We start from the raw sequence: 57,671 nt of genomic DNA, 5'->3' as shown, positions 1-57,671 counted from the left end.
TATACGGGACCGAAATGCAGGACGGTTAAACAGGACGGTCGGACGGCCGGCTTCCGCAGGACACGATCGAGTCCCGGGCCGTTGCGGGGTGTGCTGTTTGAGGATCGTCAATAGGACGACTCTTCTGCGGTGGGAACATCGGGGCAGGCTAGCTAGCCCGATTTCCCGTGAAAGAGGGGAGGAGCCGGTCACCGGGCCTCGATCTGTTCGCGCAGGATGTCTCCGTGGCCAGCATGTCGGGCGAACTCGGCAGTCATGTACACATAGATCCAGCGAAGGCTGACGACACCTCCCACGTGCGGATGCTCACGGGTCTCATCCAGGGGGATCCGCGCCGCGATAGATCTGGCTCGGGCGCTGGCACGTTCGAACTCCCCGATCACCTCGGTCACCGTCTCGTCATCGCCCACCTCGAACCCTCCGTGTGCCCACAGTGGGCCGTCGCATTCGTCATCAGAGAGTCGTCCGAGCGTGCGCTGGAACCACATTCGCTCGGCAAACGCGGCGTGTTTGACCAGGGATATCGGGGTTGTCAGCGAGGGCACGAGGCGGATTCTGGCGTCGGCTTCAGACAGGCCGCGCACCGTGTCGAGGAGATCGGCGCGTGCCTGGTCGAGCACGGTCTCGAGCAGTTCTCGTTCGGTGCCGGGAAGACGGATTGAAGTGGTCATCGTAGGTTGGCCCTTTCCTGGCCGGTCCGGCGCACGCCAGACAGACCGATCGGCTGGTGGTGGTTCGGAAACGGTTCGCCGGAAAGGAACCGGCGCCGGATGGTCGCGTGCTTCGCGACTAGGAATCCTGATTCTGCCGCCGATGGGATCGCAGCCACATCAGAAGTGGCGCAGCGGACCTTACGAAGGTACCACGTGAGAGCACCGCTACGCGCAAAACACCATCGGGCGCACGATCGTTCGGGGCGGTTTGCCGACGATGCGCAGTCGACGACTCCCCGCGACGGTGCACACGCCCTGCTGACGCACCGCGGTGCCGGCGAGCTGTGGTCCGGGGTGGGTCGGTGGACCTGATGGTGCCGCTGGCCGGAGTTGTCTCTGGCGCGAGACTGGCGACGAGAAAGTCAGGCCGTCCCTGGCGCCGTCCTACCGGCACGGGCATGCCGTGCGACCCTGGCGCGGTTCCCGCACACCGGTGAGCACCACTCTCGCCGAGGATGGGACTTGACGAAGAAGAGGATGCATCCCGGCGCGGGGCATGCCCGCACCTGGCCGATCAGATCCGGCATCAGCAGTCGGCACGCGTCGGACGCGACTTCGCCGAGCGCGATCAACCACGGATCGTCGACCTGCCACCGCCGCGTCACCACTACAGGGTTCCCGGGTGAGATTTCCAGGCGAGATCCGCTGTAGCGGCTGAATCCGTTGATGACCGCGAGGGAGTCGCCGTTGGGTACTGCGTGCTCGACAACGGACTGTAGGCAGCTGCGTAGCGCCTCGCGCAGCGAGAGGAACTGTTCGTGCGTGCGCGGGGTGCAGGCTCGTTCCACGAGAACCGCGGGTAGTTCATCACTGAACTGACCGGCATGTTCGCCCGCCCAGGCGGTGAGCTGGTCCGTGGTGGTCAGTGCGTCGACACGATGCCCCCGGAGTCCTCCGTCGATGTAGGTGGTGTTCACCAATTCCAGGGCGAGGGGTTCTCCGCTCACGGGCGCAGTCGGGGAGGGATGGGGCTGTCGCGTCATAGAACTAATGGTATCCCCGTTTGATTTGCGTTAGCTCTCGTGCTGCGATACCTAATTAACGGCCAAGCAATACACATCCATTAGCTTAGGGGGGATTCATGGACGGGTCCGTACTGCACAGCAGCTGGGGCACACGCATCACCGCAGTGGCGTTCATATCGCTGACCGGCGCCTTCGGGCTGAATCTGGCAATCGGCCAATTCATCCCGCCCTTGATGGGGCACTTCGGGTGGTCACTCGCAGCCACGAGCGGCACCGTCGCAGCGAGCACCCTCATGTGGGGGCTGGCCCAGCCGGTCATGGGTTGGCTCATCGACCGGTCGGGTCCACGAACGGTGATGACCGCCAGCGCCGCGCTGATGGGCCTGGCTTACCTTCTTCTCGCGGCCGTCACAGAGTTCTGGCAGTTCGTCCTGCTCTTCGGAATCATCGTCGCGATCGGATTCGCCGGCTGCAGCTCGATGCCCGCATCGGTCCTGGTGACGCGATGGCACGTACGCCGGCGCCCCCAGGCACTGGCGATCAGCTCGATGGGCATCAACGCCGGCCAACTACTGCTACTTCCGCTCGCAGGAGTCCTGATCTCCACGTTCGGATGGCAAACCGCCTTCGCGATCCTCGGCTGTGTGATGCTCGCCATCGTCGTTCCGGTCATCTGGTTCGGCGCCCGGAATGGCCCCGGCGATGTGGGACTGGAAACGGAGAAGACTCCCGTTCCGACGCTCGCTGCAACCAGCCTTCATCAAGCACTGAAAGATCCTCAGTTCTGGCTGATCGGCCTCAGCTTCGCGGGATGCGGTTATTCGCTCTACATGTTCACCACCCACATGCCGAAACTCGCGGTGGAGCTGGGGCTCGGGACCTCTGCCGCCGGATGGCTGATGGCGCTCGTCGCAGTGTGCAGTGCGGTCGAACGCGGCACTGATGCGCATTGCCAGGTCCAGACTCGGCCGCTGATCTCCCCGCTCGAGGGCGCCGATCGTCTGTACGTGCGCCCCGCTCAGTTCCGCCAAGTGTCGGCGGGACAGTCCCAGGGTGCGACGTAGATCCCGAATTACATTGCCGATGCGACGTGCCGACCCGTTCCGAGACATACAGCTATTTTAGAAAAACCCAACGAAAAAGTATTGTTTCAAAACGAAGTGATGGGTCAACTCAGCTGGAGCGGGTTGCGTCGGATCCCCCTGAATGACCGACCCCGAGCTCACCACCGGGCAGGACCCGGCATTCCCGCCCACCGGACGATGCAGTAGCCGTCGAGAAAGAAGGTCCTGCTGGGGATGCCGATAATTCACCGGGATACGGACAGTTCAGCGCACGGACCTGCCATGTCGCCACGTTCACAGGACGGGCCTGTCACGACCCTGGACGAAGCTCGACGAGAACACCGACTTCCTGGATCCACGGTCCTTCCGGCGGCCGGACCAGACCCACCCCACCCTATGAGCCCTGCTCGGAAATCGGTATGGCAGGTATTCGACCGTCCGCGAACCCTTGCTGGCCATCGCGGACGGAGCCGACTGACATGAAATCGAGAAACTGGCGAGTTCGATACCCGGGGAAGTGTTCGACGGAGGCACTGTCGGCGAGCCAGCCGACGCGAAATGCAGCAATCGCCGTCTGCGGTCCGCCGTGGCGCCCAAACCGCCGGCCGACACGAACATCCGTTCATATGCGGGTGCGGCTGACGTCGGACTCTCACAGCCGGGCTCGCGCCGTTCGGTGCTGTTCGCTGATCTCAGCTGAGTCTAGCTATGTGTACCGAGTGCCTTGATGGCCTTTGTGGGGACTTGGCCGAAGAACGTGTACAACCGCGGCTGCGACAGCTTCGGGCGTCAGAGTCGATGTGTCAATGCTTGTGAATGCCGTGCGTATCCACTCGGCAGTGTTGAAGTGATCAAAATGACCAAGCCGCCAGCGCAATGCATCCTGCTCTTCTGTGTCCTCGGTGACGCGACGTCGATGCTCGCCGGAGTCTACGTACAGGGCGACGCCAGTCACATCGACTCGTGGATCGAGTGCGGCTCTGATCTGTGTCCAGTAGGACTCGTCGGTGATGGTCTGGGGAACGATGACCAACTGCGGGCCGTCATCCGGTAGTTCGTGCACGACTGCATTGAGCGTTGCGGCAACGAGTGTGCGCCACGCGCTCCACATCTGGAAGTCGCGCACGGCTGCAACTGGTTGGAGCACAGGACGTAGTAGTGCGCCGACCGCTTCAGGGTCGACAATGACTGACCCTGGAATAGCGTGGGCGAGTAGGCGTGCAGCTGTTGTCTTGCCGGCTCCGAAAGCGCCGTTGATCCAGACGATGCGCCTGCACTCGGCCTGCCGATCGGACACCCCGCTTGCCGTACTTGTCATGCCTTGTTCGTCCCCCATCGATCCGGCCCTCGAGCTGCGTGCGGAAGGCAAGTGCCCGACGGCACTGCGAGCGAGCGTTTTCCCAGTAGAACAGTAGTATTGGAGAGACCCTAGGCACGATTGGGCAGAAGGGTTGGCAATTGGACCACTCGCGTGTCACTTCACACCGAGAACCTACAACCAGTGTAGGTTCTCGCCGGACGTGTCAGTAGGACGGTCCTTGGAACTGTGGGTTTCCAAATTCGTGTCAGTCCGGGTTCTCACGAACTTGTCGGAACCCTCAGAAATTCCGGTCTCGTCTTACTGACCGTTTCAGAATGACCTCATGTGTTCGCAGGGTCGTCCGCTCGACAACGTAATCAACTCGATCCTGCCTGCCGACAGAGTTTCTAGTAGCCCATCACTGCGTGGGCGCTGTGATGCTGGACGATACGAGGCGGCGCGTACGGTGCCGGCCAGATCTGCAGCTTGTATCGCTCGACCACCTCGTCGACGACGAGATCCCACGCCAGGTCGCGTCCTGCGGCATAGGCACGGACCCGATAGGTTCCGGTGCCGGCCGAGAGCACCGTGTCCGGGAATCCATCGACGGGTTCCTCCGCGCCGGTGAGGACCGTGGCGATATCCGAGTAGGTCTGCAGCGAGGCTTCCTCGATGTCTTCCCACCCGCTGTCGACGAGATCGGGAGCATCACCGAGGACCTCGACCTGCAGGTCGAGTGGTCCCATGGACATCCCCGTGTACACGTAGACCATCCCGGTGTCGGCAGCGAGCAGACCGAAGCCTGGCTCGGGCAACGGAGGAAGTTCTTCCCAAGCCCGATCGTCCGCGTCTTTCACGCAGAACATTCGGTCGACGCTGGCTCTGCCGGTGTACAACATCGTGTCTCTCCTTCTGCGACCGAAGCAGTCGATCGGCAGAGGACCGACCGTACGTCCCAGTGGTCCGTGCCCCTCGCACATCATAGGAAAGGCCGGCTGATGGCCGAGGTGATGCGGCGTGAAGCAACTGGGATTGCATCGTCCGATCGGCGCTGATCGGCGGTGCTCGAAGTTCGCGTCAGGCCCGGCGTGACCACGGCTGGTGGCCCGACCAGAACATCCCGGAATAGTGCCGATGATGGGTGACTGCGGACTTTCCGTACTGGCAGTCCCAGGATCATCCGATGGGGATCTGCCGCAGCGAGGGTCGTCGCGACAGGAGCGCCTGAGTCCTGCACGTACCTGACCTCAAATCTCGCTGCTCCGGGGCACTTTTCCGGCTCCCGAAACTGACACGAATTTGAGAAATTGACACGCCGCTGACGGCCAACTGACATGAAATCGAGAAACTGACACTGAAACCGAGAACCTACAACCAGGGTAAAACTCGTGGGTTCGGCGTCCCGGCGATATGTCACTCATGGTTTGTGCGGTGTCGGTGCTGCTAATTGCCATTAGCGCACCATCTCCATCGAAACCCCTGCTGAGCGCGTTTTCCGGTGGAAACCTGTCCGAAGCGGCCGGTAAGCTCCCGTTTCGTGCCCGACGACCTGCTGATGCGCCATCCGAGCCCCTCCGACGCCTGTGCGTCGACCGCCTCGGAGCCCACTGCACCGTCCGTGCCAGTTCTGCCGGCCGAGACCCTCACACAGGTGGCCGGGACGGCGGCGCGCTCACGGTCCGAGTCGACCCGACGCAACTACGCCGCCGACTGGCAACGCTTCACCGCCTGGTGCGCGCGCGAAGGCCATGCGGCGTTGCCGGCGCATCCGCTCACCGTCGCCGCCTATCTCCTCGACGCGGCATCGACGGTGACGGAGGCGGGGGAGCGGGCCTACTCCCCGGCGACGTTGGCCCGGTGGGTGGCGGGGATCGGCTACCACCATCGCCGCGCCGGGCATCCCGCTCCCGGCAGCGACGAGCTCGTGGCCGCCACCTTGTCCGGGATCCGGCGGGACTACGCGGCGGCGGGGCAGCGGCCCCGGAATCCGCGGGCGCCGCTGCTCACCGCCGACATCGTCACCATCGTCGAGCGTGCGCGGGAGGACTGCGCCGGCTGGGCGGCGGAGGTGTTGGAACGCCGCGACTCCGCCATCTTCTTGTTGGGGTTCGCCGGGGCGTTCCGCCGCAGCGAACTCGTCGCGCTCACCTGCAGCGACGTCTCCCTACACCGGCTCGACGGCCTGCACATCCGCCTTCGCAAGTCCAAGACGGATCAGGAAGGGCGGGGGAGTATCCGGGCGCTGCCGTTCACCCACAGTCATGCGAGTTGTCCGCCGTGTGCGTGGCTGCGGTGGGCGCAGGTCATCGCCGCCTCCGACGCCGGGGGCCGGCCCGCCGTCATCCGCCTGCTGCGCACCGCCGAGCCGTTCGCGGCGCACGTGTGCCGGGGAACCCGGCCCCGCATGGTGCCGTCCTCGCCCCTGTTGCGGTCGATCCGCAAGAACGGCAACCTCTCCCACACACCCCTGTCCGGGGCCGCGGTGCACAAGGCCATCCGTCGCCGGGCCGAGCAGGCCGGCTACGACCCCGACCTCGTCCAACAGTTGGGCGGTCATTCGTTGCGGGCCGGGTTCGTCACCCAGGCCTTCCGCAACGGCGCCAGCGCGCACGCGATCATGCGCCAGACCGGACACAGCACCCCCGCCATGCTGGAAACCTACGCTCGTGAACATGCCCCGCTCATCGGCAACGCCGTGACGAATCTCGGATTGTGACCGCGATGACCAGCAGCGGACGAGAAGACATCCGCCGCAACGATGTTCACGATGCCGACCTCGGCCTGTTGATCCCCGTCCGCTACCGGCACGACTGGGCGCTGTTCGCCGACTGGTGCGCCGCCGCCGACCGGTCGCCGATCCCGGCCAGTCCTGACACCCTGGCGCTGTTCCTGGGTGAGCATCCGGCCGCGGCCGCGACGCAGCGACGCCGACTGTCGGCGATCAACACCGTCCACACCGATCACGGCTACCCGCCGCCCGGGCGCACGGAGACTGTGCGCCGACACCTCGACACCACCCGCGCTTCGCGCCTCGACCGGCTCGGCCAGCTACTGCTGCAGCGAGCAACCGAGCTGCCCACTTTAGGGTGGCCGAGTGGGCTGTTCGGCCGCCGCGACGCCCTGCTGCTGGTCCTCGCCGCCACCGGCATGAGCTTCACCGACATCACCCGACTGCGCCGCCGCGACCTCCGCCACGACGGCAACACCCTGGTGGCCACGACCCAGTCCGGCGAACGATTCCGGCTCGAACCGGATCTCGAGATTAGATGCGATCCAGCTGCGATCTATCAACGGTGGGCAGAGATTCAGGCATTTCTCGATCAGTACCCCGGCACCCATCTGCTGCGCCATCACCTCACCGACCCGGTCGATGTCGTCGCCGATCCGCTCGATGCAGAGCAGGCCCGGCAACCGTTGCTGTGTCCGATTGACCGTTGGGGACACCTTCCGCACGCGCAACCGATGACCCCGCAATCGGTCTCGACCTTGGTACGAGCACACCTGACCGGCCGTGCCCCGGTACGGAAGGTGTTGCCTGTTCCCCGGCAGAACGATGTCGAGGCCCGGATCGAGTCCGACATCGTCCTCGACCCCGACTACTACGATCGCGGCGTCAACGCCCGCCGCCGCGATCATGAGGCTCTCGCGGATCTCACCGACGTCTTCGACAAGATCGAACACCGAGCCGATGCATTGCTCGATGAGCTCATGGCAGTGCTGGAAGGGATGTAGGGGTTCTCCCCTTACCCGTCGTTCCTTCCGTGTTGACGGCGCTTCTGCAGGTCACAGTCCTACATCAGGTTCAAGCAGAACAGTAGACGGCGAACTTGCCCTTGGTTACCGCGCGGACATACGACTCGGCGCCGGCAATCAAACGTAATTGCTCGTCGGAGCTGACCTTTGCGCTCAAGCCTGGCTGGACGATAATGGTCTCGAGGCGAGGGAACAGGAGAGGTGCCCGTTCGCGGATTCGGTTCAACTCTTTCCGGTCGCCGACTTCGAATGCGCTTTTGCCGGTACGTTTCGCGTAGGCCTGGACTCGACGGTCTAGGTGTTCCAGTAGCGGCGCAGCCGCTCGGTCGCGCCACCGCGCCCCGCGAATTGCTTGGCCGCAGACCTCGTATAAATCTTGAAGGCGTTTGCCAGGGAGGTCGGACGACGAATACTTGCAGTGCACGAGTGTGACACGAAGATCGTCTCCCTCGATGCGGAGTCCCACCAGGTCCGCGGCTTCCCCAGCACCATCGTCATCGATGAGGACATCGAACGTCTGCTGGCCCGTCAGGTACCGCACCATGTATGCCTGAATCGAGTCCGAACGCCTGTCCACACCCTGCGACTCCACTCGGATATCGACGCCGGACCAATCGAGGACCATCAGTTTTCCCCGATCGAAGGGCGGCACGTCCGTTCGGGGGACTAGTAGGCGATCGTCGCCGGTGATGAGCCGGTCACCGCTGAGGAACAGGGTGGGTTTGTGAGCGTTCAACCACGTGGACAACGGCGTCTTGTCGCCTCGAGAATTTTCGACGGTGACTTCGCTGCCAAGAGCCCGGTAGCGGACACCGGCGCTACCTATTGTCGCTGCATAGGGCACTTTCCAGTCGGGCGTGAATACTGAAAAAAGGAAGTCGCCGACCTCGGAGTGGTCGTCGACTTCGAAGTCGACGTCGGTCAGTAGGGATGTTGTGCCGACGTACCGTGCATGCTGTGAGGTGCCGGTGCCCAGGTAGAGGTCCCACGGCCATTCCATCGATAGCAGCGGAAACGGTGGGCGCTCGGTGACCGGAGTCGGAATGATCATGTCGCGGAAGACGGTTCGTATATCTACCGAGGTGTCGATAAGTTTCGTTCCCTGTCGGTCGCACCATTCCCGCCACTGCATCAGACCGGACGCAGTTTGCATCGACCAGAACCGGCCGGAGAGCGCAGCCGAAATGGTGACGCGAACGCCGTTGTCGAAGGCAGAGGCGGAAATGTGAGTATTGGTCTTGTGGTTCCGCTCAGCTTCGGTCAGGGCAGCCTCGACGTCGCTGCCGACGTGCATGGAGAACCGCTTATCGCGGTCTCGGACGTCTAGAAGGCCGACGTTTGTCGGAATCAGGCGATCCAACTTGGAGAACACCCGGAAAGTTTCGATGCCCCTGACCTGGATCGGCTCGGTACCCAGCACTGCCTCAGCAAGTTTGTCGTATTTCTTGCGAGTGTCGGATCCGTGCACGAAGAGCAGTCCTCGGGTCCGATCGAAGTAGAGAACTGTCAGGTCGTATCCGACATCACGGAGTCCGGGAACGGAGCCCCATCTGAGATCGTCGACGGACTCCGTCACGAACCAGGCGACATCGTGGTGCGCGCTGATGCTGATAGCGCCGTCGAGAATCGATGCTCCGTTGACTCGTTGTGCTGCGTCGGGCTCCCAGTCTGATGCGCCGGTACGAAAGACGATTGCACTCATCTTCGGTTCGAGCAGTCCGATAGGAACCGAGGAGGGTGTGCCGGCGAAGGACGCATCGAATTCGCTGATTTCCTCAGCCCTGGCTGTGGCACGGTCGGTTACATCGCTGAGCACTTGGTTCCAGTCGGGATCTTCCCGTAGCAGGTCTCGTAAGGGCGACCGTGCCGTAGAGGGATCCTGACTGACAAAGATGCTCGCCGTACCGATCTCGGTCGGGGATGATGTTCGGGCCAAGCGACCGACAAGTTGAATCATAGGGCTCAGTGATTTTCGGGTGTCGTGAAAGGCGGCCACTTTGAGCGTTGGCATATCGAAGCCTTCGCCGAGCATGTCCACACACACCACGATGCGGCATTGGCCTGTTCGGAGTGCATCGAGTGTCTCCGATTTTTCACCAGCACCGAGACCGTCGTGCAGGAGGCGCGGCTGGTACTCCGATGCCTCGCGGATGTAGATGGCGTGAATCTCTCCAGCACGCTGCCTTGACCCTGCCCGCACGAGCAGCACATGGTCATACCCTTCGGCCAGATCCTGTCGTAAGCGGCCGATAGCTGCGGCAGCAAGTTCTTCATCCGCATCATCAACTGCGAAGATCGCTGTGAACTCGATCGGGCTGAAATACCCCTCCTTCTGCGCCTCCCTGAGAGGAAACCGAAAGATGGTCTTACCGGGAAGCGCTCGTCCGTCCGAACGGAACGGTGTGGCAGTAAACAACAACACTGGGCGCTCTGCGAATGCCCGAATCACTTCGGTCCAGGTGTCGGCCGGTGCGTGGTGAGCTTCGTCGACCACGAGATGGGTGCACGCCGCGAGCAGAACATGGCGAGCCTCCTGATCACACGCTTGCAGGGCATGTGGCGTCGCGACGATCACATTGCAGGCCTGCACGAAAGAAGCGGCATCCTCGGGTTTCTGAAATCCGTGTTCGAGGCGGCCGACACACGGCCGCATGGCCGAACGCGCGACGACACCTGCACGCTGCAAAATGCCCAGGGTCTCAAACTTGTCGGCGATCTGCGCGCGGAGGGCCGCGGACGGCACCACCACCAGCAGCCGTTGGGGTCGCCCTGCCACCATCCACGCCAGCATCGTTTCGGTCTTGCCGGTGCCAGTGGGCATGACGATTACCGCTGGCTCAGTCAGACCTGATGACAGATAGCCGAGGATCGAATGCAGTGCACCGATCTGGGGACGACGCAAACTGCCAGGATCTTCAGGCGGGCGGAAGCCGATCGCCCCCCGATACGAGGTCAGCACATCTTCCGGAGACGACATTTGTCGACTCCCCTGCCATCGCAGAGATGACGAGTCTTCTGACGACAGTACGGCCGTCAACGGCCCGGAGACGGCCAACCGCTTTTCGTAAACTGCCGGCCAGCAGCCGTAGGGGCCGTGCACTTCCGTCCCGTGCTCGTCCCCACGCGTACCGAGTTCGTCGCATGCAGGCACCAACAACTGGCGAACGCGATTACGGCCGAATGGTCGAGGGTCAGCCCATATGTTCACAGTGCTGATCGCCATTAACTCTCATCCTGTTCGGACTAAACAACATCACCGTGTCACCCGGTTACAGAAGGCTACGTTCAACAAGGCCCGGACGTCGATGGAAGTGTTGTGCTGGAGGGAATTCCCGCCAGGAACTCGTTGGCCGAACTGTGACGCTGCCCCCGGCACGCGTAGGTTCCGGGGGCAGCCCACCAGCGTCCTACTTCGAGGGCTTGATGATGACCTTTCGAATAGGACCGGGCACGGAAATTGTCTTCTTCTGCCCCGGCTTGACCGTGATGCGCTTAGTTGCCACCGTGCTCAGCCTCTCGGGGGGAAGGAATCGTTGCCGGGAGCGATGGTGTTCTTCTCCCGGACCTGCCCGCTACGGCCATGGATGTGGACCTCGCCCCCACCCGATCTTCCGACGATCTCGCTCGCACGGCTGATTGCCTGGGCCTGGGTCGCTGTCACCGCGCTAGCCCGCGAGCTGTTCGGTCGGACAACTCTCCACCCTGCGGAACCATTCGGAACTACGTGGGCATCTTTTTTCTGGGTCATGAGTGACCCTTCCTCGTACGGAGAAAGAACCGGACGTCAGGCACGTCGATTGGCGACAAGTCCCTGCGGTCTGTAGCCTCTATCCCACATTCCCCAATGTCAGATGGAGGCTTGTCCGGAGACCCGGATGAGCCTCTTTCTCGTAGGCGCATTTCTGCTCCTACTGGAATGGACGCTACACCTGGGGTCCGACAGCATCGTCGACCACAAGGGCTTGTGGCCGATATGAATGCCACCGCCGTAATTCCCACTCACCCCTTACTGCTGGTCAGCGGACCATGGGAATAATTATGTGATTTACGTCGCCAAGTCGAGTAATGGCCGACGCCCATAAAGGGACCTCGTCGCCCGCTAAGTGGATTAAGGGGTCCATATGGACGAGAAGGGCCAAGAGGAGACTGCGTCGGCCCACAGTTCACCCTGAGAGCCCTTTTGGCGATTTCCCACTGAGTGGGCAAACGATGTCTTCACATCAACCCTGAATGGGGGGTTGACGAGTTCGGTACAACGCGGTATTACCGCGTACTGAGAAGTCACGGCAGAAGGCGCGGAGCGGAACGCGACCATCTATGTCTTACATGCGTCTCCGCTTCGAGATAATCGGCCAATTGCATACAGCAGTGGATCCATCAGCGCACGACTTCACCCAAGAGAATCGATGATCTTCATCGTCTCCACGGCCACCGTGGTCACCCGTTTGATCAGATCCACGATGTAGGTCGGGTCGTCGTGCTCGTCGCACCAGTCGTTCGGGTCGTTGACGATCCCGGATGCCTTGTCGGTCTTGATCTGGTAGCGGTCGAGGATCCACGCCAACGCCGACCGGGAACCGAGCAGGTAGCGGTCAGCGTTCTCAGGGATGCCGGCGATGGTGACCTTCGAGTTGTAGACGATCGTCGTACGGTCCTCGACGTTCTTGCCGGTCTCGGGGTCTTTCTTCGTGCCCCACTTGAGCTTCGACACCCGCCACGTCTCACGATCGTCGGCGGATACGCCCTTCTTGAGCTGTACGTCGAGGTCGTACGGATCGACTGCCTCGTAAGCCACGTGCAGCTCTGCCAGCCTCCGACCGGCGCTTGCGAGCTGCTCGAACCGCTCCCGCGTCTCCGGGATAGGGATGTGCGGGAGCATCTTCTTCAGATCCGCCGCGTAGGTTTTCCGGTAGGCGGAGTCGTGGAGCAGACCGTAGACATGGTAGAAAATGTCGTCCTTGCTGACCCGGTTGCCGACCGCGGTGCGGTAGAGGACGAGGATGCCATCGGTGATGTTGTCCACCCTCCGATAGCCGTACTCGTCGACCTTGGTCTTCTCTGCGGATGCAAAGCTCAGCTCGTTGTCAGCGGCTTCGGCCTTGAGGTACGTCCAACGAGGGAAGAACTGACCGCTGCCGGATCCCCAGAAGGACAGATCGGGAATCGCGTCAAAGAAACAGGAAATCCCCAGGTCAGCGAGGCTGAATACTGGGGCTTCCACACCTGAGCCGAAGCGACATGGATAAACCAGCGGTCATCGACGGCTTACGATGCCCCGAGTGTATCGGCGGACGAGGACGGTTGGCAACCAGCGGTGACGCCTGGATCGAGCAGTGGCTCAGCAGCGAACGATTCGCGCTCTACGTGCGCAAATCCGGCGGTGACCGCACCCGGGCGTTGGCGCTGTACGAGTGGAACGCCAAGCTCAGCGCGACCTTCCTCCATAACCTCAATCACTTTGAAGTCGCCCTGCGCAATGCCTACGACACCCAGCTCGTCGGCGCCACCGTCGCCGGCGACAAGCATTGGACGGACAGGGCCACCGCTCGGCGGTTGTTCCCCGAGCATCTGCGCATCGATCCCGGCACCGGCAAGGTCAAAGACGCCAACCGTGTCCCGATCAACAAGATCGGCCAAGCCCGTCGGGCAGCCGGCGAGCACCCCAGCCCCGGCAAGATCGTCGCCGAGCTGATGTTCGGGTTCTGGACCTACATGACCTCCGACATCCACGAAAAGACCCTGTGGGTGCCGTACCTGCACAAGGCGTTCCCGCCGAACACCAACCGCGCAAAGATCCACCACACCCTGGGTGATCTACGGGAGTTCCGTAATCGGGTCGCCCATCACGAACCGATCCTCGACGCACCCGAGGCCCGGCGTCGTCAGCTGGTCTTCGCCATGCGCCTGATCCGCCCCGAAGCCCTCGACCACTTCACCGCGCACAGCGACGTTTCCGCGGTTCTCGCCCAACGTCCGTGACGTACCGCGACCGGTAGCCGACGATCCGGCCGCGGCGGCCTCACAGTTCGTCCGATCTCTGTGCTCGGCGTGCCTGCAGTGTTTCGACTACGGCGGTGAGCACCCCCTCGTGGACAACATTGGCGATAGCGGTAGCTTCAGCGGTCAGGATGGCCGCATCGGTCTCGTCGACGCGCGAGACGATGCGGTCGTAGATGCGGGAACATTCGCCGGCGATGGAGCCGATGTGTGCGTGGGCGCAGCCCGGCGCGCACAGATGCGGCGTCCACTGGTCGAGAACCCCGAGGATCATCCGGAACTCACTGCCGTCCCATTGATCGGTCGAGGTCCGGAGCCACGCCATCAATTCGGTGCGGTCGGGAATGGACTCGTCGCCTTGGCGGAGCAGTTCGGCCTCAGGCGATCCGGTCAGCGCATCGGCGATCTCGGCTGGGCCTGCGCGCATCGGATCCAGACCCAACAAGGGTGTGAAAGATGATGCGAGCGATCGCTGAGAGGCCAACGGCGTGCTTGTCCTCCCCGAACGGTTCGGGCAGCGCGCCCGGATCTTCCGATGCCCCTTGGACCCGCCCCTCGAACTGGTTGAGTCCGTGGGTGATCGCCTTTTCTTTCGGCATCCCGGTATGGCGTTGATAGGCACTGGAGGCATCGCGGGCCGAAGTCCACGCCATCCTGTACAGATGCCCGAGCGGAAACAGACGGGCGCCGCGCTTCGTGGCCGTGCGCAGCGCTTCTTCGTGGGTCTCGGTCAGGTCAGGCAACCGGTGTTCACGCAGTTTGAAGGCGAAGTACCGGCCGGCCTCCTCCTCGATCAGACGCTGCGCCAGACTTGCGAGCTCGGCCCGCTCGGTCGACCACATCGCGGTCACGTCGAGCCCGGCACGGAGCCGGTCGGCGAAGCTCGCCAGTCGTGTGTCGACAGGGCCGTTGCCGGGCATGAAGAACTTCGCTAGTCCGGGGTAGAGGCTGCCGGACAAGGTGGTGTCGTCGTTCCAGACGAATGCTTGTTCGAGCTCCGGTCCAGGCAGCGCCGCCGAAGTAGACGATGCCATGCCGCAGTAGCAGTTCGACAGTCGATGTCGCTTTCGCATGAGATCGCCGCGGCAGTCTTCACGGGCCCGCACCAGGTCTCGAGCAGCCTCCTGATCCGCGGTCGGGGTCGACACTGCGCAGATCTCGTCGAGGCGCAGCAACCGGGCCAGATGCAGTGCGTCGCGGGCATCGGTCTTGACTCGGTCCCCGGACGGTTTCTGCAGCTTCGACGGGGCGGCGACCTCGCACCGAATCCCTGACCCCGTCAACGCCCGATACAGCCCGAACCCGGTCGGTCCGGCCTCGTAGACCGCCGCTGCCGGTCCCGGCAACCCAGAAATCCAGGATCGGATGTGGTCGTAGGACGGGGTCAACCGGGTCTGGAACACCTGCCTGTGACGCTGTCGATTGCTGCCGCCGCGACCGACCGTGCGTGCACGTCCAGTCCTACGGCTCGTACGCTCCGGGCCACCCACAATTGTCGGATAGGCCGAACAGGCAGGTTCGTCTGCTCGGTAACCCACGAATCTTGTGAGTGGCGCCCCGGCCCGCAAGAGCGGTGCCAACGGCGGGCGTCCCTCGATCACCGCCGGCCCGCCGGCGCACCCCGACGATGTCAACATGCAGCACGCGTAGCGCAGCGAGCATGAACGACGTTGACATCGACCCTGCGCCGGCACATCCTCACCAACCGAGGGACGCCAACCAGCGGGAGTGAACTCGTCACAAGTCGTGCGTCACTCCATACCGTCTAGAGCATCTCTAGCGCAACACCTAGTCTGCCGTTGAAGTCGGGCGCCACTGCCTCATGGAACTTCCGCAGCATTGACTCCGCAGATTCGCTTGTCGTTCCGAGAGTCGCGAGATAGGTGCGATGTGCAAGTAAGGAACGGACCCCTTGATTGAAGTAGTCCTCACTATCCACCGCGTGCGTCGCGATTGGCGACCCGAGCAACGCCATGTACTTCACACCCGACCAAGGCTCCTCATCAAGATCTCGGAAGACCCAGCGGTTAGCTGCGTCTCGCACCGCGTCAATCGCCGCTTGGCCAACGGCACGATGGTCGGCCATGTTGAGCATGCCGTTCCCGCTCATCTCCCGATGGTTGCCGATAAGAACAAAGTCCGGCTTCTTGCGTCGGATCACGCGCGCGATCTCTTTTCGAAGTCGCAGTCCGTACTCGATCATCCCATCAGGATGGTCGAGGAACTCGACGTCACCTACTCCAACCTCGCTGGCAGCGTCGATCTGCTCTCGCATCCTCAACTCCATGCACTGCTCTGGAGACATCGAATCGAGGCCCGCTTCGCCGCGGCTTGCCAGCAAGTAGGACACCTCCTTGCCCTGCGAAGTCCATCGCGCGATGGGCGACGCGCCGGGATACTCGACATCGTCTGGATGCGCGACTACAACGAGGGCGCGGTTCCAATCCTCTGGAAACTCAATAAGGTTCACGTGTAACTCATATCACGCTCGGGTTCTACAGTCGCACAGTAACTTCCGGAAGCCCGCGTCATCCGCAACCGAGCCGCCCGTCGGAGCTGAGGCAGGCCGTTTCATCGCGCAGACCATCGATCGCACCCAAGTGGGGCGTGCGATGTGACGCCTGATTGGTGGAACGCGTGCTGGGGCCGTAGCCATCGGGCGGCTGCTCGCTGTGCAAGTTACCACAGCGCGTCGCGTGGAAGGTTGGATGCACCAGACGAGTCGCGTTGCAGCACGTAGAGTTCCGACGATGGGGCGTCGGCTCCGCGCCTCAACGTTCTTTAGCCGGGTTCACTTCCTCTACCCGACGGGTCCCGCTACACTGGTCCCAGTTTGTTCACTGGTTAACAAAGTTGGTGGCGATGACAGCGGAATCACTTCGTACACGCACTCGCGAGCTCTGGGGCGAGCGCAACTCTGGATTGGACACATCCGCGATGGAAGTGGTGGCCCAGGTCAAGCGCATCTCGGCCGTGCTCGACCGTTCTGTCGAGTCGATCTACCAGGGGGCCGAACTCACTGCCGCCGAGGTGGAGCTTCTGGTTCCCCTGCGGTACGCGGAGGAGCCGATCACGGCGATACGGCTTGCTGAGCGCCTCGGAATGTCCCGGGCTGGGGTCAGCAAGGCGCTGGCAAAGCTTGAGAGGCGGGGGCTCATTGCGCGAGAACAGAATCCGTCCGACCGTCGCTCCGCCCTGATAAGCATGACGGGCGCGGGAGAAGTCACGATCGATGATGTGTTCCCACGTGAACTCGACGCTCATGCAAAGCTGTTTGCCGGCCTCGGGGACTGTCGAAGCAGGGTGTTGGAGGCACTCGTCTGCCTAGCTGAAACTATGGAATCGTACGTAGACGATTCAACTCAGTGAGCAAAACCAATGTGTCGCGCGTACCGTCACTCATCGCTAAATCATCTCCTGGATCATCTCGGAAAGGACGCTGCTTGATGCTGTCGGAAGAACTTCTCTCCACGACGTGGGTAATTAGCGAGTCAATGTTGATAGATGCCGCGCCTGAGGATGTCTATGACCTTGTCAGTGACATCACTCGCACGAACGAATGGTCACCCGAGTGCACCGGGGGGGAATGGGCAACCTGGCCCGAAGCGCAGGTTGGATCTCGTTTCCTCGGGTACAACGACGACCATGGGATGCGTTGGACAAGTGAATCCGAAGTTATCAAGGCGAGCCGCCCGGCGGAATTCTCCTTCTCTGTCATGCGATTCCGCGTGGGAGGTCCGGGTGAGGACAGCGAGTTCGGTGAGAGCTCTCAACTAGGTGACATGACCTGGAGTTTCAGGATCGAGCCGAAAGGTGCCGGGTGTGTCCTCACACAGACTCATTCGATGCACACGATAAGCGTCTTCTTCAGGGCGTTGCTCGAAACTGTGGAAGATCCTGGACAACACCTCGCAGAGAGGGAGGATCAGCTCGCGCGAGCTATGCGGTCGACCCTTCGGAACATCAAGTCCATCGCCGAGGCTGCCGAGTAGGCGCCTTCAAATGCTGTAAGTCCGCGTCGCGGAAATGTATTCGGGGGGGAAATGATGAAGATAGGCCTAGTTGGCGGAGGGGCATCGGCAGTCTGCTTCATTGACGCGCTGGTGCAGTCCAATGAGGCGCCTGGAAGCTTGACCATCTTTGATCCGGCAGATCGGTTATGGAGGGGGAGACCGTATCGGGATGATCTGGTCTCGGTTCGGCTCAACTCGCGAGCAGATGACATGTCTGTCCGACTCGGGGACGACGCACACTTTCAGCGGTGGTTGAGAGCACAAGGCAATTGCGCAGAATTTCTTCCACGCGGCGTCTACGGCGACTACCTTGCAGCAACGGCGGAGACAGACATTGCTGAGCTCCGCAGGATCGGCTGGCAGGTTGAGATCGTGCACCAAGCGGTGGTAGGCGCGTTTCGTGTGGGGCGAGAACTTGTGCTCTATACCGACGATGGGCTGCACAAACCGGTTGATCACACCATCCTCGCGGTGGGCGGAGGGCCGCCGAGTGACTGCTACGGCCTTGCCGGTGAGCATCGCTTCATTAGCGATCCATTTCCGCTCCGTGAGAGTTTGTCGGTGATCGGTTCGGACGATTCGGTGGCGGTTCTAGGGAGCGGCCTGACGGCCGTCGACGTTGTACTTGGACTCGATGCGATTGGCCACCAAGGCCGGGTGTCGATGGTCTCCCGTTCCGGAGCGTTGCCAGCGGTACGTCAGCAACCAATCGATTTCGAGCCCACACATCTTCTGGCAGCCAGTATTCACTCGCTCGCGCACGGGACCGGCGGTATCTCGTTTTCGCAGATCGTGGATCTAATCGATCATGAGCTCTCAGACATGCATGCCGACTTGTTTGAAGTAATCGGCGAAGTTGCGGCAGTGGCCCACGAGCCTATCGCTCAGAGGTTGCGGCGACAACTGGAAGCGGTTGAATCATCGAAGATCGCGATGAGAATTCTGCAAAAGGCCCTGCCGATGGCAGGCCCGGATCTATGGCCCCTGCTAGCCGACGACTTGCGGCAGAAGATTCTAGGTCGCTACAAGCGAATGTTCATGAGTCTGTGCTGCCCAATGCCGCCCAGCAGTGCGCAGGCTCTCCTGGGGCTGATGGCATCCGGTCGGCTGGATGTAGTCGACCGGATTGAATCGGTAGAGCCGGCATCCGGAGGCTACCTGATATCCGCTGGTGGAACCGGATACTTCGTCGACCACGTAATTAACGGGGTCGCTGCACCCGCGCACCGTATTCCCCCGCAAGCTAAGCGTCTAGTCGAGTCTCTGTACGACGAGGGTCTCGCAGTCCCGCACCAAGATGGTGGGCTTTGCGTGCAGTTCGGAAGTAGTTTGTGCAATGGTGTTCGAAGGGGAGGGGAGAGCAGCCATATACCTGGCGTATACGCGCTCGGCGATATAGCGGCAGGGACATTCTTTTTCACCTTCGGTATCACGTCGATAGTCGACAGATGTCGAGACATTCTGGGTGATATCGTCGCGCGTCATTCGGAGAAGCACGAAGGAAAGCGAAGTCATGCGTCATAGCAGGGGGACATCGTCGGCGCATCTAGCGGACACGGCTACGGGTCTGCCGATACCGGCTACACACCGATTTGATTCAATAGAAGATGAGCGCGCACAAAGAAAGTGTCGACTCGCTGGCGCAATGCGACTGTTCGGGAAGTACGGGTTCGCTGAGGGTATATCAGGGCATATATCTGTTCGGGACCCCGGGGAGCGGGATCGCTTCTGGGTCAACCCCTTTGGGATTCCGTTCAGTCGGGTGACGGTTGGCGACCTCATCTGTGTGGATGCGGACGGCGTCGTGGTCGCTGGTGGCGACCACTCGGTGAACCCGAGCGCATTCGCCGTCCATTCCGAGATCCATAAGCGGGGATTCGATGGTATCGCGCACGGGCACACGGTAAGTAGTCGCGCGCTGGGAGCCCTCGGCCTCATGCTCGAGCCCGTAGACCAGGAGTCCGCCGCCTTTTACGACAACCAATCGTTCTACAGCGCCTACAACGGGCCGGCCGTGAGCGTCGAGCATGGTCGCGACATTGCCGATGCGCTCGGTGAACGCAACGCCATTCTCTTGCGTCACCATGGACTCCTCACCGCGGGAAGGTCGTTGGAGGAAGCTGTTCACTGGTTCTTTACGTTCGAAAGCTGCGCCAAGGTCCAACTGCTGGCCCGCGCTGCCGGACCGATGGAGGTCATGAGTGGAGAGCAGGCTGAGCTCGCGAAGGCGGGTTTCGGAGACAGGGACCTCGCGGAGTTCGCATTTCAGGTGTTGTGGGAAGAGATCGTTCACGAGCAGCCGGATCTCCTCGACGAATGAGGCCTACGAAGGCGGTCCATGAGGGCGAGCAAGCTGTCCAGAGGAGGGTTGGCGAGGGCGGACCGGATCGAGGGTCACCGATGTTCGGGCCGACGTTGGGATCTGGAGTTGCTGACTTCATACGAAGGCAGCGCATGATTGTGATTGGTGGTCCTGACACGGATGGTGATGTTTGGGCCTCGATGCTGACCGGTCCTTCAGGTTTCGCGGATTCGATTGACGACAGAACAATCGTTTTCAATGCTTCACTCGCAGTTGGAGATCCGCTCCATGGTGCCTATGCGTTGAACCAGCCCGTAGGCACTCTGGCGCTCGATACATCGCAGGTCCGACGCATCCGCGTCAACGGCGTCATGCACCGATCCGGGCAATCGCTGGTCCTGCGAACCGAACAGGTCTTACGAAACTGTCCGAAGTACATTCAGACGCGCGAAATAGTCGACGAGCAGCCGTGCGAGCCGAGTGTTGAGGTAGGCACATCCTTGTCCGCGGCCCAGCAACGATGGATCGAGGCTGCCGATACCTTCTTTGTCGCGACCCACTCACCGCGTCACGGGGCGGACGTAAGCCATCGGGGGGGAGCGCCCGGCTTCGTGACGGCAGATGTCGACAGGCTCAGCTGGCCCGACTACGTCGGCAACTCGTTCTACATGACGTTCGGCAACCTGGAGCTCAACGATCGTAGCGGGGTCTGCTTTCTCGACTGGGAAAGCGGACACATGCTCCAGATATCCGGAACAGCAGAGGTTGATTGGAAAGACCGAGAGGCACCGGGAGCGCAACGAAAGGTCCTTTTCCAGGTAGAGCGCGTGGTGTACACACGCGACGCCATCCCATTGCGGTGGAGGCTAGTCAGCTATTCCAAGTTCAACCCAGACTCAGTACAGAAGGAGTTCGATCAGTGACCAGCACTGAAATCCGAGAGGTTGGCTGTGTGCCGAACACTGCAGCTGAAATTCTAAGTGCCGTCCAAGGGCTTGCTCCCTCCTTGCGCGCACGGTCTATCGAGATCGAAGAGGCCCGGCGGCTACCAGCAGATATCGTCGAGATGCTCCGCGCGGCGGGCGTATTCCGCATGGGATTCAGTGCGGAGTTCGGAGGCCCGAATCTGACGTCGATGGAGCAGACACGGGTACTGGAGGAGCTAGCCCGCGCCGATGCATCGGTGGGCTGGTGCGGAATGATCGGAATGGACAGTGGCCTGTACTCGGCGTACCTGACGCCGGACGCGGTCCGAGAGCTATTCCCAACTCCCGACACCATCACTGGCGGCATGGTTCAGCCGAATGGGCGCGCGGAGCGTGTGCCTGGCGGCTACATGCTCACCGGAAGGTACAGCATGGGAAGCGGTATCACTCATGCCGATCGCATTTCAGCGGGAGCGCTGACATGTACTGACGGCCGAGTCGATATCAACCCGACCGGAAACCCGAATTGGATTGTCGCCGTTCTCGCGCCCGAGGACGTCAAGATGATCGACACGTGGAACAGCACTGGTCTCGCAGGTAGTGGGAGTATTCACTACGAAGTGAACGGAGTATTTGTCCCCGAGCAGCACGTTTTCAACTTTAGCCGCCCGAAGAGCCGCTCTGGTCCACTATCTGCGCCGGATGCTCTGATGCGGAAGATGCCGGGAGTGCCGCTCGGCACGGCACGTGCCGCGTTGGACTACGCGCGTGCCGTAATTTCCGAAAAGACGAATAGCCAGACTGGACAGGCATGGAAGGACCACTACCGGGCCCAGTTTGTTCTTGGTCAGTGCGAGATGGACTACCTCACCATCCGCCACGCCGTTTACGGCAGTTTGGAACACAAGTGGCAATTGCTCAAAGGGGATGCTGCCTATCCTGATTTGACCCCGGACGAGCGCGTGGGGTCGGTTCTGATTGCGCTAAAGGCATTCAGGGAGTCTCTGTCAATCGTGCGCCGACTCTACGATTTGCTCGCTACTGCCTCCATCTATAAGCCTTCGCTTCTCGACCGGAGCATGCGAGATCTCACCACCATGTGCCAGCACGTAATGGCGCAGGACGTCATTGTGCAATCCGCCGGTGCACACTTCCTCGGCGGAGAGCCGGGCTTTCCTTTCGCTCTGGGCATCACCGAATGAGCCTCGAGCCTGAAGTGTTGTCCACGCCGAACACGTTTTCCGACATATATAACGCGGTTTCCGAGCTCCGACCTACTCTACGCAGCTACTCGCAAGAGATAGAACAGACCAGGCGTCTTCCGCGTGAAGTAGTGGAGCTTGTGAGAAGTGCTGGCGTGTTCAGGATGGGATTTGAACAAGAACACGGTGGACCCGGCCTTACTGCCGCGCAACAAACCGAAGTCCTTGCCGAACTGTCATATGCTGATGCGTCAATCGGTTGGTGCGCGATGGTCGGGATCGACTCGGGGCTGTTCGCCAACTACCTGCGGGATGATGCGGTGAGCCGCATGTTTCCGTCGCTCGACGTCTCTGCGGCCGGGATGCTCGCACCACGAGGTCAGGCGGAACGGGTCGACGACGGCTTCATCCTGAGTGGCCGGTGGACCTTCGGCAGCGGCATCTCCCACGCCGACTGGGTTTTCGCAGGTGCCCACATCACTGAGAATGGGGAGATCAACCGACACTCGGACGGGCGTCCGGAGTGGCGCGTACTAATGCTCCGTCCAGAAGATGTCTCGTTGGCCGACAACTGGTACTCCACCGGACTGGCGGGGACATCGAGCATGGACTTCTCGGTTGACCAAGTCTTTGTACCCGGGTACGCGACGTTCTCCTTCCGGGAACCCAATGCGGAGTCAGGGCCGCTGTCCACGGCGGATCTGCAGATGCGCAAGATGCCGGGCGTGCCATTGGGGGTTGCGCGTGCCGCGTTGGACTACTTCCGTGAGATCGCGGCAGAGAAGGTCAACAGTGCGACGGGCCGTCGGTGGGCGGACGACTACCGGATTCAGTATTCGCTCGGCCACTGCGAGATGCAGTACATCTCAATGCGTCACGGTGTCTACAGCACGCTTGAGGAGCGGTGGAACCGGCTCGAGGCCGGCGCGGTTCTTGCGGATCTGAGCCCGGATGAACGTATCGCCACCGCGCTGGCACGAACAAACGCATTTCGGACGGCGAGGGACATCGTTCGGCGGCTATACGATCTGCTTGCTTCGACGTCGATCTACAAGCCCTCGCCTATGGACCGGTGGCTGAGGGATCTCGAGACCATGTGCCAGCATTTCATGGCCCAGGATCAGATCATTCAGTCGGCCGGCGCCTACTTGATCGGGGGGCGTCCAGAGAACCCCTTAGTACTCGGGATCGTCTAGAAAAGGATGTCTGGCGTTGCTGAATGTCGAACCGCCGAATAGTGCACTTCACGCGAAATCTGGGCCCGGAACGTTTTGGAGTACGACTAATGTCGGAGAAGCCTTCCCCGGAGTAGTAACTCCTCTTAGCTGGTCTCTATGTGGACCATCGGTGGAGGTGGGAATTCGAGATGCTTACGCACGTATTGGCGCGTTGCCGAGACGGGAGGTCCGGGTACCTGAGAAAGTCGAGGACCGGTTGATCTCGGTGTTCCACGGCCGAGGCGCATTGAACGTGAACTTCTTCTGTCGAATGGGTGCTCACCTGCCTGGTGCTCAACCTGATGCGATTGCGCGGCAGTTTCTGGGGGAGCTTCCTGACGGAATCCCGACCAAGAACTCCTACCGAAGACTACCGATTGTGGCTGTCAAAACAATATATACACAGGCGACAGTTAAGAATGACATTCTCCGTCGAACCGACCCGGTGTTTCCCTGGTGGCAGAAGGAAATAGGTCGGGTAGCCACGCTCGATTTCGCCGAAGCGAATTACCAGTTCGGAGTAGCACGAGGCATCTTCACAGAGATGCTCCGCATTCAGGCAGCGGGCTTGTTCGTAGCTGTCCAGGGAGTCTACGACCGGCTTCTGCACCTCTTCGAACAGGTGAACCTAGACGACCAGACCGCGAACACGATTCTTGCAGGTCAAGGATCACACGTGGAGACCACCATGATCGTGGATCTCTGGAGGCTCGCTCACGGAGAGATTACGATGGACGAATTCATCAGGCGTCACGGATACCACGGCCCACTTGAAGGAGAGGTTTCTAGCACTGTCTGGCGGGAGGATCCTGAGCCGGTTTTGCGTCTTGCGAGGCGATACGCGACGGTCGACGAAGATCCGCGAGCAGGAGCACACAGCCGGCAGCTCGCGCGCAAGGATGCCGAGCGGGCACTGATCGGCACGTTGCCGCGAACCCAGCGAGGGTATGCACGGATGCTGTTGAATGCTGCGGTCTCGCGTATCCCATTGCGGGGGGTCGCAAAAGCAGCCTTCCTGCAAGCACTGGATGTTGCTCGAGGCACGGCCCGTGCGATGGGCGGACACCTCGCTGAACGCGGCGTGCTCGCCTCGCCCGAGGATGTCTTCTACCTCACCGCAGACGAGCTCCAACACGCTTCCACAAGCTCGGACTTCCAAGGCCTCGTCGAAGAACGCCGCGCACAGCGCGCGCAGTTCGAATCCGCGGTCCTTCCCTCACATTGGCAAGGAACTCCGGTTCCAATCTCAGCCGCGCCACCAGTGACGGCTGATTCTGCGGTTCGCGGAATCGGTGCGAGCGGGGGCGTAGCGGAGGGCACAGTACGTGTTGTCACTGATCCGGCAGGTGCGGACATCGAGCCCGGCGAGATCGTAGTGTGCGAGAGCACTGACCCGAGCTGGGCGTCGGCGCTCTTCCTCTCCTCTGCGCTCGTTGTGGACATCGGTGGGCTCCTCAGCCATGCCGCGGTAGTTGCGCGTGAGATCGGGGTTCCGTGCGTCGTCGGGACGTCGAACGGAACGCGTGCACTTCGTACGGGTGACCGGGTTTTGGTCAATGGCAATACTGGGACCGTTGAGGTTATTCATAGGCACGACACGAAGGGCATCACAGTATGACCACTCTTCAGAATCGTTCGGACGTGAAACCAGGCGATCACGCAGTTCCGAACACATTTGACGAAATAATGTCGGCGGCGCACGGCATGGTGCCAGAACTGCGAAGGCGATCCGAGGAGATTGAGGAATCAAATCGACTTCCGGCGAATATCGTAGAGAAACTGAGAGCTGCGGGGATCTTCCGCATGGGATTTCCGGAAAAATTCGGAGGTCCGGGTTTGAACTCCGTGCAGCAGATTCAGATCGTTGAAACGATTTCATACGGGGATGCCTCGACTGGCTGGTGTGCAATGGTCGGCATGGATGCAGGCATGTATCAGTTGTCTGACGCCGCCGTTGACGAGATGTTCACAAATCTGGACGTTGTCGTGGCCGGCATGCTTCTACCTGCCGGGCGGGCGGAGCGGGTTTCAGGAGGCTATCGACTCACTGGCGAATGGAGAATGGCTAGCGGACTGCACCACGCTGACTGGACTGCTTCGGGGGCATTCGTCTTTGATCCAGACGGTACTCCGATGCTAGACGAGGATGGAAGCCCCACCTGGCGGATCTTCCTCGTACCACCCGACGAAGTCTCACCGATTGAGAACTGGCACTCAACCGGGCTGTCGGGAAGCGGTAGTGTCGATTACAAGATCGATAGTGCCTTCGTCCCAGAGGCACACACATTCAGTCTCACTGACCCAACTCGAGCTGGTGCACTTGGAGCATCGGACGCACTAATGCGAAAGATGCCGGGCGTTGCGTTGGGGGTTGCGCGTGCCGCGTTGGACTACTTCCGTGAGATCGCGGCAGAGAAGGTCAACAGTGCGACGGGCCGTCGGTGGGCGGACGACTACCGGATTCAGTATTCGCTCGGCCACTGCGAGATGCAGTACATCTCAATGCGTCACGGTGTCTACAGCACGCTTGAGGAGCGGTGGAACCGGCTCGAGGCCGGCGCGGTTCTTGCGGATCTGAGCCCGGATGAACGTATCGCCACCGCGCTGGCACGAACAAACGCATTTCGGACGGCGAGGGACATCGTTCGGCGGCTATACGATCTGCTTGCTTCGACGTCGATCTACAAGCCCTCGCCTATGGACCGGTGGCTGAGGGATCTCGAGACCATGTGCCAGCACGTGATGGCACAGGACAAGGTAATCCAGTCCTGTGGAGCACATCTCCTCGGTGGTACGCCGGAGTTTCCCCTTGTCCTCGGACTCGAACGCTCATCCTCGCAGCGGCAGAAGGCCACTGGCCATGATTGAGACCTCGCACGTGACCAGCGCTGAACTTGTAGGCGAGCCTATCGGCCCACTGGCCTATCCCTCCTTGCCCAGCCTTCTCTTCAGGGCTGCGGCGATGCCCGACGCGGGCCAAATTGTGCATATCGCCCCGAATGGCGAGATCGAGCGCTATTCGTATTCTGACCTCCTGGACGACGCGCGTAGAATTCTGAGTGGTCTACGATTCAGAGGAATCAAGGAACTCGACAGAGTGGTGCTCCAAATACGTGAGCCCCGTGATCTATTGGCGACATTCTGGGCGTGTCAGCTCGGCGGGATGGTCCCTGTTCCCGCGAGCGCCAATCCGCCCGAGAATAGCGGCCTGTCATCAAAAGGTCTTCTTGAGTCCGTTCTGAAGATCGTAGATACGGATTGGTCGATCACGAACGTTGGCGCTGTTCGCTCAGATAGGCTGGAGACCGAATTCGCTATTTCATCTCCATCGGAACCCGCCGCATTGTTGCTGACTTCTGGTAGCACGGGGCTACCGAAGGCAGTAAGCCTGACGCACCACAACATCGTTAGTCGATGTGAGGGGACGGCCCGGGCGCGAGACTTGACCAAGCGGAACCGCACATTCAACTGGATGCCACTCGACCATGTCGGTGGCCTGGTGATGTTCCACATCCGCGACGTATTCCTAGCCTGCCATCAGGTGCATGCGGACATGCGATGGGTGCTTGACGATCCGCTACGTTGGCTGGACGTCATCAGCGAACACCGTTGTGACACTACATGGGCGTCGAACTTCGCATTTGGGCTGGTGGTAGGCCGCCGAGTGGAAGTCCGCCAGCGTTCGTGGGACCTGACACAGTTGAAGTACATCATGAACGGGGGCGAACCCGTAAAGCCTCGCGTCGCTCAGCAGTTTCTCGATGTTCTCGCACCATTTGGGCTTCCGCCAACGGCGATTCACCCCGGATGGGGGATGTCCGAGACCTCCTCAGGGGTCGTCGACACCGTGTTTGTCCCAGGACCAATTGGCGACTTCGAGAGATTCACTCCCTTGGGCCGCCCACACCCCGGCGTCCGCGTGAGAATTGTCGACGAATCCGGAACAATGGTGGGTGAACGGGAAATAGGCCGACTCCAGGTCGCCGGCGACCCCGTCAGCTCAGGCTACTTCGGTAACGATCGCCAGAACAAACTCTCCTTTACCTCCGATGGCTGGTTCAAGACTGGAGATCTGGCATTCATCGTGGACGGGCAGTTGACTGTAACTGGTCGGGTCGACGACATCATTGAGTCTGATGGAGTCGCGTTCTATGGACACGAGATCGAGGCAGCCGTTGAAGAGCTTCAATTCGTCGAGCCATCTTTCACGGTCGTCTGCCTGGTCGCCGCCGAATTGACAATCGTCTACTGTCCGCGTTCACGTGGAGCGGTCGCCGCTGAGGCGGATGAAATTCGCCGCCATGTGTTGAAATTGTTTGGTTTGACTGTGAAGGAAGTCAGGGCAATGGAGAAGTCCTATATCCCGAAGACGGGTATCGGGAAGCTCAAGCGTGCTCAGTTGGCGTTGCAGCTGGAGCATTCGTCGGACGCGATGGACCTGTGCGTCCTGCAAGCGATTCGACTAAAAGGCCGCCCAATGTTGCACGACGTAGTAGCTGCAATCGCGGATGATGCGGATACCGTGATTGCGGCCCTCGTCGCGCGCGGACTGTGCGGTGAGACAGACGGAAGGTACTCGCTCACGGCGGCTGGGCGGGACAGGCTAACGGATCTGCTCAGGCAAGAGCGGACGCGTATCGATCAGTCGCGTATCCTCAACCTATACAAGAGTTTTGATGTGTACAACACTGAACTCAAACAAATTGTTACTAATTGGCAGCTGACAGATGGATTGGCCCCCAACAGTCATGAAGACAAGCAGTATGACGCTGCAGTGATCTTGCGGCTGGAGGACCTTCACGCCACCTCATTGCCTCTGTTGGGGGAATTCGTCGAACTGGCGCCTCGGCTCCATCCATACCTCGTTCGACTCGACGCAGCCTTAACACGAATCCAGGCAGGAGATCATCGCTGGCTTGCCGGGCCTCTCATCGATAGTTTCCACACTGTCTGGTTTGAATTCCACGAAGAGCTCATCGGCCTAGCCGGCCGGACTCGCACTGACGAGGCCAAAGCGGGGCGTGCTGTATGACCGGTGCGGTACTCCTGGACGGTAACACCGGTCTGGGTCGAGAGATGTTGGGTAACAAGGCATATGGCATCGACCGCATGGTCCGACTCGGCCTGCCGGTGCCGCCCGCATTTGTCGTGACAACTCAGATGCGGTCAGTCGACGGGGTGTGGCAGCGCGTGGTCGCGCTTGTGCACGAGCTTGAGGAACTCACCGGGCGCACATTTGGGTCCGGCCCGAACCCACTCCTGCTCGCTGTCCGATCAGGTGCGGCGCTCAGCATGCCGGGGATGATGGACACGATTCTCAACGTCGGAATCACTAACGAAGTCGAGGACGCGCTCTCGGATGCGAGCCTGGACTTCGCAGCCGATGTCGTACGGCGCTTCAACGATCAGTTCCGTAAGAGTACCGGTCAACCCGCGCCTACTGATCCTTGGAAGCAGCTGCGGATGTCGGTGGATGCCGTAGTCGGATCGTGGTCTTCTGCGCGTGCCGTGGACTACCGGCGCAGGCGTGGCTTAACGGATCTTGCCGGCACCTCAGTCACGATCCAATCCATGGTTTTCGGCAACCGCGGAAGCCGTTCGGGAACAGGTGTGCTCTTCACAAGGAACCCGCTAGACGGAGGCCCGCAGCTATACGGTGAGTGGTTGGGGAATGCGCAAGGTGAGGATGTCGTCTCAGGCCGCCGAAGCGCACGCCCTCTCGAGGAATTGCGACGCGAGCTTCCCTCAGTCTATGAGCAGTTGAGTGGCGCTTCGCGGACCTTAGAGGCCGACCGGAAAGAGGTCCAAGACATCGAGTTCACGGTCGAGTCGGGGGAACTCTGGTTGTTGCAGACCCGGACGGCAAAGATATCGCCGGAGGCCGCTGTTCGGCATGCCGTAGGGCTCGCCAACGATGGCATCATCAGTACAGCTACCGCTGTCGCTCGTGTCACCGCTGACCAGATCGCGGCGGTACGGAAGCCTTGGCTCGAGACGACCGGCGCGGTAATCCTTGCGAGGGGCACGCCGGCCTCGCCGGGGTTTGGCGTGGGCGTCGCTGTCCCCCAGACAATTGAGACGGAGCAACCTATTGCCAGCACCAGCGCGGGGTTCGTGCTGACCCGTCCGACTACTGACCCCAACGACGTTCACATGATGTCGATGTCGAACGGAGTGGTGACTGAGCATGGTGGTTCAACTTCGCATGCCGCAGTTGTGTGCCGCGAGATGTCCGTCCCCTGCGTTGTTGGATGCGGTGAGGGCACAGTTGACGCTCTCTCTGGTCGAATGGTCACTGTAGATGGTTACCGCGGAATCATCTACGAAGGCTCTCTGCCGATCAGGCCTGCCGTAGATGACGATGATCCCGATTTGATTGCACTGCGTAGTTGGGCGAGTAGCTCGCCAGTCGTCAAATGAAGGCCGAGGAGAGTGCCCCCGCTAATGAAAGAGGTTGGGATCATGCGTGATGCGGTTATCGTCGGCGGCGGCGCTGCCGGGTTGAGTGCGGCGCTGCTATTGGCGAGGGCGAGAAGGAAGGTAACTCTAATCGATGAGGGGCGGCAGCGTAATGCCCCCTCCGCTCATTCGCATGGACTACTCACTCGCGACGGATTTTCTCCAGCAGATATCGTCAATGTTGGCGCGACAGACGTTGTTCGGTACGGTGGAGAAATTATGTACGCCGGAGTGGACTCAATATCCAGAGCACCCGACGACGCATTCGAGGTTGAGCTGAATGATGGACGGGTCATCCGCGCTCGGGCGGTTCTGGTGGCAACGGGTCTTACCGATGTACTTCCAGAACTGCAGGGTGTGGCTGAGAGGTGGGGGATTGATGTTATCCATTGCCCGTATTGCCATGGCTTCGAGCTATCTGATCAACCCATCGCTGTTGTCGGCGGCGAGAATAGGCCGTTTACGCTGCATCAAGCATCACTCATCCGACTATGGTCGGATGACGTTATCTTCTTTCCAAACGCAATCGAACTAACTCCTGACGAAGCGGCCAATCTCAACGCGTGGGGAGTGAAGGTCGAGCTTGGAAAAGTGTCGCAAATCGCACCGTGTGCTCCCGATGGTGTCCTGGCCGTCACCATGGAAGATGGGCGCTCATTTTCGCGGCAAGCGGTATTTATCGGCCCCAAATTTGTTCCGAATGACAAGCTGCTACGCGTACTGGGTTGCACCTCGGGCGCGACGGATTGGGTTGAAGTTGATTCGGAGGGGCGGACCATCATCGATGGCGTGTGGGCGGCAGGTAATGTTATTAGCTCGTCAGCCCAGATCGTGAATGCCGCCAGCCAAGGCGCCACCGCGGCGATCAGTATCAACCACTACCTGCTTGCGCGCGATATCCAAGCTGCAAAGGTCGCGTGCTAACAACGCAAACGTGGCTGCACCAGTCTACTTCGCTGCAATCAACCGAACGATCTTGACTCTTGATATGTAAGGGAAATCGATGACTGACCGTGTCCAATTCTGGTTTGACCCTGTGAGTCCGTGGTGCTGGGTGACTTCTCGCTGGATTACTAATGTCGCGTCTGTTCGAGATATCGACTTGTCATTTCACGTAATGAGTCTCGCGGTTCTGAATGAAGGGAAGGTTCTTCCCGGCAAAGTGCAGTCGATCGTTGATGGTTCTTGGCCCTATCTGCGCGTTCTTATGGCTGCAGGTGAACGAGAAGGATCTGATGCGGTTCGAAGGCTCTACGCCGCCTTAGGCGAGAAGATCCATCGGGACCACTCCGCGGTATCCGCGGACAAGATCATCGCCGAGTCGCTGCACGAATGCGGCCTCGACGCCGACCTCCTACGTGCCGCAACGTCCCGCGACTACGATGCCGCTATTCGAGAATCGCACATGCGCCGTAGTGACGAAACGGAATCGGCATCAGGTGCGCCGACGATCAGAATCAATGGAGAATCCTTCTTCGGCCCTGCTCTCTCGCGTATCCCGGACCCTGAGGAGTCAGGAAAGCTTTTTGACGCCGTCGTGAATTGTCTTTCATATCCATATTTCTTCGAGATGCAACGACCCCGGGCAGAAGGCCCCGTCTTCGAATAGTCGACAGCCTGTGAGGGTGTCTTGAGCGTGAACTATTTCGGGATACCGTGCGGAGAGGTAGCGGTCTATGGGCAACGGGCGGCGCGGATGGGCCCCTCGTACTAGGTGTACTGCCCAGGGACGTTGGTCAAGCGGCTGAAGGGAACGTTCCTGCCGATCGCGGAGTGTTGCCGGTGGTGATTGTAGGTGTGCAGCCATCCCGGCAACGCCGTCCGTCGGGCCTGTTCTGACGGGTAGTGCCGGGCAAACGCCCATTCAGCGGCCATAGTGCGGTGGAAACGTTCGATCTTGCCGTTCGTCTGTGGCCGGTAGGGGCGGGTGCGCTTCGCCTTGATTCCCAGCTCGGTGCAGGTTTGCTTCCACAGTGTCGAGCGGTAGCAGCTACCGTTATCGGACAGAACCCGTTCGACGGTGACGCCACCTGACTTGCACAAGTTGAGGAGGATTCCCGGGTTCTCCGAGCATTTCCGCTGGTAGCGGGATCGCGGGTTGTCGATTTGGGGCACTAAACGGTCGGTAGGATCTGGCGGGTGGCGGCGTACATTCGCAAAGTTCGGACCGCGTCGGGAGCGACGGCGGTGCAGATCGCGGTCAAGCAGGGCGGTCGCCGGACGATTGTCGAGCATGTCGGTTCGGCCCACACCGACAGCGAGTTGGCCGCGTTGATGCAGCTGGCCCGTGGCAAGCTCCACGCCGGCCAGGAAGAACTCGATCTGGGACTGGATGTGCCCGGCAACTCCGGGAAGGGACCGTCGCTGATCACCGCGAAGCGCTCGCGCTGGCTGATCGAGGCGGTCGAGACCGCCTGGCACCGGCTCGGGTTCGACGTCCTCGGCGACGAGGCTTTCTTCCAGTTGGTCCTTGCCCGAATCGTGGAGCCGACCTCGATGAGTGACACGGCCAGGGTGGTCGGCGAGATCGGCCTGACCCCGGTTCACCGCAACACCTACGCGAATGCATTGAAACGATGTGCCACAAGTGATTACCGGGATCGGGTCGCGACAAGGTGTTTCGAGCATGCCGCGGCGACCGGGGGCCTGTCCCTGGTGCTCTACGACGTGACCGTGCGCCGTGAGGCGCTTGCTGTTCGAGCGGAGGTGAGAGACCTTTGCCTTGAGCCTGGCCGTAGCCAGGAGTCTATGAAGCTGGGGGCAGCCTGACCGGGGAGACGCCCGGGAGGGTGGGAGCAGCCCTGACAAAGCCGTGTCGCGTCAGCACCGCTGGATGACGTGGGCGCGGCGAGCGATGCCGAAGAGGTATACGCGAGGAACCGGTGTCATCACCTGTCTTGACGTATAACCGCCTCTAACCCTGCGGATTTGGGGCGGGCGCGGTGAGCTGTCTGCCGGAGTGACGGGCAGGCAGACCGTCCGGGGGACGAGTTACTTTTCCCGGGCGGGGCCGGCGGCGAAGGACTACGGAGTAGTCGCCGGTGGGTGCCGCAGGCAGATAGCCGGGTGCCTCCTTCGGTGAGCGAACAGCGAGTGAACACGGGAAGGTTCTCGGATCTGCCACGACCGTGGTGCAGCCGGTGCTGCGGGGTGGCTGGGTGCGTCGTCCACCGACCGATCCGGGAGCTGGCGGAGCCGCCGTAGTACTGCGAGTCCGGGAGAGCCGGACACATCGGGAAGGGCGGCAGCGACAATGGATAGGAGGTACTGCGATGGCGCAAGACGCGTCGGTGAACTCCGGCGCCGGGCCTCGGGCGGATATCGCCCGGGATCGGGTAGCGCGGACGCAGATCAAGTATCACCGGTGGGCCAAGACCGACCGCAGTGCGCGGTTCGGGGACTTGTTCAACCTCGTGTCCCACCCGGACTATCTTCGGATGGCCTGGTCGGTGGTGGCACGCAACAAAGGAGCTCGCACTGCTGGGATCGACGGTGCGACAGTGCACCGGATCGAACAGCGCGGCGAGGTCCAGGCGTTCTTGTCCGGGATCGCCGCAAGCATCGAGGACGGCACGTATCGGCCCGCGCCGGTGCGGCGGGTGCTCATCCCCAAACCGGGCGGCAAGTCCCGCCCGTTGGGGATCCCCACCGTGACCGACCGGGTCGTGCAACAGTCGTTGAAGATGGTGCTGGAACCGATCTTCGAGGCCGACTTTCTGCCGGTCTCATACGGTTTCCGGCCGAAGCGGCGAGCCCACGATGCGGTCGCCGAGATCCATTACTACGCCCAACGCGGGTACCGGTGGGTGCTGGACGCGGACATCGAAGGATGTTTCGACCACATCGATCACCGGGCATTACTCGCACGGGTGCGGGCACGGATCACGGACAAGAAGACCGTCGCATTGGTGCGGGCGTTCCTCAAGGCCGGGGTGCTCGATGAGCTCGGCCGCCAGGGCGGCACCGATGCGGGAACGCCTCAGGGCGGGATCATTTCACCGCTGCTGGCCAACATCGCGTTGTCCGCTCTGGACGAGGCGATCATGGCTCCGTGGCAACCCGGTGGCGATCAGGCCACGCAGTGGGCTCGTCGCAAACGGGTGCGTAGCGGGATGGGCAACTGGCGGATCGTGCGCTACGCGGACGATTTCGTCATCATGACCAACGGCAGCAGAGATGACGTACTCGCCTTGAAAGAACAAGTCACCGAGGTGCTCGGCGGGATCGGACTCCGTTTGTCCGAGACCAAAACCCGCATCACGCACCTCGAGCATGGGATCGACTTCCTCGGCTTCCACCTCCAGTGGAGGCAACGACGAGGAGGCGGAAAGTGGTACTGCATGACCTTCATCGCCGACAAGGCGTTTCGATCGATCAAGCAGACCATCCGCCAGTTGACCCCACGCCGGTCTCCTCGGCCCCTGACGGCTGTGATCGTCGAGGTCAACGCGGCACTGCGTGGCTGGACCTACTATTTCCGCCACGCGCTGGCCGGGCGACGGTTTTCCTTCCTCCGGTATTTCACCTGGCGAAGGTTCGTGGCCTGGCAGCGCGAGCAGCGTCGTTGGAACTGGTCCAAGGTCAAACGATGGCTCCGCCGTTCCGACGGCAGTTGGAGACCCATCGCGACCTCGGATGCGGTCCTGTTCGATCCCACTCGAGTGCGGATCGAACGCTACTGGTACCGCGGGACGAAGATCCCCAGTCCCTACGACCCGATCATGGCTGCCTGACCGGCACCATCGTCGTGGAGAGCCCGTTGCGTTGAAAGGCGCACGGCGGGTTCGGCGGGAGGCCCGGGGAAACGGAGCAGCAGCAATGCCGCCACCGCGCCCCGGGTCCACCCAACACCCTGCATTTCGAAGCTGAGAAGGAAGACGAGCTCCGCAAGGTCGGGTACTCGAAAGAACGCCGGGTCGACCCGCAGATCGTCGTCGGCCTGCTCGTGGACCGGACCGGTTTCCCACTGGAGATCGGCTGCTTTGAAGGCAACAAGGCCGAAACTCACACAATCGTGCCCATCATCCGCCAGTTCCAGGCCCGACACGACATCGCCGGGGTCGAGATGGTCGTCGCCGCCGACGCCGGCATGCTCTCTGCCGGCAACCTCGCAGACCTCGACGCCGTCGGCCTGAAGTTCATCGTCGGGTCCCGGGTCACCAAGGCCCCGGCGGATCTGGCCAACCATTTCCATTGGAATGGAGACGTTTTCGTCGATGGGCAGATCATCGACACCGTCACGCCCCGCCACGCCCGCAGCGTGGTCAACACGGCGAAAAGACGCGCCGAACCGATCTGGGATCCGGTTCGGGGTAGCCGTAGCATCCGCCGGAAATCGGGCGGATTTGGCGTATCCGACTGGTGGGCACGGGGTTTCGAGTTCGGCATGCGCTGTCGACTGGTTGGTGCTTGACTGCCGATGATGATGTTGGTCGGTGCTGGTGGAGGCTGGGGTCGTGGCGACGCGGATGTTCGCGGACGAGGAGTTGGAACGACTGCGGGGATTCCCGGAGATCAGCCGCGAGGAGCTGTTCCGGTACTTCACGCTGACGCCTGCGGATCTGGCGTTCGTGGATCCGGGCCGGGGCCGGGGCCCAGCCGAGCGGCTGGGCTTGGCGATCGCGTTGTGTACGCTGCCGTGGCTGGGATTCGTGCCGGATCGGCTGGTCACGGCTCCGCCGGTGGCGGTGGCTCGTGTCGCCGAGCAGTTGCGGTTGGATCCGGTGGTGATCGGTGCCTACGGCAGGCGAGCCAAGACCCGCACCGAACATGTGCGCCTGGCCGCGCGGTACCTGGGATGGCGTGCGGTCGGTGCGCTCGAGTTCAAGGAGCTCGATGAGTTCCTGCTCGCGCGGGCGATGGAGCACGATTCCCCGACTCTGCTGTTCCGGCTGGCGTGTGAGTATCTGATCTCGGCGAAGGTGATCCGGCCAGGCCCGGTCACCGTGGTCGAGCGGGTCGCCCACGCCCGCCACCAGGCCCAGACCGAAACCTATGACCGGCTCGCTCACGAGTTCACTGCGGCGCGGTGCGCGGAGTTGGACGGCTTGCTTGTCACCGACGCTTCGCTGGGGATCTCGCGGTTGCGGTGGCTGTCGACCGGGCCGGTGGAGGCCTCGGCGGCCGCGGTCCGCGCCGAGGTCGACAAGCTGGGTTTCCTGCGCGGGTTGGGCGCTGATCGGCTGGATATGTCGGTGCTGCCCGCCGAGCGGCGCCGGTTTTTGGCCACGATGGGCCGGCGCCTGAGTCCGCAAGCGCTGCAACGTCGGGATCCGCAACGCCGGTATCCGATCCTGCTCACGGTGCTGGCCCAGTCCGGCACCGATGTCCTCGATGAGGTCGTGGCGTTGTTCGATCAGGCGATCTCGGTGAAATTCGGTGCTGCCGAACGGAAGATGCAGCAGCGGCTGGCCGAACGAGGAAAGACTGGAGAGGACCGTCAGGCGCTGCTGGACGATCTGTTGGAAATCGTCACCGACCCCGGCGTTCCGGATGAGGAGATCGGTGCGCTGATCCGCGGCGAGAAGATCGGGTGGGAGCGCCTGCGCGCGGCGATCGCCCAGGCCAAGCCCAGGTTGCCGCGTGATCACGGGCATCTGGCGGCGTTGGATTCCTCCTACAACTACCTGCGTCAGTTCACCCCCGCGGTGCTCGAAGCGGTGCGCTTCTGCGGCGGTACCGCCGCGACCGAGTTGCTGATCGCGGTGAACATGCTGCGCGAGTTGAACGCGACCGGGCGGCGCAAGGTCTTCGATGACGCCCCGACCGGGTTCGTGCCGATGAAGTGGCGCGGCTACCTCGACGAGGCCCGCAAATCCGGCAGCGCGACCGCGTATCGGCACTACTGGGAGTTGTGTGTGCTGCTCGGATTGCGTGACGGGTTGCGCAGCGGGGATGTGTTCGTGCCGGGCTCGCGCCGTTACGCCGACCCGGCCGCCTACCTGCTCACCACCGGGCAGTGGGAACCGCAACGCGTTGAGTTCTGCGGCCTGGTCGGGCGATCCGCCGATCCCGGCGTCGCGCTGGCCACCGTGGTCGCCGAACTGCACGACGCTCTCGGTGAGCTGGAGGAGGTGCTGGCCGGCGGGGACGGCCCGGTCCGGCTGGACGAGGGCGGGGATCTGGTGATCTCGCCGCTGAGCGCGGAAGATGTTCCCGCCGAGGCGATCACGCTCAAGGCCGAGCTGACCGAAATGCTGCCGTTCGCGCCGATCGTGTCGCTGCTGATCGAGCTGGACAAACGCACCGGCTACCTGGACTGCTTCACCCACGCCGGCGGTCAGGCCACCCGGACGCCGGAGCTCAAACGCAACCTGATCGCGGTACTGCTGGCGCACTCGACGAACCTGGGGTTGACCCGGATGGCCGAGGCGTGCGGAATCACCTACGACATCCTGGCCTGGACCGACGAGTGGTATGTGCGCGAGGAGACCCTGCGCGCGGCCAACCTGGTACTGGTCGGCTACCACCAGCGGCTGCCGCTGACCGCGGTGTTCGGCGCCGGAACACTGTCGTCGAGCGACGGGCAGCGTTTCCCGACGCGCGGTAAGTCGACCACGGCGCGGCCGTTGAGCCGCTATTTCGCCAGCGAGGGCCTGTCGACCTACACCCATGTCAGCGACACCCACGCCACCTACGGCACCAAGGTCATCGTGGCGACCAAACGCGAAGCCCACTACGTGCTCGATGAGATCCTGGGCAACGCCACCGATCTGCCGATCACCGAGCACGCCACCGACACCCACGGGGTCACCCTGGTCAACTTCGGGTTGTTCGACCTGCTCGGGATGCAGCTCTCGCCACGGATCCGGGATCTGGGGCGGATCACCCTGTACCGGCCGGGCCCGCGCGCCGAGGCCGAGGCCCGGTTCCCGCACGCGGGCCCGCTGATGACCCGCAAGGCCAACCTGGGTTTGATCGCCGAGCACTGGGACGATCTGCTGCGGTTGGCCGGATCGCTGAAGTTCGGGCACGCCACCGCGTCGCTGTTGGTCGGCAAGCTGTCGGCGTCGGGGCGGCAGAACACCCTGGCCGCGGCGCTCAAGGAGTACGGGGCGCTGCGGCGCACCATTTACGCCGCGAGATACCTCTCCGATCCGGACTACCGGCGCAAGATCTCGCGGCAGCTCAACAAGGGCGAGTCGCTGCACGCGCTGCGCCGCGACCTGCTCTATGCCCATGAGGGGATGATCCGGGCGCGCCACCTCGAGGACCAGACCGAGCAGGCCTGGTGCCTGACCTTGACGACCAACGCTGTGATCGCCTGGACCACAGAGTATTACGGGTTCGCTGTCGAGCAGATGCGCCGGACCGGGCAGCGTATCGATGACGAGGTCCTGGCCCACATCAGCCCGGCGCACAGCGCCAACATCAACTTCTTCGGCGCGATCGAAGTCGACATCGACGCCGAACTCGCCGCCCTCGGCCCGACGGGCTACCGGCCGCTGCGGGTGCGCGACACCTTGTTCTGACCGCGCGGAACCGGGGCCCGTGGTTACGGCGTGGCGATGTCGATAGCGGTGTCTGCTGGCGTGGGTGTTCGGTGGGCGGTGAGGAAGTTGTCGACGAGCCGGGTGCAGTCGTCGTGGTCGATGCTGCGTAATCCGGTGAGACGGGCGAACACGATCGGGCCGAGGAGTTCGATGATGGCGAAGGTGGTGTCGAGCTCGCCGAGCATCGCGCGGGCCTCGGGACTGGTGAGGATCTGGTCGAACGGGTGGCGGTACTGCTCGATGACGCGCGCGCGCAGCGAGGTGACCGCGGCCGGGTCGGGGTGGTCCTCGCCGATGGAACCCATCGCCAGCCAGGCCAGGGTGGTCATCTGCACCGGAGCCTGTTCGATGAGGTCGGCCTGGCTGGCGAGCAGCGCCAGGAGCCGCTCACGCACGGGCCCGGTGCCGGTCGGTGTGTCGACCTGGGGAAGTAGTCGTTCGAAAGTCGCCGCGAGCAGCTGGGTGGTGCTGCCGAAGTGCCGGTAGAGGGTGGCGCGGGCGACCTTCGACACGCGGGTGACCGCCTCGACGGTGACCGCCTCGACACCGCCGGTGGACAGCAGATGGGTGGCCGCGTCGAGCAACCGGTTGCGTGAGCGCGCCAGTCGCGGATCGGCCTGCTCGTCGTCCGCGGCGAGCGGGTCGGTCGCCGCCGGGCCTGGGTCGGTCATGGACGCGCCTTCCTCCGAATTCGTGTCGTTGAACTCTTGATATGGGTGAACTCTATCCCACCCCCCAACCACTATGATACGAATGGTCTCGTACAGATACCGTTGGTCTTCAAAGTCGGGGAGGTGCCGGTGGCCACACCCGGAACGGACACTGTCGAGATCGCCCGCTGGACCAGGGCCCAGTGGTGGATGCTGGCGGTGTCGTGCCTGGCGGTGGCGCTGGTGGTCGCGGCGATGGCGGCGTTGTATTCGGCGTTGCCGCAGATCGCGCTTGCGACCGGGGCCACCCAAGCCCAGCTGACCTGGATCGTCGACGGCTACACGCTGGTGCTGGCGTGTCTGGTGCTGCCCGCCGGCGCCGTCGGTGACCGTTACGGGCGCCGCGTGGTGCTGGTGGTGGGGTTGGTGGTGTTCGCCGCCGCCTCGGCGCTGCCGCTGCTGCTGTCCGACCCGGCCTGGTTGATCGCGACGCGCGCGCTGGCCGGGGCAGGCGCCGCGCTGGTGATGCCCTCGACGCTGTCGATCCTCACTGCAGGGTTCGCCCCCGCTCATCGCGGCCGGGCGGTGGGGATATGGGCCGGGGTCGCCGGATCCGGGGCGATACTGGGGATTCTCGGTGCCGGGGTGCTGCTCGAACGATGGTCGTGGCTATCGGTGTTCGTAGGGTTGACCGTGGCCGGGGCGGTGCTGGCGGGGTTGGCGTGCACCATCGCCGAGTCCCGCCAGCGCGAGCATCCGCAGGTGGACTGGGTGGGCGCGGTGGCGGTGGCGGTCGCTGTCGCGGCGATCGTGTTCGCCGTGATCGAGTTCCCCGCGCGCGGCTGGGCCGACCCGCTCGTCGCCGCCGCCGCCGGGGTCGGCGTGGCCGCGACGGCGGCCTTCGTGGTCGTCGAGCTGCGCTCGGCGGCGCCGCTGCTGGATGTGCGGTTGTTCGCCCGCCGTGGTTTCGGTGCCGGGTCGCTGTCGGTGACCATCCAGTTCCTGGTCACCTTCGGGGTATTCCTGCTGCTTGTGCAGTACCTGCAGCTGGTCTTCGGTTACGGGCCGCTGGCCTCGGCGCTGGCGTTGGCGCCGATGGTGGTGCCGCTGGTCGTGATCTCGGTGATCGCGCCGTGGCTGTCGAGCCTGGTCGGGTTACGGGTGATGACCGTGGCCGGCCTGCTCACCATCGCCGCCGGGCTGGTGCTGGTGAGCCGGCTGACACTCGCCGCGCACTACCTCGACCTGCTGTGGCCGCTGCTGATCATGAGCGCGGGCCTGGGATTGTGCACCGCGCCGGCGACCTATGCCATCGTCGCCGACACCCCCGAGGCCAAACACGGGGTCGCCGCCGCGGTCAACGACGCCGCCCGCGAGATCGGCGCCGCGATCGGGATCGCCGTGGCCGGCAGCGTGCTGGCCGCCGGCTACACCCACCGCATCCAGCCCGCCCTGCCCCAGTTGCCCGAGCCCGCCCGCGGCCCGGTCGCCGATTCCCTGGCCGCGGCGCTGCAGGTCGCCGACCAGGCCGGACCGGTGGCCGCACCGCTGGCCGAGTTCGCCAAGGCCGCGTTCGTGCACGGCAGCGGCCAGGCCGCGCTCGCCCTGGCCGCCCTCACCACCGTCGGGGCGATCGTGCTGGCAGTACTGGCCCCCGGCCGCGCACCACGCCGCCGATACATCTCGACCATTTCCCCCGCAAAACACGCTCCCTTCTCGTGAAAGACGCCCGTCATGACGGCCTATCGCACGATCATCGTCGACACCGACGGATCCGACCGCTCCTACCGTGTGGTCGACCACGCCGCCGAACTCGCCCACGCCACCCACGCCCGGCTCCTGATCATCTGCGCCCGCCACCCCATCGACGCACGTGAGCTCGGGGCGGACCTCGACCGGCTCGGACCCGACGCCTACCAGCTACGCGGCACCACTCCCACCGAGGCCATCCTGCGGACCGCCCACCAGCACGCCCTCACCCACAACACACCCCCACACACCGATAACACCCCCTGACCTGTTCCGTAACCGGATCGGCCACCGGAACACCACGCAGAGCCAACGTCGGCCCAGCTCACCGGTGTTCCGTAGAGGTGTTCCGCTGACTGTGCCGGTCAACCCCCGCTATCTGGAACACTTTCGGCATGGGTGAGCCGTTCCGCGTCGGATACTGCCGCTGCTCCACCGACGAACAAGACGTCGAGATCCAAACCGAGCAGCTATTGGCGCTCGGAGTGCCGCGTGAGCGGATCTTCATCGACAAAGGGTTCTCCGGGACCACCCGCAAGAACCGGGCCGGGCTCGACAACGCACTCGCCGCCGTCACCTCCGCCGCGGCGGCCATCGACGGGCGACAGGTAGTGCTGACCACGCCGAAGTTCGACCGATTCGCACGCAACATGGCCGAAGCAGGCCAGACCCTGACCGAACTGCGCGAGCGCGAGGTGCTGTTCGGACTCGGGAGCTCGATCTACGACTGGAACGACCCGTTCGGCAAGCTCTTCCTGCAAACCTTGGCCATGGTCGCCGAATTCGAGGCCAACCTCAACCACCTACGCACCCGCGAGGGCATGGCCAAGGCCCGCGCGAAAGGCAGGCTCAAGGGCAAGCAGCCGAAACTTCCTCTCACGGCACGGAAAACAATCCACCGCCGCTACCACGACCCCGCCGACGACGCGAGCCTGGCGGACCTGGCCGAGGAATACAGCGTCGGCCGCTCCACCATCCACCGCATCGTCAGCAGTGCTGCACCACGAGCCTGAGAATTCACCAGCCTGTCGTCAGGATCCCGCTACTTTGCACTTCCTGACAACCTTGGGTTGCGGGCCCTTACGTCCCACACGAGTTCTGGCCCGAATCGGATCGTCGGCGAGCTGGGCGGATACGCCGCGCCCGCCAGGAGCCGGTGGCGAGACAGACGATCGTTTCGACCCAACAGGCCGAGCGGATCACCGACCGGGCACTACGCCATATCCGCCCGATTTTCGGCAAATGCTACGGCTACCCCGCCTTGCGACATGGCCTTGGGTTCGCTTCAAAAGCGTGCTGGTTAGGGATCGTCAAACAGCACACCCGCGAATCCGTCACAGCGAGCCGGGCCGAATTTCCGCCGCGACGGTCTCGCCGTTCGCAAGATTACCCGACTTTTGCGTTTGTTTCGTTTGCTGCGTATATTTCATTTAGAGGAGGTGGGTCATGTCCGCGATCGAACATCCCAGTGCCGTGGAACAGGAACAGGCACGACAAGCACTGAACGTTCTGCGGGACGTCAAAGCGGGCACCGACACGTTCGACGTCACCGTCGACGGGACGTCGGAGTCCGTTCACCTGCCGAGTTCGGCTCTGGAGTTGATCAAAGACGTCTTGGCGAACATGGCGGCCGGCCAGGGCGTGACCGTGGTCCCGGCGCATGCGGAGCTGACCACCCAGCAGGCCGCCGAGCTGCTCAACGTCTCGCGCCCGCACGTGATCAAGCTCCTCGACCAGGGCCTCATCCAGTATCGACTGGTGGGCCGGCATCGCCGGATCTTGGCATCGTCGCTTCTTGAGTACCGGCGCACCCAGCAGCGCGATGCGCGCGGGGCGGCGGACGAGCTGGCCGCCCTGTCCGAGGACCTCGGACTGTACTGACGTGACCTTCACTGTCCTCTACGACGCGAATGTGTTGTACCCGAACGTGCTTCGCGACGTTCTGATTCGTCTTGCCCAGAGCGGACTGGTGCATGCCCGGTGGACCGACCGGATTCTCGACGAGACGTTCCGCAATCTCGCCGCCGACCGGCCGGACATCCCCACCGCCACCCTGGCCAGGCTGCGGGAGCTGATGAACCGAGCGGTCCCGGACTGCATGGTCACCGGATACGAGGCACTCGTCCCAGCGCTGACGCTGCCCGACAAGGACGACCGGCACGTGCTCGCCGCGGCGATCCGCTGCTCAGCGCAGGTGATCGTCACCGCGAATCTGCGTGATTTCCCCGATGCCGAACTCGCCCAGTTCGGCATCGAGGCCCTGCACCCGGATGAGTTCGTCATGGACCTGTTCACACTCGACGGGGCACGGGTGCACCAGGCGATCAGCGCCACCGCTGCGGCGTGGCGCAATCCGCCCGGCACACCGGCCGACGTCTGCGACCGTCTCGCCGTGGCGGGCCTACCGATCTCCGCGGCTGCGTTGCGTCGCTGAGATTCCACGATGTGTTGCACACGGCCTGTTGTTCCGAAAGTTGTACTCGTACCGATGTTTCAAGGACTTGTTTCGGAATCAACTTATGAGACGTCGCGAGCTGGGGCGATTAGATCCCGCGTACACGCAGGACGGCTGTCTCACTGCCAAGGAATGAGACGATGCTGGTGAAGAAGACACCAGCCGAGAGGTTGTGGTGCAATTTTCCACGCGAGCCTGCCGAATCATTCGCCCGGACGGATATTTTCCTGGGTAAGCCGGTCGACCACTTGGGTCGGCAGACACCCATTCTCCGCCAGAGTCTCCCGGACATGGCGCCGCAGGATGTGAATCGGCTCTTGCTTGGCGATGCTGGCCAGCAGGTCCGCCCACACCGCCTCGACGTCACCAGCGATCTGACTCACCACTTCGGTAGATGCAAGGTAGACGTTCGGGTTGGCGACGGGTGCGTGCTCGGGTGCCACCGCCAGACGATCCGACACGATGATCGTCGGACTCCCCGCTGGGGCATGTTCGACGCCCTGGTCAGCGGCCAGTTGGTCAAGCTGAGTGTTGGCCTGCCGGATGTCCTTGAGAGGCAGGAGACCATCGGAGTGCTGCTCCGACTTGGCTTCCACTGTTAGCCAGAGCGCCGAATCCCACCGCCAGGCCGAGTCGCAGCGGCCCTGTCCAGCAGGCTTCGTTGCCGCGGCGCCAAGGAAGGCCCCGAGGGCGCTCAGGGATACCTCGTACGAGGTCGCTTCATCCTGACCGAGGGCCTCACGCATGTCGGCGAGGTCCTTCTTGATTTTGTTCGGCTTCAGCGCCCCGGTGAGCTTGGCAACGATGTTGTTGACTGCCACAGCATCCACGGCCGAGGGCGGGGCTTCCTCCGCCCCGGGTAGTTCCTTCATCTCCTTGAGCCAGGTACCGCGGATCGACGCCTTGGCCGCGTCGCGGACCAACTTTCGCGCATGCGCCCGGTGAGCCTCGCTCTCAGCTCCGAGGTGGAGCCAGATTCCCGCCAGGTAAAGCAGCATCCCGCGGTAACCTCGCGTGGCGTCGCCGCCCTTGCCGACTAGGCGGGCAGCGTCCTCGAGTTTCTGACTAGCCGCGATCCAGTCTTCGGAGAACGCGAGCTTCCATGCCTCCACCTCGAGTTCGGCGGATTCACCGAACGCGGCAGCGCCGGGAGCCTCGACCTTCTCAGCCTCCTCGCGGAACTCTGCAACGAGCGGCTCGCCGCCCTCACGCCAATCAGTGTCGTGTTCCAGGAAAATCCGGACATTGTCCAGGATGTCGGAGGCGTCCTGGCCCTTGCTGTTGTCCCACCCGAACTGGACTTCGGCCTGCAATTCGGGCTCCAGCGCCGTCTGGTTCTCCGCACGTGAGAAGTACCGCGTGAGGTCCGAGCCGACCACGACTACCACGGCGTAGTCGTTCGGGCCACGAGTTGCACGGCCCGCTCCCTGCACGATCCGTGTCCGCAGCCGCTCGGCAAGGGCCGCACTGGCTTCGGCGCGCTCGCTTAGGAACTTCTCTTGAAGACTGACAGCATCCGGCTTGCCATCGAGCACCACGATCCGGCAGGCGTCGTCCGGTAGGTCCATGCCGTCGTATCGGTTCGCCAGGCCAAGCACACCCGTTGGCGCCTTGGCGAACGTGGCGAGGCCTTGCTCGACAACGTCCTTGCCGAATGCGGGGACGCCCTCCCCGGCGAGAAGACGCGCAACCTGCTTGGCGGTTGCAGACGTCTTCTGGCTGAGCACGAGTGCCTTGTTCGTGACACCCACGATATTCTGTGTGAGGCCGCTGGCATCGCCACCTTTTACGAGATCGGGAAAAACGAACAGGCGCCGGCCCGAGCGCGGCGGAGTCTTGGTCGGCAGAGGCATACGGATGATCTCGGAGCGACCGAACGCCCGCTCAAGCTCACCCCCGGAGCCGAGGGTAGCTGACAAGTAGACCCGCTGGCCTGCATGGGAAAACACCTTGTTCTCGAAGGTCGGTGGGATCATCGGGCGAATCTGGATGCCACCGTAGGAGAGGTAGACGCAGCAGGAGGCGAGTCCGCCGCGGATCATGGCGAACTGGTACTTGTACGGCTCGCCGAGCTTGGCGAGCGCTGCGTCGAGTTCTGTGAGCGCCCCGGGGTCGACGGAGGGCAGGATGAGTCGCACCTGGTGGTGTGCCCCGGGATCGGGCGCTCCCTGAAGTCGCTGGATCTGTAGGCCCGAAAGAAAGGGACGCAGCGCCTTAAGGACCGCCAGGTAGGCGGCGTCCGCCTCATGTCGGCGGATCGTGACCCCGTACTGTTCGCCGACAAACTGCTCACCGGCGTGGGCATCGTCGAGCAGGACGAGGCGCGGCACGGGCAGCTTTGGGCTGCTGTTGAAGATCGAGCTGTACGTTGTGATCGCGATGGCCTCGCCGCCCTCGACATCGCTCTCGTCCGCCGGGTTCCAGTCGTGGTGACTGCCGACAAGGAGCCGGGCGGGCACGCCTTCGTTCTTGGCGGTGGTGAGTATTTGGTCGGCCAACTGCTTGGTCGGCGCCGCGTACAGGACAGGCCCTTCGGCCTTGCGTCGCACCCACTCGGCGACTAGCAGTCCGGGGAGGGTCTTGCCAGTCCCGGTCGGCAGTTCCAGTGCCAGGTCAGGCGTGTCCTGGTGCTTCGTGGCATATGCCCGGAGCGCGTCGCCCTGGTGGATCCACAGCGAGCTGACAGCATCTGCTGTTCGTGGAAGGGAGCCTCGGAGATACATCTCCTCAGGGGAGTCGAACAGCTGCTGAGCCTTCTTAGTCTTGCCCTGAAACGCCATTGTCAGGACTCCCTTCGTCGTCTGCGGTCAGCTCGCTCGGTCACGTGCTGTCTCTGGCACTCAAGCTCGCGCCGGCTGGCATGGTTGTAAGCGCTTCCCGTTCGATTCAGTCGGCGAGGCGTCGGTACACCGACGGTAGTAGCTCCCCGAGCAGTTTCTGTGCGAGGTCCTTGTTGTTGAGGATCTGCACTGAGAGGTCTGTCGAGGAGTCCATCGCGCCGATCACGGCGTCGACGAACGCGCTGTCGATGTCGGGGCTGGCCGAGAACTGGGCCAGGCTGTTGTTCTTGGCCTGCTGTTGCAGGTTCTCGTTCTCCTCGAGCCGGTCCTTGATGTGGGTGACGACGTTGCGGACCGACGAGTCGGGGTGGTCGCCGGAGAACAGGTCGTTGATCTTCGCGATCACCTCCTCCAACGCGACCAGGTCCGGATCCTTCACAGTGCCGGTGCCGGCGTCCTTGGCCGGTTCCAGCTGCACGCCGGGGGTGGGGGCCGGGTTCTGCTGGGCCTGTTCGTGGTGGCCGAGGTAGTCGATCGTGACCGCGGACAGGTCGATCGGGGTCTGCTTCTCCCCACCGGTGAGCTGCGGGGCCAGCAGTTTCAGATAGATGACGAGTTTTTCGAGCCACGGGTTTTCGTAGTCGAACAACTGGGAGAGGAACTCGTACTGGCGGATATAGGTGCCGACGTCCTTGCGGAACATCGCCAGTTCGTCGATCGTGGCTCGGTCGTTGTGTTCGACGGCGGTTTTCATGCGGATCGTGTACCGCTCGGCCGCCGGGGCGATCCACTTTTCGAGGGCACTGTTGCCCTTCTTCGCCAGATAGGCGTCGACGAGACCGTGAACTTCGGAGGCCTCGTAGATGCCAGCGACGGCGAGTTTGCGTTCGGTGTCGTGGACGATGTTCGGATCGGTGACATCGGCGAGGGTGGTGGCCTCGTAGTACGGGGAGAACGCATCGACGATGTCGGCAACCTCGTTCGCGAAATCGAGCACAAACGTCTGATCCTTCAACGGCGCAAATGTACGGTTGAGCCGAGACAAGGTCTGCACCGCCTGGACGCCGCCGAGCTTCTTGTCGACATACATCGCAACCAGTTTCGGCTGGTCAAACCCGGTCTGGAACTTGTTCGCCACCAGCATCACCTGAAACTCGTCGGTGGCGAACGCATCCCGCAGATCCCGCCCCTTCAAACCGGGGTTCATGCTGGTTTCGGTGAACGGCTCATCGCTGCCGGATTCGGCATCCTTCACTTCGCCGGAGAACGCCACCAGCGCGGCAACGTCGGTGTAGCCGTTCTCGGCGACGTACCGGTCGAAGGCGAGCTTGTAGCGGACCGCGGCCTTGCGGGAGGAGGTGACGACCATCGCCTTGGCCTGCCCGTTCAGCCGCCACGCCACGTTCTGGCGGAAGTGTTCGACGATGATCTGCACCTTCTGGGCGATGTTCGTCGGATGCAGTTTCACCCAGTTCATCACCGACTTCACCGCCGCCGACCGATCCACCAGATCCGCATCGTCGGGGTCGGCACCGCTAGTGACCGCGATCGTGCCCTCGCTGGTGTCGGAGGTGGCGTAGGTTTTTCCGCCGTGCGAGAGTCGGAACGCGGTCTTGTAGGGGGTGTAGTTGCGCAGCACGTCGAGGATGAAGCCCTCGTCGATGGCCTGCTGCATCGAATACAGGTGGAACGGGCGGGGGGATCCGTCCGCACCTTTACGGCCGAACGTCTCCAGTGTGGTGGCCTTCGGGGTCGCGGTGAACGCGAAGAACGAGACGTTCTGTGTGTTCGCTCGTGCCTTGGTCTCAGCGCTCAGGACGTCCTCGGCTGGTACCGGCGCGCCCTCCGCGACTTCAGCCAGTTCTTTCTTGGACAGAACTTCCTTGAGTTTGCTCGACGCTCCACCGGTCTGTGACGAGTGGGCCTCGTCCGCAATGATCGCGAAATTCCGATTCTGGAGGGTTTCCTTGTTCTCGATCACATCCAACGCGAACGGGAACGTTTGAATGGTGACGATGATGATGTGCGTCCCGGACTCGAGCGCATCCGCTAACTCACTGGATTTCGAGCCCGTGAGGCCGTCGATGTGGGCGACGACGCCGGTGGTGCGGTTGATTTGGTGGATCGCCTCCTGCAACTGCGCATCGAGCACCGTGCGGTCGGTGACCACGATGACCGACGAGAACACCTTCTCATCGCGCTCGTTGTAGAGGCTCGCCAAACGCTGCGCGAGCCAGGAGATCGAGTTCGTCTTCCCCGACCCGGCTGAATGCTGGATCAGATACTTGTGTCCCGGCCCCTCCGCCCGAGCGGCCGCCACCAACTGGGTGACTGCTTCCCACTGATGGAACCGCGGGAACAGCAGCGTTTCCTTGCGGGTCTTCTTCCCCGTCACCGGATCCCGCCGTTCGGACACCTCCAGATGGAGGAACCGGTCGAGGATCTCGAGCCACGTATCACGCTGCAGGATCGTCTCCCACAGATATGACGACGCCGACCCGTGCGGGTTCGGTGGATTCCCCGCCCGGTGACCGTTGCCGCGGTTGAACGGCAGAAACACCGTTCCCGGCCCATTGAGCCGGGTGGTCATGTGCACTTGCTTGTTCGACACCGCGAAGTGCACCAGGGCGCGTTTGCCGAACGTCAGCAGCGGTTCCCCCTTTGGGGCCCGATCCTTTTTGTACTGCTCGATCGCATGTTCCACCGACTGCGTGAAATCGGTCTTCAGCTCCGCGGTCGCGACCGGGATACCGTTGACGAAGAACACCAGATCGATGGCCTTCTTGGTGTTCGATGTCGAGTAGCGTACCTGCCGCATCACCCGCAACCGCACCGCCGCATACCGGGCCGCGGTCGTCACGTTCAACCCCGAATTGGGTTTGAACTGGCACATCGCAAACGAGGCATTGAAGTCGGAGAACCCGCGACGCAACACCGCCAGCGTGCCACCATCGGCCTTCAGATCAGCCGACAACGCCTTCACGAGGCGCTGCAACAGAGCAATTTTCGCCTTTTCCTGTACCTCCGGGGAGTCGGCGGGCTTGACCCGCTTCTCCCACTCGGTCGGCTGCGTCTCAGCGAGCCAGGAGAACACGTCCTCCGAAAACAGGGCCAACTCGCGGTCGTAGCCGGAGTCGTCCGGAGAGTACAACCAGCCGCGGCTAGCGAGATGCTGGCAGATCTCGTCCTCAAGGACAGACTCATGGTGTTGCGGCATGATTAGGCTCCCCCCGCACGTCGATCTTCCCCGTCACCGCATCGGTGATCAGTGCAGAGCGGTACTCACACAGCGTCTCGATCATCTCGGTCGACTTGTCGATCAAGGCGTCGATCTTCACGCAGCGCGCATCAAGAAACTCAGCGATTGCGATCTGTTCTTCGATTGGAGGTAGCAATGCCTCCATCCCCAGGTGATCGCCCGGCGTAATGCTCCACTGACTTGGTCTAACTCCAGTCGATAGCCTCCCGTAGCCGGCGGCGTACCGCTGGCAGCGGAACAAATAGTTCAGGAAACCATCAAACTGATCGTGAAGAGGCTTGTACACGTAGTAGTCCGGGCTGATGATCCCTCGGTACCGCGAGATGCCAACAGAGCCCTGCCATGCCTTCATGCGGTTCACCACAAGATCACCATGCTCAACGAGCTGGTAGTAGCTCAGATCAGCCGACGCCTTGTTGAAGTTGTCAGTCCTGCTGTCCTTCGGAACTACCCCGTAGTCACGGTAGATAGACAAGAGCTGCTTATCAGGATGGTCTTGATCCTTGCGCTTCGCATACAGGTAGCGAAGGGGGATGAGCTTCCAGTGTGCGGGCACGCTGCCGAGCCAACCGATCCCTGTGTTCTTCATCTCGGCGTTCGGGTCGAGGCCCTTGGTGACGGCCTGGGTGATCGTGGCGGCACGGTCCTCACGCAGGGTGGTGATGAGCTGCTCCTGTTTGGCGATCAAGACATCGATCTTCGCGGTCTCACGGTCGAGGAAGCTTGCGATCGCTTGCTGGACTTCATAGGTCGGCGCTGGGAGCCGGACAGCATTCAGATCGCCTTGAGTCATGCTCGGCAGTGCAGTGCTCGTGGATAGCAGGCTAAATGGAATGGTCGTGCAGGCGTAGTAGAGGAAAGCTGCATCCACCTCCGGGTGGGGCTGCGCACAGAATATGGTGTCGACAGTCCAGAACTCCCCGTCTACAAGGATCGGCCTGTCGATCGTCCCCTTCCGTCCCAGAAGCACAGCCGGTCCGGAGTAGAGCGATCGAGTTGCACGGGTGAACTCCCCACCAGATCCGTAAACTGGGAAATCCCCAAGATCGTCCTGGACCCCGCTATGGTCCGCGCCGTTGCGAATCCGAGCCAAACGTCGGAGCTGTTGAGTCGGATACATCTATGCGCCCACCTCGGCGAGCATGGCCTGGATTTCGGTGACGAGGCTGCGGAGGTCTTTCTGGATTTCTTCGAGGGGTCGGGGTGGGGTGTAGCGGTAGAAGTGACGGGTGAAGGGGATTTCGTAGCCGGTCTTGGTCTTGTCGTGGTCGATCCACGCGTCGGGGACGTGGGGGAGGATCTCCCGGGCGAAGTACTTTTCGATGTCCTCCGACAGGGGCACGTTCTCGGTGTCGCGCAGGGAGGAGTCGGCTTCGGGTTTGCCCTTGGTGGTGACGATGTCGGCGGCGGGGTCGTGCTGCCCGATGCTGGTCCAGATCGCCTTCACAATCGGTGCGGCGGGCTTGGCCATGCCGGCATCCTTGAGCGCGGTCTTGAGGTCGGCGACGAACTTCTCGCGGTTCGACCAGGACCGGCCGACCAGTGTGGTGAGCGCGTCCCGGACAGCGGTCTGCTCGGCATCGGGGAGCTTGGCGATCGCCTTGACGGCGAGGACTTGCTCGGCGGTGTCCTCGTGGACGTGGAAGGACAGTTGGAGGGGCCGTTCGACGGTGATGGTGCGGTACCCGAACGCTTCGTTGTCGAAGATCTTCGACAACGCGGGATCATCGATGCCGTCGTCGTGGCGGAACTCGTCGTAGAGCTGGCAGATCAATTGGATGTCCTCGTCGCGGAGCTGCTTGCGCTTGGAGCCCAACGATTTGCGCATCTTGCCGAACATGTCGACGGCGTTGATGAGCTGGACCTTGCCTTTTCGTTGCCCGGTTTTTTTGTTGTCGAGGATCCAGATGTAGGTGGAGATGCCGGTGTTGTAGAACATGTCGGTCGGCAGCGCGATGATCGCGTCGAGCAGGTCGTTCTCGATGATCCACTGCCGGATGTTCGACTCGCCGGAGCCGGCGCCGCCGGTGAACAGCGGCGAGCCGTTCAAGACGATCGCCAGGCGTGAGCCCTTGTCATCGGGGCTGCGGACGGGGCGCATCTTCTTGATCAAATGGAGCAGGAACAATAGGGAGCCGTCAGAGACGCGGGGCAGGCCGGGTCCGAAGCGGCCGGCGTGTCCGAGTTGTTCGTGTTCGTCGGTGACCTTCTTCTGCTGGGTTTTCCATTCCACTCCGAACGGGGGGTTGGAGAGCAGGAAGTCGAAGTGGTGACCGCTGAAGCCGTCGTCGGCGAGGGTGTCGCCGAGGTAGATGTTGTCGACGGACTGGCCTTTGATGACCATGTCGGATTTGCACATCGCGTAGGAGCGGGGGTTGATCTCCTGCCCGTACAGCACCGGTTTGGCGGCGGGGTTCATCTCGACGAGGTGGTCGTAGGCGGTTGAGAGCATGCCGCCGGTGCCGGCGGCGGGGTCGTAGATGGTGCGCACGATGCCGGGTGCGGTGAGTTCGAGGTCCTGGTCGGCGTAGAGCAGGTCGACCATCAGCGCGATGACTTCGCGGGGGGTGAAGTGGTCACCGGCCTGGGCATTGTTGGATTCGGCGAACTTGCGGATGAGTTCTTCGAAGATGTAGCCCATGTCGTGCCCGGATACCCGATCTGGGTGCAGGTCGACGTTCGCGAACTCCTTGACGATCAGGAACAGCCGGTCCTTCTTGTCGAGTTCGGCGATCAGGGTGGGCAGGCCGTAGCCGTCGAACACGTCGCGGATGTTCGCCGAGAACCCTTCGATGTAGTCGAGCAGGTTGTCCACCAGCCCGGCCGGGTCGGCAGCAAGCTTTCCGAAGTCCCACACCGAGGTGTTGAAGAACGGCAGCCCGAACTTGGACTTGAGCACCACGAACGGGTCGATCCCCAGCCCCTGGACCTTCTTATATTCGGCGATCACCTCGTCCTTGGTGGGGGCGAGGATCGCGTCTAGGCGCCGCAGGATCGTGAACGGCAAGATCACATCGCCGTACTGGTTCGGCTGGTAGGGGCCGCGCAGCAGGTTCGCGATATTCCAGATCAAGGACGCGTTCGTCGTCGCCATAGGGGTGTTCGTCTCCTTCGCCAGTACTGGGAACGAACTTACCGGGGCGTGGGGACAGCTCCGCCCAGGCGACAGCACCACGGGCGCGGGTGAACCAGGGGATTGGTCCCGAAGGGCCAGTTGACGTAAGAGCCGGTTCTCGGTGGTGACGACCGGAGGCTTGAGTCGTGGTGGAGTGGGCTGGCACCTCGCCCCGGCCATCGCGTGCACCCGCCGGGATGCCGGCGCCGGGTGCACGCGGTCACTCGGGTCGTCAGGTCGACAGGTCGAGCAGACGCACCTCGGTCAAGGTCGCGAGCCGGCGGACCAGTTCGACTTCGGGCCGCACCCAGCGGCAACGGCTCAGCGCAAGGGCACCGCTGTCGAGGTTGGCGCACACGTCGTTGCGGATGGCCGCCCGGAACATCGCTCGTCGAGCGTGGCGGAAGTAGCAGGCAGCTGCGGCACACACCTGCGGCCGATAGAACGCCGTGCTCTTCGAGTCGATAACGCCCCATCCATCACCGGTGGCATCGCGTTCGTGTCAGACCGGACACCTACAGTGACCCGCCGAGTACCCGAAAGGGGCATTGCGCCCGATTGGGACTCTGTGTCAGAACTGCAACGACAGAACAGGAACGGTTGATGGCTCTTCCGACGATCGGCGTCCACTATCTCGGCACCGTGTATTCCCCGTTCAGTGGGCAGGCAGCCGATTCGGACGACGGAGCGAACACCGGTGATCCGACCCTGCTGTTCGTCTACTACGGCGGTGCAACCGTTTGGGGCTACATCAGCCCCCCGGGTCACAGAAGAGATGCCGACCGAGGCCGGGGATCCGGAAGATCTCGACCCGGACGAACTCTTCGCGCTCCTGGAGATCGACGGCGCGATGGTCATGGTCGTCGATACCGACTGGAACGGCATCAACTACTACGGATTCGCCCCGGTCGAAACCGACAAATGATCTGTGCGCAGAGAAATCCCCGCCGCAAGGGGTACGGCGGGGATTTCTCTCCAGTGTGACAGAACCACCCGATACTCTCGGCGATCACCGTCACCGAGAACCGTCCGACCGCCGATCCGCTCGGGTGTGTGCCGAGCCGATCCCCGTATGCCGGGGGTGTCGCCGTTCGGTGATAGACACAGGTCGTGGCGCACTGGGATGTATTGATCGACAAGCTGGCGGTCGCCGACACGCCGGTCCGGCTGACGTGGGACGAACTCGAATCGCTCGTCGGGGACCTGCCGACCTCGGCGGTCAGACACCGCACCTGGTGGTCGGGCGATCGCGGCCATGTCAACGCCTGGAAGGCCGCCGGATTCGTCCTCACCGACCTGCGGCTGGGCGAGACGGTCACCTTCGACCGCATCACTACCCCCGGCCACCCGTCGTCGGATGTCGTGGCGGCGGATGGTCCCGGCCCCACCGCGACAGCCGGTGAGCGCTCGGATGGACATGTCGAGGCGGATCTGGTGCTCGTCACCTGCGTGAAGTCCAAACGCGAGGCGCCATCGGCGGCGAAAGATCTGTACGTCTCGCCGTTGTTCACCAAGCAGCGGGCCTACGCCGAACAGACGGGACGGCCGTGGTTCATCCTCTCGGCCGAACACGGACTGGTCGCCCCCGACGACTGGCTCGCCCCGTACGAACGCTATCTCCCCGACACCCCGCCCGCGTATCGCGCTGCATGGGGGAGGTGGGTGGCCGAACGCCTCGAACTGCTGACCGGTCCGCTGCAGGACCGGGTCGTCGAGATCCACGCCGGAGCGACCTACCTCGACGCTTTGGCACCGCACCTGCACGCCAAAGGCGCCAGCATCCGCACCCCGTTGGCGGGGTTGAGCATGGGACATCGCCTGAGCTGGTACACCCAGCACGGCAGCGACACCCCGGCCGCCGAACCGACGCCGGTGGCGGATGGCGGGGCCACGCATGCCGATACCGCTGCCTTCGTCGCCGGGCTGCTCGATCACACCCACGCCATGCGCCCGACCCAGTTCCTTGCCACCGATCCGGCGCCGTGGAAGCGGCCCGGCTTGTACAGCTGGTGGGTCGATGCCGCCGGCGCCGATGATCTCACCGTCGGTCTCGACCTGCCGATCGCACCGGGGTTGATCTACGCCGGGCTGGCCGGGGCGACACGCTGGCCCAGCGGCAAACGCTCCTCCAACACGTTGTGGTCCCGTATCGCCGGCATGCACCTGGGCGGTAAGCACGAGTTCTCCACCTTTCGGCGCACCCTCGGCTCGATCCTCGCCCACGCGCAGGGCAGCGACGTCATCGACGAGACTGCGTTGACCGCGTGGATGACCCGTCATCTGAGCGTGGTGGCGATTGCCTCCGCCGATCCGGACACCCTCGGGCACCTCGAGGACGAGGTCCTCGCGGCGATCGACCCACCGCTGAACCTGCAAGGGATGGCCGCCACCCCGGTCCGGATCCGGCTGAAAGAACTGCGGCGGCGCCACCGCTGACCGACGCCGGCCCGCGCACCGAGTGGCCTGCAGCCGGCTCGCGGATCGATGCTCGGGCGCGCCATCGGTGCAGGTCATATGTCCTGCACCCGCCCAGCATCCGACACGGCCGCAGGGTCGGTCCGTCGTCAGGGCGTGATCCGCCCGCACCGAGGGGGCGGCGTCGCTCCCGGCCGCGCTGCTGTACCAGTCCCGCGCTTGCGGTCCTGGAATCAATAGGCGAGAGAGTGGGCGATCTGGGCGATCGCCGCCTCGAAACGCTCCCGGCCCCCGGATGAGTTCAAGGGTCAAGCCCCTGGTAGTGGTGTAACTCGTTTTTGATCCTTCGTTGGTGGTCAGGCGGGTAGTTGCATCAGTTCATCGGTGCTCACCTCCGTCGCCTGGCTGGTGTCGGTGTTGGTGGTCAGGGTGAGCCGGCAGCGGCTGAGCACTTCTAGGCCGAGGTATCGGCGGCCTTCGGCCCATTCGTCGGTCTGCTCGGCCAGGACGGCGCCGATGAGGCGGACGATGGCATCCCGGTTGGGGAAGATGCCCACGACGTCGGTGCGGCGGCGGATCTCGCGGTTGAGCCGCTCGGTTATCCGGCCCTCAGGGATGAGATCAACCCTGATCTCACATCGAATCAGCGATCGAGACGCTGCAAGTGGTCGGTCAACGCCTCAGCGACACGATGATGCCGGGCAGCTTCATCGGGCCATCCACGGTCACGAGCATCGACCTCGAGAGCCTGGATGTCGGTGCGTTGCGCCTCGAGCGCGCCGCGGAACTCAGGTCCGGTGACGAAGTTGTCGCAGGTCTCGCAGATGTTGGCATAGGGACACGCACCCGCGCTCTCGTGACGGGAACAGTAACCGTGGGCAACACGCGTTTTGAGCATCTCACTGCCGAGCCAACTCACCGCGTCGGGGACGATCGGTTTGCCGACCGGAGTGAGCGTGAACCGCCGCCGCATCTTGCCCATCGCCTGGTCATAGGCATCCCGCAACGTCGGTGAAGCCAAAGTGGCGTAACGCAAAGTCATCTGCGGAGTGACATGCCCGAGCAACGCCATCAACGCCTGCAGGCTCATCCCGGCGTTGGCGAGTTCGGTGGCCCAAGTATGCCGCAGCTGATGCGGGGTCACCACCAACGGCGCACCCCCGGCCCCACGCAGTCCGCAAGCCTCGACGGCAGCGAGCAGACCGTTGCGCAGCCGGGTCTGGCTGAGACGGCGGCCGTGTGCGACGAACAGGAAATCGGTCAACTCTCCGGTGCGGGGATGCGGCAATGGCCGACAGATACCACGCCCGCCGGTCCACTCGTCCAACGCGGCGATAGTGGTCGCCGAGAGCGGGACCATGCGTTCGGTGGCGAGCTTGCCCAACGGAACCTTGAGCCAGGTCCCGGCCGGGCCGTAATCGATGACGCTGCCGAGCTCGAGATCCAGTAGCTCCCCGACCCGCAGACCGGCTCCGCGCAGCACCGTCAACCCGATACGAGCGAACGAATCATCCAGCTGGGAAACCGCATTCATCACCGCAGCATCGATGTCGGGCGGCAATGCCCGCGGAAGCGGTTGGTCGAGTTTCGGGACGTCGGCGGCGAAGACCAGACGGCGCGGTGGGGCCTGCTCCCAGCCCCATTCGGTGATGTCCTCGAGCAGGTTGCGCACGCTCAGTACCGTCGATTGGATCACGGCCTTGGAGATGATGCGCCCGGCCCCGGCAGCGGCGCGTTGCCCACGCCAGGTGCGGGTGCGATTCCAGACGAGGAAGCCCTCGATGTGACTGCGGTCGAGATCCTCGAGGGAGGTGACCTCGGGATGGTTGGTGGTGAGGTAGTCCGCGAACGGCAGCAGGTCGTTGATCAGCGATTCGGCCGATTTCGGGCGGAGCACCGATGCCCGGACGGTGACGTAACGCAACAGGGCCTCGCGGATCGGATCGGCCATCGGGGCGTCGGCGAAGCGTTGGGCGTAGGTGCGGGCCCACGGTCGGCGCCGTGGTGGGGTGTCGACGATGCGGGCCTGAAACAGCATTTGTCGCAGTCCCGCGATACGGTTGCGGTAGGCGCGTTTCGATGTATCCGGGATTGACTGTGTGGCAGCCAATGCGGCGTCGAACTCGCCGACGGTCTCGGCGCTCACACCGCTGACGGAACCGCCGTGCCAGGCGAGCAGCACCGCCAGGCACTCGCCGAGGACGGTCTCGACCCATTGCGGTGTCCACCCCAAAACCAGGCCGGCGGCCCGGACCGCGGCGAACCCGTCCGGGTCGCGGTCCTCGACGGCCCGGCCGAGTCCGGTGAGGTTCTTGACGGCCGCGAGTTCGAGGTCGAGCCGCAGGTTGCCGCGTCCGATGAGGTGACACAGCAGTGGCCAGGCCCCGGTGCGGCGTAGTTCGGCCAGCCGGTCGGCAGCGGGTCGGGTCATCCAGTCCCGCAAGTCCGGATGCGTGGTGAGGAAGGTGGTCGCGATGAGGGTGCGAGCGCGCACCGACCTGTCGCTGAGCCCGAGGCTGGCGACGTGCTCGAGGTAGTCGGTGAGCACCGCACCCGGTCCGGCCGGCAGGACGACCGTCGCAACCACCGCGGTGCTCATTGTCGTGTTCCGGCGAGACTGGCGCGGGCCGCGCCGTATTCGGCGGCGAGCTGCTCGACCGACAAATGCACATATTCGGCAGTGGTGTCCGGAGACACATGCCCCATCAATTCTCGCAGCACCATCAGATCGATTCCGGCGGCAGCGAGTTCGGTGCCGTAGGTGTGGCGCAATCGGTGCGGACGCACCCTCGTCGCACCGGAGAGGTCCCGGTGCCGCCGGAACAGCGACCGCAGTCCCGCCTCG

43 protein-coding genes and 7 pseudogenes (1 of these 50 cut by a window edge) are annotated in these 57,671 nt (G+C 62.9%); 28 read left to right on the top strand and 22 right to left on the bottom strand.

What is annotated here, in order from left to right; translation table 11 throughout:
- Positions 1–188: 188 nt before the first annotated feature.
- Positions 189–671 carry a DinB family protein gene (locus KXC42_RS26595; protein ID WP_064062915.1) on the bottom strand — a complete coding sequence of 161 codons (483 nt, stop codon included), beginning with the start codon at positions 669–671 and terminating at the stop codon, positions 189–191.
- Between the two features lie 404 nt (positions 672–1,075).
- Positions 1,076–1,660 (bottom strand): ABATE domain-containing protein, encoded by a 585-nt coding sequence (locus KXC42_RS26590; RefSeq protein WP_245207775.1) that lies wholly within the window; start codon positions 1,658–1,660, stop codon positions 1,076–1,078.
- Between the two features lie 134 nt (positions 1,661–1,794).
- On the opposite strand from KXC42_RS26590, the pseudogene KXC42_RS27555 reads away from it, so the two are divergent.
- A pseudogene (locus tag KXC42_RS27555) lies at positions 1,795–2,538 on the top strand (MFS transporter); the annotation flags it as partial.
- Between the two features lie 123 nt (positions 2,539–2,661).
- On the opposite strand, the pseudogene KXC42_RS27550 reads toward KXC42_RS27555, so the two are convergent.
- The 3 genes and pseudogenes from KXC42_RS27550 to KXC42_RS26575 all read right to left on the bottom strand — a co-directional run.
- Positions 2,662–2,790 (bottom strand): annotated as a pseudogene (locus KXC42_RS27550) (hypothetical protein); the annotation flags it as partial.
- A gap of 658 nt (positions 2,791–3,448) precedes the next feature.
- On the bottom strand, positions 3,449–4,078 hold the full coding sequence (locus tag KXC42_RS26580) for an AAA family ATPase (protein ID WP_219130677.1): 630 nt from the start codon (positions 4,076–4,078) through the stop codon (positions 3,449–3,451).
- Between the two features lie 371 nt (positions 4,079–4,449).
- Positions 4,450–4,857, bottom strand: coding sequence for a hypothetical protein (locus tag KXC42_RS26575; protein ID WP_245207776.1), 408 nt, complete (start codon positions 4,855–4,857; stop codon positions 4,450–4,452).
- Between the two features lie 722 nt (positions 4,858–5,579).
- On the opposite strand from KXC42_RS26575, the gene KXC42_RS26570 reads away from it, so the two are divergent.
- Positions 5,580–6,758, top strand: coding sequence for a tyrosine-type recombinase/integrase (locus tag KXC42_RS26570; protein ID WP_373922205.1), 1,179 nt, complete (start codon positions 5,580–5,582; stop codon positions 6,756–6,758).
- A gap of 5 nt (positions 6,759–6,763) precedes the next feature.
- On the top strand, positions 6,764–7,774 hold the full coding sequence (locus tag KXC42_RS26565; RefSeq protein WP_219130676.1) for a hypothetical protein: 1,011 nt from the start codon (positions 6,764–6,766) through the stop codon (positions 7,772–7,774).
- A 70-nt stretch (positions 7,775–7,844) separates the two neighbouring features.
- Here KXC42_RS26565 and KXC42_RS26560 read toward each other — a convergent pair whose 3' ends face one another.
- From KXC42_RS26560 to KXC42_RS26550, 3 genes and pseudogenes are all read right to left on the bottom strand, one after another.
- Complete coding sequence (locus KXC42_RS26560; protein ID WP_257606260.1) at positions 7,845–10,772, bottom strand: DEAD/DEAH box helicase; 2,928 nt, start codon at positions 10,770–10,772, stop codon at positions 7,845–7,847.
- A gap of 531 nt (positions 10,773–11,303) precedes the next feature.
- On the bottom strand, positions 11,304–11,543 hold the full coding sequence (locus KXC42_RS26555) for a DUF2188 domain-containing protein (protein ID WP_219130674.1): 240 nt from the start codon (positions 11,541–11,543) through the stop codon (positions 11,304–11,306).
- Positions 11,544–12,185: 642 nt separating this feature from the next.
- A pseudogene (locus KXC42_RS26550) lies at positions 12,186–12,992 on the bottom strand (type ISP restriction/modification enzyme); the annotation flags it as partial.
- Between the two features lie 104 nt (positions 12,993–13,096).
- On the opposite strand from KXC42_RS26550, the gene KXC42_RS26545 reads away from it, so the two are divergent.
- A complete protein-coding gene (locus tag KXC42_RS26545) occupies positions 13,097–13,774 on the top strand; it encodes an Abi family protein (RefSeq protein WP_219130673.1) in 678 nt (225 codons plus the stop codon).
- A gap of 40 nt (positions 13,775–13,814) precedes the next feature.
- Here the strand turns inward: KXC42_RS26545 and KXC42_RS26540 are convergent, their stop codons facing one another.
- The 4 genes and pseudogenes from KXC42_RS26540 to KXC42_RS26525 all read right to left on the bottom strand — a co-directional run bounded on the left by KXC42_RS26540 (position 13,815) and on the right by KXC42_RS26525 (position 16,262).
- Positions 13,815–14,219 carry a hypothetical protein gene (locus tag KXC42_RS26540; protein WP_219130672.1) on the bottom strand — a complete coding sequence of 135 codons (405 nt, stop codon included), beginning with the start codon at positions 14,217–14,219 and terminating at the stop codon, positions 13,815–13,817.
- Positions 14,170–14,535, bottom strand: coding sequence for a hypothetical protein (locus tag KXC42_RS26535; RefSeq protein WP_219130671.1), 366 nt, complete (start codon positions 14,533–14,535; stop codon positions 14,170–14,172). The genes KXC42_RS26540 and KXC42_RS26535 overlap by 50 nt, the downstream gene beginning before the upstream one ends.
- 250 nt (positions 14,536–14,785) lie before the next feature.
- Positions 14,786–15,245 (bottom strand): annotated as a pseudogene (locus KXC42_RS26530) (transposase); the annotation flags it as partial.
- A 312-nt stretch (positions 15,246–15,557) separates the two neighbouring features.
- A complete protein-coding gene (locus tag KXC42_RS26525; RefSeq protein WP_219130670.1) occupies positions 15,558–16,262 on the bottom strand; it encodes a PIG-L deacetylase family protein in 705 nt (234 codons plus the stop codon).
- A gap of 392 nt (positions 16,263–16,654) precedes the next feature.
- Between KXC42_RS26525 and KXC42_RS26520 the strand changes: the two genes are divergently transcribed.
- The 13 genes from KXC42_RS26520 to KXC42_RS26460 all read left to right on the top strand — a co-directional run bounded on the left by KXC42_RS26520 (position 16,655) and on the right by KXC42_RS26460 (position 31,520).
- Positions 16,655–17,161 carry a MarR family winged helix-turn-helix transcriptional regulator gene (locus KXC42_RS26520; RefSeq protein WP_219130669.1) on the top strand — a complete coding sequence of 169 codons (507 nt, stop codon included), beginning with the start codon at positions 16,655–16,657 and terminating at the stop codon, positions 17,159–17,161.
- 77 nt (positions 17,162–17,238) lie between these two features.
- Complete coding sequence (locus tag KXC42_RS26515) at positions 17,239–17,784, top strand: SRPBCC family protein (RefSeq protein WP_219130668.1); 546 nt, start codon at positions 17,239–17,241, stop codon at positions 17,782–17,784.
- Between the two features lie 51 nt (positions 17,785–17,835).
- Complete coding sequence (locus KXC42_RS26510; RefSeq protein WP_219130667.1) at positions 17,836–19,329, top strand: FAD/NAD(P)-binding protein; 1,494 nt, start codon at positions 17,836–17,838, stop codon at positions 19,327–19,329.
- Entirely contained in the window at positions 19,319–20,125 is an 807-nt protein-coding gene (locus tag KXC42_RS26505; protein WP_219130666.1) for a class II aldolase/adducin family protein, read from the top strand. Before KXC42_RS26510 ends, KXC42_RS26505 begins: the two co-directional genes overlap by 11 nt.
- A gap of 134 nt (positions 20,126–20,259) precedes the next feature.
- Entirely contained in the window at positions 20,260–21,030 is a 771-nt protein-coding gene (locus KXC42_RS26500) for a pyridoxamine 5'-phosphate oxidase family protein (RefSeq protein ID WP_219130665.1), read from the top strand.
- Positions 21,027–22,235, top strand: a complete 1,209-nt coding sequence (locus KXC42_RS26495; RefSeq protein WP_219130664.1) for an acyl-CoA dehydrogenase family protein — start codon at positions 21,027–21,029, stop codon at positions 22,233–22,235. Before KXC42_RS26500 ends, KXC42_RS26495 begins: the two co-directional genes overlap by 4 nt.
- Positions 22,232–23,431, top strand: a complete 1,200-nt coding sequence (locus KXC42_RS26490) for an acyl-CoA dehydrogenase family protein (RefSeq protein ID WP_219130663.1) — start codon at positions 22,232–22,234, stop codon at positions 23,429–23,431. The genes KXC42_RS26495 and KXC42_RS26490 overlap by 4 nt, the downstream gene beginning before the upstream one ends.
- 400 nt (positions 23,432–23,831) lie before the next feature.
- On the top strand, positions 23,832–25,070 hold the full coding sequence (locus tag KXC42_RS26485) for a PEP-utilizing enzyme (RefSeq protein WP_257606259.1): 1,239 nt from the start codon (positions 23,832–23,834) through the stop codon (positions 25,068–25,070).
- Positions 25,067–26,320 carry an acyl-CoA dehydrogenase family protein gene (locus tag KXC42_RS26480; protein ID WP_219130661.1) on the top strand — a complete coding sequence of 418 codons (1,254 nt, stop codon included), beginning with the start codon at positions 25,067–25,069 and terminating at the stop codon, positions 26,318–26,320. The genes KXC42_RS26485 and KXC42_RS26480 overlap by 4 nt, the downstream gene beginning before the upstream one ends.
- Complete coding sequence (locus tag KXC42_RS26475; RefSeq protein WP_219130660.1) at positions 26,313–28,484, top strand: AMP-binding protein; 2,172 nt, start codon at positions 26,313–26,315, stop codon at positions 28,482–28,484. Before KXC42_RS26480 ends, KXC42_RS26475 begins: the two co-directional genes overlap by 8 nt.
- Entirely contained in the window at positions 28,481–29,872 is a 1,392-nt protein-coding gene (locus KXC42_RS26470) for a pyruvate, phosphate dikinase (protein WP_219130659.1), read from the top strand. Before KXC42_RS26475 ends, KXC42_RS26470 begins: the two co-directional genes overlap by 4 nt.
- A gap of 42 nt (positions 29,873–29,914) precedes the next feature.
- Complete coding sequence (locus tag KXC42_RS26465; protein ID WP_219130658.1) at positions 29,915–30,835, top strand: NAD(P)/FAD-dependent oxidoreductase; 921 nt, start codon at positions 29,915–29,917, stop codon at positions 30,833–30,835.
- A gap of 79 nt (positions 30,836–30,914) precedes the next feature.
- Positions 30,915–31,520: a DsbA family protein gene (locus KXC42_RS26460; protein WP_219130657.1), complete on the top strand. Its 606-nt coding sequence runs from the start codon at positions 30,915–30,917 to the stop codon at positions 31,518–31,520.
- Between the two features lie 101 nt (positions 31,521–31,621).
- Here the strand turns inward: KXC42_RS26460 and KXC42_RS26455 are convergent.
- Positions 31,622–31,939: pseudogene (locus tag KXC42_RS26455) on the bottom strand (integrase core domain-containing protein); the annotation flags it as partial.
- Between the two features lie 111 nt (positions 31,940–32,050).
- Between KXC42_RS26455 and KXC42_RS26450 the strand changes: the two are divergent.
- From KXC42_RS26450 to KXC42_RS26435, 4 genes and pseudogenes are all read left to right on the top strand, one after another.
- Positions 32,051–32,680 (top strand): hypothetical protein, encoded by a 630-nt coding sequence (locus KXC42_RS26450; RefSeq protein ID WP_257606258.1) that lies wholly within the window; start codon positions 32,051–32,053, stop codon positions 32,678–32,680.
- A 503-nt stretch (positions 32,681–33,183) separates the two neighbouring features.
- Positions 33,184–34,644: a group II intron reverse transcriptase/maturase gene (gene ltrA, locus KXC42_RS26445; protein WP_219129438.1), complete on the top strand. Its 1,461-nt coding sequence runs from the start codon at positions 33,184–33,186 to the stop codon at positions 34,642–34,644.
- 116 nt (positions 34,645–34,760) lie between these two features.
- A pseudogene (locus tag KXC42_RS26440) lies at positions 34,761–35,240 on the top strand (IS1634 family transposase); the annotation flags it as partial.
- 127 nt (positions 35,241–35,367) lie between these two features.
- The gene (locus KXC42_RS26435) at positions 35,368–38,382 is read left to right on the top strand and encodes a Tn3 family transposase (protein ID WP_219130629.1); all 3,015 of its coding nucleotides are present in this window, start codon (positions 35,368–35,370) and stop codon (positions 38,380–38,382) included.
- A gap of 23 nt (positions 38,383–38,405) precedes the next feature.
- Here KXC42_RS26435 and KXC42_RS26430 read toward each other — a convergent pair whose 3' ends face one another.
- Positions 38,406–39,074, bottom strand: coding sequence for a TetR/AcrR family transcriptional regulator (locus KXC42_RS26430; protein ID WP_006554624.1), 669 nt, complete (start codon positions 39,072–39,074; stop codon positions 38,406–38,408).
- A gap of 129 nt (positions 39,075–39,203) precedes the next feature.
- Here KXC42_RS26430 and KXC42_RS26425 point away from each other — a divergent pair, with 129 nt between their 5' ends.
- From KXC42_RS26425 to KXC42_RS26405, 5 genes are all read left to right on the top strand, one after another.
- Entirely contained in the window at positions 39,204–40,775 is a 1,572-nt protein-coding gene (locus tag KXC42_RS26425) for an MFS transporter (RefSeq protein ID WP_039583601.1), read from the top strand.
- Between the two features lie 12 nt (positions 40,776–40,787).
- A complete protein-coding gene (locus tag KXC42_RS26420; RefSeq protein WP_225623914.1) occupies positions 40,788–41,069 on the top strand; it encodes a universal stress protein in 282 nt (93 codons plus the stop codon).
- A gap of 128 nt (positions 41,070–41,197) precedes the next feature.
- Positions 41,198–41,815: a recombinase family protein gene (locus KXC42_RS26415; protein WP_006553200.1), complete on the top strand. Its 618-nt coding sequence runs from the start codon at positions 41,198–41,200 to the stop codon at positions 41,813–41,815.
- Between the two features lie 433 nt (positions 41,816–42,248).
- The gene (locus KXC42_RS26410; protein WP_064063994.1) at positions 42,249–42,683 is read left to right on the top strand and encodes a helix-turn-helix domain-containing protein; all 435 of its coding nucleotides are present in this window, start codon (positions 42,249–42,251) and stop codon (positions 42,681–42,683) included.
- A 1-nt stretch (position 42,684) separates the two neighbouring features.
- Positions 42,685–43,236 carry a PIN domain-containing protein gene (locus KXC42_RS26405; protein WP_064063993.1) on the top strand — a complete coding sequence of 184 codons (552 nt, stop codon included), beginning with the start codon at positions 42,685–42,687 and terminating at the stop codon, positions 43,234–43,236.
- A 224-nt stretch (positions 43,237–43,460) separates the two neighbouring features.
- Here the strand turns inward: KXC42_RS26405 and KXC42_RS26400 are convergent, their stop codons facing one another.
- From KXC42_RS26400 to KXC42_RS26380, 5 genes are all read right to left on the bottom strand, one after another.
- On the bottom strand, positions 43,461–46,037 hold the full coding sequence (locus KXC42_RS26400; protein WP_064063992.1) for a DEAD/DEAH box helicase: 2,577 nt from the start codon (positions 46,035–46,037) through the stop codon (positions 43,461–43,463).
- 106 nt (positions 46,038–46,143) lie between these two features.
- A complete protein-coding gene (locus tag KXC42_RS26395; protein ID WP_064063991.1) occupies positions 46,144–49,254 on the bottom strand; it encodes a type I restriction endonuclease subunit R in 3,111 nt (1,036 codons plus the stop codon).
- Positions 49,238–50,416 (bottom strand): restriction endonuclease subunit S, encoded by a 1,179-nt coding sequence (locus KXC42_RS26390; protein WP_219130656.1) that lies wholly within the window; start codon positions 50,414–50,416, stop codon positions 49,238–49,240. Before KXC42_RS26390 ends, KXC42_RS26395 begins: the two co-directional genes overlap by 17 nt.
- Positions 50,417–52,390, bottom strand: a complete 1,974-nt coding sequence (locus KXC42_RS26385; protein ID WP_064063989.1) for a class I SAM-dependent DNA methyltransferase — start codon at positions 52,388–52,390, stop codon at positions 50,417–50,419.
- Between the two features lie 253 nt (positions 52,391–52,643).
- Entirely contained in the window at positions 52,644–52,841 is a 198-nt protein-coding gene (locus KXC42_RS26380) for a hypothetical protein (RefSeq protein WP_147290725.1), read from the bottom strand.
- Between the two features lie 345 nt (positions 52,842–53,186).
- Between KXC42_RS26380 and KXC42_RS26375 the strand changes: the two genes are divergently transcribed.
- Both KXC42_RS26375 and KXC42_RS26370 read left to right on the top strand, forming a co-directional pair.
- On the top strand, positions 53,187–53,336 hold the full coding sequence (locus KXC42_RS26375; RefSeq protein WP_157100849.1) for a hypothetical protein: 150 nt from the start codon (positions 53,187–53,189) through the stop codon (positions 53,334–53,336).
- Between the two features lie 185 nt (positions 53,337–53,521).
- Positions 53,522–54,847, top strand: coding sequence for a DUF6884 domain-containing protein (locus KXC42_RS26370; protein WP_245207851.1), 1,326 nt, complete (start codon positions 53,522–53,524; stop codon positions 54,845–54,847).
- A 335-nt stretch (positions 54,848–55,182) separates the two neighbouring features.
- Here the strand turns inward: KXC42_RS26370 and KXC42_RS26365 are convergent.
- From KXC42_RS26365 to KXC42_RS26355, 3 genes and pseudogenes are all read right to left on the bottom strand, one after another.
- A pseudogene (locus KXC42_RS26365) lies at positions 55,183–55,422 on the bottom strand (transposase); the annotation flags it as partial.
- Positions 55,423–55,469: 47 nt separating this feature from the next.
- Positions 55,470–57,425 (bottom strand): tyrosine-type recombinase/integrase, encoded by a 1,956-nt coding sequence (locus tag KXC42_RS26360; RefSeq protein WP_064257806.1) that lies wholly within the window; start codon positions 57,423–57,425, stop codon positions 55,470–55,472.
- On the bottom strand, positions 57,422–57,671 hold the 3' portion of the coding sequence (locus KXC42_RS26355) for a tyrosine-type recombinase/integrase (protein WP_064257805.1). 806 nt of this gene lie beyond the right edge of the window; the window shows 250 of its 1,056 coding nt (coding positions 807–1,056); its start codon lies off the right edge, out of view; it ends in the stop codon at positions 57,422–57,424. The genes KXC42_RS26360 and KXC42_RS26355 overlap by 4 nt, the downstream gene beginning before the upstream one ends.

Source organism: Rhodococcus sp. LW-XY12 (assembly GCF_019317345.1).
Classification (GTDB): Bacteria; Actinomycetota; Actinomycetes; order Mycobacteriales; family Mycobacteriaceae; genus Rhodococcus; species Rhodococcus pyridinivorans.
Note: the sequence above shows the minus strand (reverse complement) of the source record. Positions and strands in the feature narration are given on the sequence as shown.

Bases quoted from the DNA above. Each gene is read 5' to 3' on its own strand.
- KXC42_RS26420 (WP_225623914.1), top strand. From the start codon at position 40,788: ATGACGGCCTATCGCACGATCATCGTCGACACCGACGGATCCGACCGC.
- KXC42_RS26460 (WP_219130657.1), top strand. From the start codon at position 30,915: ATGACTGACCGTGTCCAATTCTGGTTTGACCCTGTGAGTCCGTGGTGC.
- KXC42_RS26510 (WP_219130667.1), top strand. From the start codon at position 17,836: ATGATGAAGATAGGCCTAGTTGGCGGAGGGGCATCGGCAGTCTGCTTC.
- KXC42_RS26500 (WP_219130665.1), top strand. From the start codon at position 20,260: ATGATTGTGATTGGTGGTCCTGACACGGATGGTGATGTTTGGGCCTCG.
- KXC42_RS26480 (WP_219130661.1), top strand. From the start codon at position 25,067: ATGACCACTCTTCAGAATCGTTCGGACGTGAAACCAGGCGATCACGCA.
- KXC42_RS26465 (WP_219130658.1), top strand. From the start codon at position 29,915: ATGCGTGATGCGGTTATCGTCGGCGGCGGCGCTGCCGGGTTGAGTGCG.
- KXC42_RS26470 (WP_219130659.1), top strand. From the start codon at position 28,481: ATGACCGGTGCGGTACTCCTGGACGGTAACACCGGTCTGGGTCGAGAG.
- KXC42_RS26430 (WP_006554624.1), bottom strand. From the start codon at position 39,074: ATGACCGACCCAGGCCCGGCGGCGACCGACCCGCTCGCCGCGGACGAC.
- KXC42_RS26490 (WP_219130663.1), top strand. From the start codon at position 22,232: ATGAGCCTCGAGCCTGAAGTGTTGTCCACGCCGAACACGTTTTCCGAC.
- KXC42_RS26475 (WP_219130660.1), top strand. From the start codon at position 26,313: ATGATTGAGACCTCGCACGTGACCAGCGCTGAACTTGTAGGCGAGCCT.
- KXC42_RS26560 (WP_257606260.1), bottom strand. From the start codon at position 10,772: ATGTCGTCTCCGGAAGATGTGCTGACCTCGTATCGGGGGGCGATCGGC.
- KXC42_RS26390 (WP_219130656.1), bottom strand. From the start codon at position 50,416: ATGTATCCGACTCAACAGCTCCGACGTTTGGCTCGGATTCGCAACGGC.
- KXC42_RS26395 (WP_064063991.1), bottom strand. From the start codon at position 49,254: ATGCCGCAACACCATGAGTCTGTCCTTGAGGACGAGATCTGCCAGCAT.
- KXC42_RS26415 (WP_006553200.1), top strand. From the start codon at position 41,198: ATGGGTGAGCCGTTCCGCGTCGGATACTGCCGCTGCTCCACCGACGAA.
- KXC42_RS26505 (WP_219130666.1), top strand. From the start codon at position 19,319: ATGCGTCATAGCAGGGGGACATCGTCGGCGCATCTAGCGGACACGGCT.
- KXC42_RS26580 (WP_219130677.1), bottom strand. From the start codon at position 4,078: ATGGGGGACGAACAAGGCATGACAAGTACGGCAAGCGGGGTGTCCGAT.
- KXC42_RS26375 (WP_157100849.1), top strand. From the start codon at position 53,187: ATGCCGACCGAGGCCGGGGATCCGGAAGATCTCGACCCGGACGAACTC.
- KXC42_RS26540 (WP_219130672.1), bottom strand. From the start codon at position 14,219: ATGCGCGCAGGCCCAGCCGAGATCGCCGATGCGCTGACCGGATCGCCT.
- KXC42_RS26595 (WP_064062915.1), bottom strand. From the start codon at position 671: ATGACCACTTCAATCCGTCTTCCCGGCACCGAACGAGAACTGCTCGAG.
- KXC42_RS26515 (WP_219130668.1), top strand. From the start codon at position 17,239: ATGCTGTCGGAAGAACTTCTCTCCACGACGTGGGTAATTAGCGAGTCA.
- KXC42_RS26555 (WP_219130674.1), bottom strand. From the start codon at position 11,543: ATGACCCAGAAAAAAGATGCCCACGTAGTTCCGAATGGTTCCGCAGGG.
- KXC42_RS26400 (WP_064063992.1), bottom strand. From the start codon at position 46,037: ATGGCGTTTCAGGGCAAGACTAAGAAGGCTCAGCAGCTGTTCGACTCC.
- KXC42_RS26385 (WP_064063989.1), bottom strand. From the start codon at position 52,390: ATGGCGACGACGAACGCGTCCTTGATCTGGAATATCGCGAACCTGCTG.
- KXC42_RS26520 (WP_219130669.1), top strand. From the start codon at position 16,655: ATGACAGCGGAATCACTTCGTACACGCACTCGCGAGCTCTGGGGCGAG.
- KXC42_RS26565 (WP_219130676.1), top strand. From the start codon at position 6,764: ATGACCAGCAGCGGACGAGAAGACATCCGCCGCAACGATGTTCACGAT.
- ltrA (WP_219129438.1), top strand. From the start codon at position 33,184: ATGGCGCAAGACGCGTCGGTGAACTCCGGCGCCGGGCCTCGGGCGGAT.
- KXC42_RS26360 (WP_064257806.1), bottom strand. From the start codon at position 57,425: ATGAGCACCGCGGTGGTTGCGACGGTCGTCCTGCCGGCCGGACCGGGT.
- KXC42_RS26410 (WP_064063994.1), top strand. From the start codon at position 42,249: ATGTCCGCGATCGAACATCCCAGTGCCGTGGAACAGGAACAGGCACGA.